Source organism: Meiothermus rufus DSM 22234, assembly GCF_000423425.1.
Classification (GTDB): domain Bacteria; phylum Deinococcota; class Deinococci; order Deinococcales; family Thermaceae; genus Meiothermus; species Meiothermus rufus.
The window spans coordinates 1-56,269 of sequence record NZ_AUHY01000010.1 but is presented as its reverse complement, the minus strand read 5'-3'; the positions used below and the strand labels follow the sequence as shown (position 1 = coordinate 56,269).

At 63.7% G+C, this 56,269-nt stretch carries 52 protein-coding genes, 1 tRNA gene, 1 other RNA gene and 1 pseudogene (1 of these 55 cut by a window edge); 39 read left to right on the top strand and 16 right to left on the bottom strand.

The annotated features are described in order from the left end of the window. The 16 genes from hpaE to G552_RS0102850 form a co-directional block, all read left to right on the top strand. A protein-coding gene (hpaE, locus tag G552_RS0102925) for a 5-carboxymethyl-2-hydroxymuconate semialdehyde dehydrogenase (RefSeq protein WP_027881662.1) crosses the window boundary here: on the top strand, positions 1-1,000 show its 3' portion. Its footprint begins 518 nt before the window's first position; the window shows 1,000 of its 1,518 coding nt (coding positions 519-1,518); the start codon falls outside the window, past its left edge; the stop codon is at positions 998-1,000. Between the two features lie 8 nt (positions 1,001-1,008). Beyond that, positions 1,009-2,463 (top strand): 4-hydroxyphenylacetate 3-monooxygenase, oxygenase component, encoded by a 1,455-nt coding sequence (hpaB, locus tag G552_RS0102920; protein ID WP_027881661.1) that lies wholly within the window; start codon positions 1,009-1,011, stop codon positions 2,461-2,463. A gap of 4 nt (positions 2,464-2,467) precedes the next feature. After that, positions 2,468-2,935: a 4-hydroxyphenylacetate 3-monooxygenase reductase subunit gene (hpaC, locus tag G552_RS0102915; RefSeq protein ID WP_027881660.1), complete on the top strand. Its 468-nt coding sequence runs from the start codon at positions 2,468-2,470 to the stop codon at positions 2,933-2,935. 15 nt (positions 2,936-2,950) lie between these two features. After that, a complete protein-coding gene (gene hpaD, locus G552_RS0102910) occupies positions 2,951-3,922 on the top strand; it encodes a 3,4-dihydroxyphenylacetate 2,3-dioxygenase (protein WP_027881659.1) in 972 nt (323 codons plus the stop codon). A 151-nt stretch (positions 3,923-4,073) separates the two neighbouring features. Then, positions 4,074-5,642: a 3-hydroxyacyl-CoA dehydrogenase NAD-binding domain-containing protein gene (locus G552_RS0102905; RefSeq protein ID WP_027881658.1), complete on the top strand. Its 1,569-nt coding sequence runs from the start codon at positions 4,074-4,076 to the stop codon at positions 5,640-5,642. Then, entirely contained in the window at positions 5,639-6,832 is a 1,194-nt protein-coding gene (locus G552_RS0102900; RefSeq protein ID WP_027881657.1) for an ABC transporter substrate-binding protein, read from the top strand. Before G552_RS0102905 ends, G552_RS0102900 begins: the two co-directional genes overlap by 4 nt. Before the next feature lie 65 nt (positions 6,833-6,897). Beyond that, on the top strand, positions 6,898-7,929 hold the full coding sequence (locus G552_RS0102895) for a branched-chain amino acid ABC transporter permease (RefSeq protein WP_027881656.1): 1,032 nt from the start codon (positions 6,898-6,900) through the stop codon (positions 7,927-7,929). Between the two features lie 2 nt (positions 7,930-7,931). Then, complete coding sequence (locus G552_RS0102890) at positions 7,932-9,698, top strand: branched-chain amino acid ABC transporter ATP-binding protein/permease (protein ID WP_036270175.1); 1,767 nt, start codon at positions 7,932-7,934, stop codon at positions 9,696-9,698. Continuing rightward, the gene (locus G552_RS0102885; RefSeq protein WP_027881654.1) at positions 9,695-10,426 is read left to right on the top strand and encodes an ABC transporter ATP-binding protein; all 732 of its coding nucleotides are present in this window, start codon (positions 9,695-9,697) and stop codon (positions 10,424-10,426) included. The genes G552_RS0102890 and G552_RS0102885 overlap by 4 nt, the downstream gene beginning before the upstream one ends. Continuing rightward, the gene (gene paaI, locus G552_RS0102880; RefSeq protein WP_027881653.1) at positions 10,423-10,809 is read left to right on the top strand and encodes a hydroxyphenylacetyl-CoA thioesterase PaaI; all 387 of its coding nucleotides are present in this window, start codon (positions 10,423-10,425) and stop codon (positions 10,807-10,809) included. Before G552_RS0102885 ends, paaI begins: the two co-directional genes overlap by 4 nt. Before the next feature lie 8 nt (positions 10,810-10,817). Further along, on the top strand, positions 10,818-12,020 hold the full coding sequence (locus G552_RS0102875; RefSeq protein WP_027881652.1) for an acetyl-CoA C-acyltransferase: 1,203 nt from the start codon (positions 10,818-10,820) through the stop codon (positions 12,018-12,020). Positions 12,021-12,045: 25 nt separating this feature from the next. Next, positions 12,046-12,795: an SDR family oxidoreductase gene (locus tag G552_RS0102870; protein ID WP_027881651.1), complete on the top strand. Its 750-nt coding sequence runs from the start codon at positions 12,046-12,048 to the stop codon at positions 12,793-12,795. Continuing rightward, a complete protein-coding gene (locus G552_RS0102865; protein WP_051195657.1) occupies positions 12,792-13,274 on the top strand; it encodes a GNAT family N-acetyltransferase in 483 nt (160 codons plus the stop codon). The genes G552_RS0102870 and G552_RS0102865 overlap by 4 nt, the downstream gene beginning before the upstream one ends. An 18-nt stretch (positions 13,275-13,292) precedes the next feature. Then, positions 13,293-14,633 (top strand): phenylacetate--CoA ligase family protein, encoded by a 1,341-nt coding sequence (locus tag G552_RS0102860; protein WP_027881649.1) that lies wholly within the window; start codon positions 13,293-13,295, stop codon positions 14,631-14,633. Continuing rightward, positions 14,630-15,067, top strand: coding sequence for a thioesterase family protein (locus G552_RS0102855; protein ID WP_027881648.1), 438 nt, complete (start codon positions 14,630-14,632; stop codon positions 15,065-15,067). The genes G552_RS0102860 and G552_RS0102855 overlap by 4 nt, the downstream gene beginning before the upstream one ends. Then, the gene (locus G552_RS0102850) at positions 15,064-15,669 is read left to right on the top strand and encodes an LON peptidase substrate-binding domain-containing protein (RefSeq protein ID WP_027881647.1); all 606 of its coding nucleotides are present in this window, start codon (positions 15,064-15,066) and stop codon (positions 15,667-15,669) included. Before G552_RS0102855 ends, G552_RS0102850 begins: the two co-directional genes overlap by 4 nt. On the opposite strand, the gene G552_RS0102845 is transcribed toward G552_RS0102850, so the two are convergent. The 7 genes from G552_RS0102845 to G552_RS0102815 form a co-directional block, all read right to left on the bottom strand. Further along, positions 15,666-16,244: a YceI family protein gene (locus G552_RS0102845; RefSeq protein WP_027881646.1), complete on the bottom strand. Its 579-nt coding sequence runs from the start codon at positions 16,242-16,244 to the stop codon at positions 15,666-15,668. The two genes, G552_RS0102850 and G552_RS0102845, sit on opposite strands and share 4 nt — an antisense overlap. Positions 16,245-16,246: 2 nt before the next feature. Continuing rightward, entirely contained in the window at positions 16,247-17,197 is a 951-nt protein-coding gene (locus tag G552_RS0102840) for a vWA domain-containing protein (RefSeq protein WP_027881645.1), read from the bottom strand. A gap of 10 nt (positions 17,198-17,207) precedes the next feature. Further along, entirely contained in the window at positions 17,208-18,254 is a 1,047-nt protein-coding gene (locus tag G552_RS0102835) for a vWA domain-containing protein (protein WP_027881644.1), read from the bottom strand. After that, positions 18,251-19,222, bottom strand: a complete 972-nt coding sequence (locus G552_RS0102830; protein WP_027881643.1) for a DUF58 domain-containing protein — start codon at positions 19,220-19,222, stop codon at positions 18,251-18,253. The genes G552_RS0102835 and G552_RS0102830 overlap by 4 nt, the downstream gene beginning before the upstream one ends. Before the next feature lie 12 nt (positions 19,223-19,234). After that, positions 19,235-20,284: an AAA family ATPase gene (locus G552_RS0102825; protein WP_027881642.1), complete on the bottom strand. Its 1,050-nt coding sequence runs from the start codon at positions 20,282-20,284 to the stop codon at positions 19,235-19,237. Between the two features lie 13 nt (positions 20,285-20,297). Continuing rightward, positions 20,298-20,759, bottom strand: a complete 462-nt coding sequence (locus G552_RS0102820; RefSeq protein WP_245575093.1) for a hypothetical protein — start codon at positions 20,757-20,759, stop codon at positions 20,298-20,300. Between the two features lie 68 nt (positions 20,760-20,827). Next, positions 20,828-21,802, bottom strand: a complete 975-nt coding sequence (locus tag G552_RS0102815) for a YpdA family putative bacillithiol disulfide reductase (RefSeq protein ID WP_027881640.1) — start codon at positions 21,800-21,802, stop codon at positions 20,828-20,830. A gap of 81 nt (positions 21,803-21,883) precedes the next feature. Here G552_RS0102815 and fumC point away from each other — a divergent pair, with 81 nt between their 5' ends. Together fumC and G552_RS0102805 are read left to right on the top strand one after the other, a co-directional pair. Continuing rightward, positions 21,884-23,281: a class II fumarate hydratase gene (fumC, locus tag G552_RS0102810; protein ID WP_027881639.1), complete on the top strand. Its 1,398-nt coding sequence runs from the start codon at positions 21,884-21,886 to the stop codon at positions 23,279-23,281. Between the two features lie 60 nt (positions 23,282-23,341). Next, on the top strand, positions 23,342-23,947 hold the full coding sequence (locus G552_RS0102805; protein WP_027881638.1) for a superoxide dismutase: 606 nt from the start codon (positions 23,342-23,344) through the stop codon (positions 23,945-23,947). Between the two features lie 51 nt (positions 23,948-23,998). Here G552_RS0102805 and G552_RS0102800 read toward each other — a convergent pair. The 3 genes from G552_RS0102800 to G552_RS0102790 form a co-directional block, all read right to left on the bottom strand. Further along, positions 23,999-24,075 (bottom strand) — tRNA-Ile (locus G552_RS0102800). 82 nt (positions 24,076-24,157) lie between these two features. Next, positions 24,158-28,282, bottom strand: coding sequence for an intein-containing adenosylcobalamin-dependent ribonucleoside-diphosphate reductase (locus tag G552_RS0102795; RefSeq protein WP_027881637.1), 4,125 nt, complete (start codon positions 28,280-28,282; stop codon positions 24,158-24,160). A 258-nt stretch (positions 28,283-28,540) separates the two neighbouring features. Next, complete coding sequence (locus G552_RS0102790; RefSeq protein WP_027881636.1) at positions 28,541-29,995, bottom strand: glycoside hydrolase family 13 protein; 1,455 nt, start codon at positions 29,993-29,995, stop codon at positions 28,541-28,543. A gap of 158 nt (positions 29,996-30,153) precedes the next feature. On the opposite strand from G552_RS0102790, the gene gmk reads away from it, so the two are divergent. The 20 genes from gmk to G552_RS0102695 all read left to right on the top strand — a co-directional run bounded on the left by gmk (position 30,154) and on the right by G552_RS0102695 (position 48,743). Further along, positions 30,154-30,831, top strand: a complete 678-nt coding sequence (gene gmk, locus G552_RS0102785) for a guanylate kinase (protein ID WP_027881635.1) — start codon at positions 30,154-30,156, stop codon at positions 30,829-30,831. Positions 30,832-30,856: 25 nt separating this feature from the next. Beyond that, positions 30,857-31,220: RNase P RNA component class A (gene rnpB / locus G552_RS15795), an RNA gene on the top strand. Between the two features lie 347 nt (positions 31,221-31,567). Beyond that, a complete protein-coding gene (mraZ, locus tag G552_RS0102780; RefSeq protein ID WP_027881634.1) occupies positions 31,568-32,002 on the top strand; it encodes a division/cell wall cluster transcriptional repressor MraZ in 435 nt (144 codons plus the stop codon). Between the two features lie 57 nt (positions 32,003-32,059). After that, positions 32,060-32,908, top strand: coding sequence for a 16S rRNA (cytosine(1402)-N(4))-methyltransferase RsmH (rsmH, locus tag G552_RS0102775; protein WP_027881633.1), 849 nt, complete (start codon positions 32,060-32,062; stop codon positions 32,906-32,908). Next, positions 32,905-33,159, top strand: a complete 255-nt coding sequence (locus G552_RS0102770) for a hypothetical protein (protein ID WP_027881632.1) — start codon at positions 32,905-32,907, stop codon at positions 33,157-33,159. Before rsmH ends, G552_RS0102770 begins: the two co-directional genes overlap by 4 nt. Beyond that, the gene (locus tag G552_RS0102765) at positions 33,156-34,583 is read left to right on the top strand and encodes a peptidoglycan D,D-transpeptidase FtsI family protein (RefSeq protein WP_051195656.1); all 1,428 of its coding nucleotides are present in this window, start codon (positions 33,156-33,158) and stop codon (positions 34,581-34,583) included. Before G552_RS0102770 ends, G552_RS0102765 begins: the two co-directional genes overlap by 4 nt. A gap of 78 nt (positions 34,584-34,661) precedes the next feature. Next, entirely contained in the window at positions 34,662-35,942 is a 1,281-nt protein-coding gene (locus tag G552_RS0102760) for a UDP-N-acetylmuramoyl-tripeptide--D-alanyl-D-alanine ligase (RefSeq protein ID WP_425411429.1), read from the top strand. After that, entirely contained in the window at positions 35,939-36,691 is a 753-nt protein-coding gene (locus G552_RS14635) for a hypothetical protein (RefSeq protein WP_051195655.1), read from the top strand. Before G552_RS0102760 ends, G552_RS14635 begins: the two co-directional genes overlap by 4 nt. Continuing rightward, positions 36,688-37,557: a phospho-N-acetylmuramoyl-pentapeptide-transferase gene (locus G552_RS0102750; RefSeq protein ID WP_027881629.1), complete on the top strand. Its 870-nt coding sequence runs from the start codon at positions 36,688-36,690 to the stop codon at positions 37,555-37,557. Before G552_RS14635 ends, G552_RS0102750 begins: the two co-directional genes overlap by 4 nt. Beyond that, positions 37,554-38,828, top strand: coding sequence for a Mur ligase family protein (locus G552_RS0102745; RefSeq protein ID WP_027881628.1), 1,275 nt, complete (start codon positions 37,554-37,556; stop codon positions 38,826-38,828). The genes G552_RS0102750 and G552_RS0102745 overlap by 4 nt, the downstream gene beginning before the upstream one ends. Continuing rightward, positions 38,821-39,939: an FtsW/RodA/SpoVE family cell cycle protein gene (locus G552_RS0102740; RefSeq protein WP_027881627.1), complete on the top strand. Its 1,119-nt coding sequence runs from the start codon at positions 38,821-38,823 to the stop codon at positions 39,937-39,939. The genes G552_RS0102745 and G552_RS0102740 overlap by 8 nt, the downstream gene beginning before the upstream one ends. Further along, positions 39,936-40,970, top strand: a complete 1,035-nt coding sequence (locus tag G552_RS0102735; RefSeq protein ID WP_027881626.1) for a UDP-N-acetylglucosamine--N-acetylmuramyl-(pentapeptide) pyrophosphoryl-undecaprenol N-acetylglucosamine transferase — start codon at positions 39,936-39,938, stop codon at positions 40,968-40,970. The genes G552_RS0102740 and G552_RS0102735 overlap by 4 nt, the downstream gene beginning before the upstream one ends. Continuing rightward, positions 40,967-42,349: a UDP-N-acetylmuramate--L-alanine ligase gene (murC, locus tag G552_RS0102730; protein WP_027881625.1), complete on the top strand. Its 1,383-nt coding sequence runs from the start codon at positions 40,967-40,969 to the stop codon at positions 42,347-42,349. Before G552_RS0102735 ends, murC begins: the two co-directional genes overlap by 4 nt. Continuing rightward, positions 42,346-43,176: a UDP-N-acetylmuramate dehydrogenase gene (locus tag G552_RS0102725; RefSeq protein WP_027881624.1), complete on the top strand. Its 831-nt coding sequence runs from the start codon at positions 42,346-42,348 to the stop codon at positions 43,174-43,176. Before murC ends, G552_RS0102725 begins: the two co-directional genes overlap by 4 nt. A gap of 7 nt (positions 43,177-43,183) precedes the next feature. Then, a complete protein-coding gene (locus tag G552_RS0102720) occupies positions 43,184-43,807 on the top strand; it encodes a cell division protein FtsQ/DivIB (RefSeq protein WP_027881623.1) in 624 nt (207 codons plus the stop codon). After that, positions 43,804-45,072: a cell division protein FtsA gene (gene ftsA, locus G552_RS0102715; protein ID WP_027881622.1), complete on the top strand. Its 1,269-nt coding sequence runs from the start codon at positions 43,804-43,806 to the stop codon at positions 45,070-45,072. Before G552_RS0102720 ends, ftsA begins: the two co-directional genes overlap by 4 nt. Before the next feature lie 15 nt (positions 45,073-45,087). Next, positions 45,088-46,152, top strand: a complete 1,065-nt coding sequence (ftsZ, locus tag G552_RS0102710; RefSeq protein ID WP_027881621.1) for a cell division protein FtsZ — start codon at positions 45,088-45,090, stop codon at positions 46,150-46,152. A 112-nt stretch (positions 46,153-46,264) separates the two neighbouring features. Further along, the gene (ruvC, locus tag G552_RS0102705; protein ID WP_027881620.1) at positions 46,265-46,738 is read left to right on the top strand and encodes a crossover junction endodeoxyribonuclease RuvC; all 474 of its coding nucleotides are present in this window, start codon (positions 46,265-46,267) and stop codon (positions 46,736-46,738) included. 122 nt (positions 46,739-46,860) lie between these two features. Continuing rightward, positions 46,861-48,174 (top strand): TetR family transcriptional regulator, encoded by a 1,314-nt coding sequence (locus G552_RS0102700; RefSeq protein WP_245575092.1) that lies wholly within the window; start codon positions 46,861-46,863, stop codon positions 48,172-48,174. Positions 48,175-48,182: 8 nt separating this feature from the next. Next, complete coding sequence (locus G552_RS0102695; RefSeq protein WP_027881618.1) at positions 48,183-48,743, top strand: hypothetical protein; 561 nt, start codon at positions 48,183-48,185, stop codon at positions 48,741-48,743. On the opposite strand, the gene G552_RS0102690 is transcribed toward G552_RS0102695, so the two are convergent. From G552_RS0102690 to polA, 4 genes are all read right to left on the bottom strand, one after another. Continuing rightward, entirely contained in the window at positions 48,730-49,887 is a 1,158-nt protein-coding gene (locus tag G552_RS0102690) for an LCP family protein (protein WP_027881617.1), read from the bottom strand. The genes G552_RS0102695 and G552_RS0102690 overlap by 14 nt on opposite strands. 49 nt (positions 49,888-49,936) lie before the next feature. Further along, a complete protein-coding gene (locus G552_RS0102685; RefSeq protein ID WP_245575091.1) occupies positions 49,937-50,824 on the bottom strand; it encodes a phosphohydrolase in 888 nt (295 codons plus the stop codon). A 57-nt stretch (positions 50,825-50,881) separates the two neighbouring features. Next, positions 50,882-51,712: an enoyl-CoA hydratase/isomerase family protein gene (locus G552_RS0102680; protein ID WP_051195654.1), complete on the bottom strand. Its 831-nt coding sequence runs from the start codon at positions 51,710-51,712 to the stop codon at positions 50,882-50,884. Between the two features lie 114 nt (positions 51,713-51,826). Further along, positions 51,827-54,358, bottom strand: coding sequence for a DNA polymerase I (polA, locus tag G552_RS0102675; protein WP_027881614.1), 2,532 nt, complete (start codon positions 54,356-54,358; stop codon positions 51,827-51,829). A gap of 118 nt (positions 54,359-54,476) precedes the next feature. On the opposite strand from polA, the gene G552_RS0102670 reads away from it, so the two are divergent. Next, a complete protein-coding gene (locus G552_RS0102670; protein ID WP_027881613.1) occupies positions 54,477-54,734 on the top strand; it encodes a hypothetical protein in 258 nt (85 codons plus the stop codon). Here the strand turns inward: G552_RS0102670 and aspS are convergent, their stop codons facing one another. Next, positions 54,735-56,006, bottom strand: coding sequence for an aspartate--tRNA(Asn) ligase (gene aspS / locus G552_RS0102665; protein ID WP_027881612.1), 1,272 nt, complete (start codon positions 56,004-56,006; stop codon positions 54,735-54,737). 128 nt (positions 56,007-56,134) lie between these two features. Further along, positions 56,135-56,269: pseudogene (locus tag G552_RS16200) on the bottom strand (integrase core domain-containing protein); the annotation flags it as partial.

The following is a 56,269-nucleotide window of genomic DNA, read 5'->3' as shown; positions in this document are numbered from 1 at the left end:
CCCCTTGATGCTCTCTACCTGGCGGATCGCCCCCGCTTTAGCCTTTGGCAATACGGTAGTCTTGAAGCCCGCCGAGTGGTCGCCCATCACCGCCTGGAAGCTGGCCCAGATCGTGCAGGAGGCCGACCTACCGCCAGGGGTCTTCAATGTGGTGCAGGGGTTTGGGGAAGAGGCTGGCGACGCGGTGGTGCGTCACCCCGATATTCCTCTGATCGCCTTCACCGGCGAGACCACTACCGGAAGCCTGATCACCCAGAACAGCGCCCCTTTGCTCAAGCGGCTCTCCCTCGAGCTAGGGGGTAAGTCACCGGTGATCATTTTCGAGGACGCCGACCTCGAGCGGGCCCTCGACGCCACCGTTTTCCAGATTTACAGCTTCAACGGCGAACGCTGCACCGCCAGTTCACGGGCCCTGGTACACCAGACCCTCTTCGATACCTTCGTCGGTCGGCTGGCCGAGCGGGCTGCGCGCATCCGGGTAGGGCATCCCCTCGAGCCCCAGACCGAGGTGGGGCCGCTGATTCACCCCGAGCACTTGCAGCGGGTGCTCGGGTATGTAGAAATCGGCAAACAGGAGTCCCAGCATATTTTTGGCGGGGAGCGGGTGGGCCAGGAGGGCAACTACGTGCGCCCAGGGCTGTTCGTGGCCGAGAACCACCACCGCATCGCCCAGGAGGAAATCTTCGGCCCCATCCTGACCGTCATCCCCTTCCGTGATGAGGCCGATGCTATTGCTAAAGCCAACGACTCTAAGTATGGCCTGGCCTCGTACATCTGGACGCGGGATGTGACCCGGGCCCATCGGGTGGCCCTAGCCCTCGAGGCCGGAATGACCTGGATTAATTCCCACAACGTGCGCCACCTGCCTACCCCCTTCGGTGGGGTCAAGTTCAGCGGCACCCACCGGGAAGGGGGCGAGCACAGTCTGGAGTTCTACACCGAGCTCAAGCACATCGCGCTGCCCTTGCGCGAACATCCCATTCCCAAGTTCGGTCGATAGGAGGCCCTATGGCAAGAACCGGCAAAGCCTACCTGGAAGCCCTAAGAAACAGGCCCCCCAACCTCTGGTACAAAGGCCAGCGGGTCGAGGACCCCACCACGCACCCGGTCTTTCGCGGCATCACCCACACCTTAGCCCGCCTGTACGACCTGCAGCACGACCCCAAGTACCGCGACCAGCTCACCTACCAGGAAAACGGGGCCCGCTACCCCATGAGCCTGCTGCCCGCCCGCAGCAAGGAGGACCTGGCCCGGCGCAGCCAGGCCTACAAACTCTGGGCCGATACCCACCTGGGCATGATGGGCCGCAGCCCCGACTACCTCAATGCGGTGCTGATGGCCTACGAGCAGAGCGCCGACTTCTTCGGCCCCTATGCCGAGAATGTGCGCCGCTACGTGCAGTATGTGCGCGAAGAGGACCTCTGCACCACCCACTGCCTAACCAACCCCCAGGTCAACCGGGCCAAGAGCACCCTCGAGCAGCCCGACCCCTACATCCCCTTGGGGGTGGTACGGGAAACCTCAGAGGGCATCGTGGTGCGAGGGGCCCGCATGCTCTCCACCCTGCCCACCGCCGACGAGCTTCTGGTCTTCCCCTCCACCCTGCTGAAGGAAGGCCCTGGGGCTGACAAGTACGCGGTGGCCTTCGCCATTCCCACCCACACCCCGGGGCTTTACTTCATCAGCCGGGAAGGGCTGGCCCAGGAAGGCTCCCCCTACGACTATCCGCTTTCCAGCCAGCTAGAGGAGATGGACTGCCTTACGGTCTTCGACGACGTGCTAGTACCTTGGGAGCGGGTCTTTATCTACAAGGACCTGGCCCGCTGCAACAGCGCCTACGCCGAGACCGGGGCCCTGATGCACATGGCCCACCAGGTGGTGGTGCTCAAAACCGCCAAGACCGAGGCCTTCTTAGGCTTGGTGGCCCTGCTGGCCGAGACCATCGGGGCCGAGGTCTACCCCCACGTGCAGGAGAAGATTGCCGAGGTGATCGTCTACCTCGAGGCCATGCGGGGCTTCTGGGCCCGGGCCGAGATGGAGGCCCAGCCCAATGCCTATGGCTTGGTCTGCCCCAGCCGCGCAGCTTTGGATGGGGCCCGCAACCTTTACCCCCGGCTCTACCCCCGCATCCACGAAATCGTTCAACAGATTGCCGCCTCGGGCCTAATCACCCTGCCTTCCGAGGCCGACCTCGCCTCGCCGGTGGGCCCCTACCTGGAGAAGTTCTTGCAATCGGCTACCCTGCCGGCCAAGGAACGGGTGCAGCTTTTCCGCCTGGCCTGGGATATGACCCTGAGCGGCTTTGGGGCGCGACAAGTCCTGTACGAGCGCTTCTTCTTTGGTGATCCAGTACGCATGTACCAAACCCTCTACAGCGTTTACGACAAGGAACCCTACAAAGAGCGTATCCGGGCCTTCCTGGGGTGGCAGCCCCAGCCCGAGCCGGCTCTGGTGGCAGACTAGAGGTATGGAGACCACCACCCTACCCGACCAGCTCCGCCAGGTCATGCGCCTGTGGCCCAGTGGGGTCACGGTCATTGCAGCGCGCCACAAAGAGGAGGTACGGGGCATGACCGCCAGTAGCTTCACCAGCGTCAGCCTCGAGCCCCCCCTCATCCTGGTCTGCATCCATCAGTCGGCCCAGCTTTTGCCCGTGCTGGAAAAAGCGGGCCGATTCAGCGTTAACCTGCTGGCCGAGAACCACGCCCACACCTCGGCCCACTTCGCGGGCCAGCCCATCGCAGGCTACCAGCCTCTTTCCTCGGAGGAAACCCCGGCCCTACAGGGAGCCCTGGCCACCCTGTACTGCCGCACCTGGGCTATCTACCCCGGTGGCACCCACCGCATCGTGGTAGGGGAGGTGGAAAAAGTAGACCTAGGCAAGGAAAGCCGGCCTCTTTTGTACTGGAACCGGGAGTACCGCCCGCTGCCCTGAAGGGGGTGAAACGCCATGAGCCCAATACCCAACATCATCCGGATTGCCCACGGGGTCTTCTATGTGACCGACCTCGAGCGGGCCCGTCACTTCTACGTAGACCTGCTGGGCTTGAACGTGCTGCACGAAAGCCCAGGGGCCTTGTACCTGCGCGGCACCGAGGACCGGGAGTGGACCCTTAAGCTCGAGCTAGCCCCTGAAGCCGGCATCAAGCACCTGGCCTACCGGGTGGCCGGCGACCTCGACCTAAAGCTGTTGGCCGAGCTGGCCGAAGCCGAGGGGCTGCCCTACCGCTGGGAAAGCGAGCTCGACCGCCCCCGGCTACTGCGCCTGCAAGACCCCTTTGGTACCCCTTTGGCCTTCTACGCCGAAAGCCAGAAGTACCCCTGGCTGCTCCAGCGCTACGACCTGCATAAAGGGCCAGGCATCCAGCGCATCGACCACATCAACCTCATGACCCCCCAGGTGGCCGCCATGCTGCGCTGGTACATGGATAAGCTGGCCTTCCGCCTCTCGGAATACACCGAGGACGAGGAGGGCCGCATCTGGGCGGCCTGGATTCACCGTAAGGGCAACGTCCACGACCTGGCCCTTACCAACGGCACCGGCCCCCGGCTGCACCACCTGGCCTACTGGATGCCCGACGCCATGAGCATCATTAGAGCCTGCGATATCCTGGCTGGAGCCCGGCAGACCGAGGCTATCGAGCGTGGGCCGGGGCGCCACGGCGTCTCCAACGCTTTCTTCCTTTACCTGCGCGACCCCGACGGGCACCGCATTGAACTGTACACCTCCGACTACAGCACGGTAGACCCCGACTTTGAGCCCATCCGCTGGAGCCTCAACGACCCCCGGCGTCAGACCTTGTGGGGGGCTAGAACCCCCAAGAGCTGGTTCCTGGAAGCCTCGAGGCTCGAGGGCTTTGCTGGAGGCTGGGAGCCTACCCAGGACTCCGAGTTGGAGGGCCTGCCCCAGCACGTAATCTAGCCAGGCCCCGCCTCCATCTTTGGTTGGATTCCCTTCCGATCTTCCTTTGGTAAAAATCAAGAGCGGTGCAGCTTGACAGTAAAAATAACTGTGATTAGACTAACGCCCAACGTACAGTCAAACAAGTGTTCGTTTGGCAAGAGGAGGCGGGGTGAAGGAAACGGTTTCGGTGTTAGGGGCAGGTACGATGGGGCGTGGCATCGCTCAGGTGGCCGCTACAGCCCAGCACCCGGTGGTGCTGTACGACCCCTACCCCGCTGCCTTAGAAAAAGCCCTGCTGGAGATCGGCGCCGACCTAAAAAAAAGCGCGGAGAAAGGGCGCCTGGCTGAGCCTCCTGAGGCGGTTTTGGCCCGCATCCAGCCTAGCCAGACCCTAGAGGAAGCCGCCCAGGCCGCTTGGGTGATCGAGGCGGTACCGGAAAAGCTCGAGCTCAAGCAGGAACTGCTGGCCCGGCTGGGGCGGCTAAACCCAAAGGCTATCCTGGCCACCAACACCTCCACCCTATCGGTTTCGGCCATCGCTGCGGCGGTAGAGGCCCCCGAGCGCGTACTGGGGCTGCACTTCTTCAACCCTGCCCAGCGCATGCGGCTGGTGGAGGTGGTGGGGGGCTTGCGCACCGAAGCGGCGCTGATCACGCAGGCCCTCGCCCTGATGCAAAGCTGGGGCAAAGAGCCGGTGCAGGTCTCGGATACCCCAGGTTTTTTGGTCAACCGTGTAGCCCGCCCCTTCTACGGGGAGGCCCTGCGCCTTCACGGCGAGGGCATCGCCAAGGAACACATCGACTGGATTATGCGCGGCCTGGGCTTTCCCATGGGGCCTTTTGAGCTGATGGACCTCATCGGGTTGGACGTCAACTATGCTGCTTCCACCTCGGTCTACCAGGCCTTCTACGGCGAGCCGCGCTACCGGCCCCACCCCTTACAGCAGCAGCGGGTGGTTGCGGGCCTGTTGGGGCGCAAAACCGGCCAAGGCTGGTACACCTACCCCCCTGGGCCACCCCCCCGCCCGGCCCCTCCGGCAACCCCGCACACCAACCCTCCCCTGCCCCTGATCCTGGGCCCCAATCCGCTGGCTCAGGCCTTGCGGGCCCGATTTCCACACGCCGAAACCCCTGAACGAGCCCGTTTCGTGCTGGACTGCCGGGTTGTGCTCGAGCGCAAGGAGGATACCCCCCCAGGCTTGCCGGTGGTCTCGCTGGTCTGGGGCCACTCGGCCAGCCGCCTCGCGGCTCCCCTACGCGGCCAGCCGGTGGCGGGGTTCAGCCTGGTTCCGCCCATAGGCCCATCCTCCATCGTCGAGCTCTACCCTCCCCTATCTGGCCCGAATCCGGCCTTAGAGCTGGCCCGGGCCTACTTCGAGGCGCACGGCCACACCACCTTGGTGCTGCCCGACCAGCCTGGCGGGGTAGGCTTCCGTATTCTGGCTTTGCTCATCAACGAGGCAGTCTCGGCCCTGGCGGAAGGGGTAGCCAGCCCGGCTGACCTCGACCGGGCCATGCGCTTGGGCACCGGCTACCCGCTGGGCCCTTTGGAGTGGGCCGAGCAGCTCTGGCTCAAACCGGTGCTGCGGGCTTTGGAGGGCCTGCAGGCCGAGCTGGGCGAGGATCGCTACCGTCCCCACCCGCTTTTGAGGCGGATGGTGGCGGCGGGCCTCGAGGCTTTCCGGAATCTTTCCCCTAAAGGGGAAGATGGGCAAATCTCCACGAAGGAGGCAAGATGAAACGAGTCGTAGTAGGACTACTGGCTTTGGGACTGGGGCTGGGCCTGGCCCAGCAAGCCCCCCTCAAAATCGGGGTGGTGGTCTCAGCTACTGGCCCGGCGGCCAGCCTGGGTATCCCTGAGCGCAATACCTTGTTGCTGCTGGAAGAGCAGACCAACCGGCGCGGCGGGGTAGCTGGCCGTCCGGTACAGTTCATCATTCTCGACGACGCCTCGGACACCACCCAGGCTGTGCGGGCCACCCGGCGGCTCATCCAGGAAGACCAGGTGCTGGCCATCATCGGCACCACTACTACCCCGGCCAGCCTGGGTATGATCGACCCCGTGGCTGAAGCAGGGGTACCCAAAATCTCCCTAGCAGCCAACCTGGAAATTGTTTTCCCGGTGGATGAAAAGCGGCGTTGGGTTTTCAAAACCCCTCAGACCGAGCAGCAGATGAGCGTGCCCATCGTGCGCGATATGCAGGCCGCGGGCGTACGCACCGCAGCCTACATCGGCTTCAACGATGCCTACGGCGAGGGCTGGGCCCGGGCCTTCGAAGCCGCCGCACGCGAGGCGGGCATCCAGGTGGTGGCCTCGGAGCGCTTCGCCCGCACCGATACCTCGGTAGCCGGGCAGGTATTGCGCATCCTGGCCCGCAACCCCGATGCCGTCCTGATTGGGGGGTCGGGCACCGCCCCGGTGCTGCCCCAGCGCACCCTGCGTGAGCGCGGCTACCGTGGCCTCATCTACCAGACCCACGGGGTGGCCAACCCCGACTTCCTGCGGGTGGGGGGCGAGCTTCTGATCGGCACCCGCCTGCCCGCCGGGCCGGTGCTGGTCTTCGACCAGCTGCCCCCCGACTTCCCCAACCGGCAGGTCGCCACCAGCTACGTGCAGCAGTACGAGGGCCGCTTTGGTATCGGCAGCTACTCCACCTTTGGCGGCCACGCCTACGACGCCTGGGCCATCCTGCGCCCGGCCCTCGAGCGTGCCCTGCGGCGCGAACAGCCCAGCAACCTGGCCGCCTTCCGCCGGGTGCTGCGCGACGAGATCGAGGCCACCCGCAACGTGGTCGGAACCCACGGTATCTTCAATATGTCCGCCACCGACCACCTCGGCCTGCGCTTCAATGAGGCTGCCGTAATGGTCGAGGTGGTGCGGGGTAGCAGCGGCCGGCTGGAGTGGAAGCTGATCCGCACCTTCCGCTAAGGGGCTTCTAGCCCACCCCACGGTGAGCCTACCCCTCACCGTGGGGCCTCTACAAAAGACTGCCTATGGATTGGACCATCTTCTCCTTTCTAGCCGCCGATGCCCTGCAAAATGGCACCATCTATGCCCTGATGGCCCTTTCGCTGGTGCTGGTATTTGCGGTCACCCGGGTCATCCTGGTACCGCTAGGCGAGTTTTTAGTCTTCGCCCCCCTGACCTACGTCTGGTTCCTGCCTGCCGAGGTAAGTGGCCTAAACCTTAAAGGCCAGATACCGGGCACTGCCTGGCTGGCAGCCGCCATGCTTCTGTGGTGGGCCATTTTAGACCGTGCCAATCTCCAACGAGCCTTTTTTTTGCTGCTGAGCGCCTTGGCTGTGGTGGGCCTGGCTTGGTGGGGGGCCCAGGGGGTACCGCTGGCCCTAGGGTGGATTCTGGCGGTTCTGGTGGTTCTGCCTATTGGACCTGCCTCGTACCGGCTTTTCTTTGAGCCAGCCAAGAACGCCAGCGTCCTGACTTATCTAATCATCGCGGTGGGGTTACACTTCGCTTTTGCCGGGCTGGGCCTGGTCTTCTTCGGCCCAGAGCAGTTTCGCCTGCCGCCCATCTGGCCGGGCCAGACCCCCATCGGCCTGGTGCCGGTCAACAACCAGGCCTTCTTGGTTTACGGCTTCGCCCTTTTGGCTATGGTGGGCCTATACCTGTTCTTCACCCGCAGCATCTATGGCAAAGCCTTGCGGGCTTGTGCGGTCAACCGCTATGGGGCCCGGCTATCCGGCATCAGCCCCAGCCAGGCGGGCTATGTTTCCTTTGGCATCGCCACCCTAATCACCTGCATTAGCGGGATGCTTCTGGCTCCCCTAATCTCCCCTGCCTACTTCCAGGGGTTTTTGCTAGGGCTCAAGGGCTTTGTGGCTGGAATTCTAGGCGGCCTGATCAGCTATCCCCTAGCGGTGGTGGGCGCCTTGCTGGTGGGGGCTATGGAGTCGTGGGCCGCTTTCCAAGCTAGCGCCTTCAAAGATGCCATCGTCTTTGCGCTACTGCTGCCCATCCTCTTCTGGCGCAGCCTGCGCAGTCACGAAATTGCCGAGGAGGAGTGAGCGTGTGCTTTTCGCCCCTAACCTTAATTGCCGTTTTGCTCTTGCTGGTCACGCCGCTTTTTCTTCCGCCCTCTTCGTTTTACCTGTCTTTGGGCAACTACATTGCCTTTGGGGCCCTGGTGGCCCTGGGCCTCTACCTGCTCACCGGGTTATCTGGAATGACCAGCTTTGGCCAAGCCGCTTTCATGGGCCTGGCTGGCTATACCAGCGCCCTATTGTGCATTGGGCTGGGCTGGAATCCCTGGCTGACCTTGCCCCTGGGCGTCGGAGCGGCTATGGCCGGGGCGGTGGTGCTAGGGGGCATCACCACCCGGCTTAAGGGACACTACCTACCGCTCTCCACCATCGCCTGGTGTATCGCCCTATACATCCTGATGGGAAGCTGGATTGAGCTCACCGGAGGGCACACCGGCCTCCGGGGAGTTCCACCGGTCACGCTCTTTGGTTGGAGTCTCAACGACTCTAAAAGCTACTTTTACCTCTCCTGGGTTTTCGTGCTGCTGGGAGCCTGGGCCGCCTGGAACCTGACGCAAAGCCGGAGCGGGCGGGCCATGCGGGCCTCCAAAGGGGATGCCCTAGCCGCGGCCAGCTTTGGGGTTAATCCGGCGGTGCTTAAGCTGCAGGTTTTTGTCCTCTCGGCCCTCTACGCCGGGGTTGCCGGCTGGCTGTATGTGCACTACCAGAAGTTCATCAACCCCACCCCCTTTAGCCTCGAGGCCTCCATCAAGTATCTGATTGCCGCGGTAGCGGGAGGGGTGGGCAGTATCCCCGGGGTGATTCTGGGCTCGGGCCTGGTAACCGGCCTCGAGGAAGCCCTCAAAGGCATCCTGCCGCAGATATTTGGCCGTACCGGCAACTACGAGATCATCGCCTATGGCCTGATTCTGGTGCTGATTCTGATGTTCGCCCCTAAGGGGCTTTGGCCCTTCCTCGAGCGCTACCTACCCCGCCCCCAGCCCCAGACCCCCAAGGGTACCGGGCTACCGTCCCGCCCCATCCAGGGTGGGGCAGGCGAGGTAGTGCTGGAGGTCGAAAACCTCACCAAGCGCTTTGGTGGGCTACTGGCGGTCAACGGCCTGAGCTTCCAACTTCGCCGCGGGGAGATTCTGGCCCTGATCGGCCCGAACGGAGCAGGCAAATCCACCTGCTTCAACATGATCACCTCGGTCTACGCCCCCAGCGCAGGTAGCGTGCGCTTCAAAGGCCAGCCCATCCAGGGCCGCACCCCCTACGAGGTGCACCGCTTGGGCATTGCCAGAACCTTTCAGCACCCCCACCTTTTTCCTGAGATGACCGTACTGGAAAACGCCGCTCTGGGCACCTATGCCCGCACTCGGCGAGGGTTGCTGGCCTCGATGCTGGGCCTATCCCGTCGCGAGGAGGAGGCTGCATTGGCTGAGGCCTACCGGGCTTTGGAGCGGGTAGGGCTAGCCCACCTGGCCCACCACAAGGCCGACGGACTGGCCATCGGGCAGCTTCGCTTGCTGGAGATTGCCCGGGCTTTGGCCTCGGGGCCGGAGGTGCTTTTGCTCGATGAGCCTGCAGCGGGCTTGCGGGCCGGGGAAAAACGCCAGTTCGCCGCTTTGATTCGCCAGTTAGTGAACGAGGGGATGACGGTGCTTCTGGTTGACCACGACATGGACCTAGTCATGGGGCTGGTAGACCGGGTGGTGGTGATGCACTATGGGGAGAAGTTGGCCGAGGGTACGCCCCGCGAGGTGCAGCGCAACACCCGGGTGATTGAGGCCTATCTAGGGGAGGCCGCATGAGTGTCCTCGAGGTCGCCAACCTGACCGTGCGCTACGGGGCCGTAGAAGCGGTGCGCAACCTTTCGCTTACGGTAGGGCCGGGCGAGGCCATCACCCTCATCGGCCCCAACGGTGCCGGCAAGAGCAGCACCCTGAAGGGCATTGTGGGGCTGGTGGGCTGTAGCGGCAGCGTGCACTACCAGGGCCAACCTCTGTCCCAGCGCACGCCCGAGGCGCTGGCGGCTAAGGGCCTGGTGATGGTGCCGGAAAAACGCGAGCTTTTCGTATCCATGACGGTAGAGGACAACCTCTTGCTAGGGGCCTTTACCCGCTACCAGCGCCGAGAAAAAAGCATTGCCCAAGACCTCGAGTGGGTCTACAACCTCTTCCCCCGCCTACGCGAACGGCGCTGGCAGCTTGCCGGCACCATGTCGGGGGGCGAGCAACAGATGCTGGCCATTGGCCGAGCCCTGATGGGCCGCCCCAAGCTGCTTTTGCTCGATGAGCCCAGCCTGGGCTTGGCCCCTTTAATTGTGCAGGAGATTTTTCGCATCCTGGCTGAGCTAAAGGCCCAGGGGGTGCCCATTCTGCTGGTGGAGCAGAACGCCCGGATGGCCCTTAAACTAGCCGACCGCGGGTATGTGCTCGAGGCCGGCGAGCTGGTGATGGAGGGCCGGGGCCAGGAGCTGCTGCACGATCCCCGGGTGATCGAGTCCTACCTGGGCATCCGTGCCCAGAGCCAAACATGAAACCCAACCCTCACGCCACTACCGATCCCTATATGCAGCTACTGGGCCTAGAGACCCGGCTGGTCACGCCGGGCCGGGCCATTGTGGCTGCCCGGGTGGGGCCTCAGCACACCAATATCCATGGGGCCTGCCATGGGGGGTTCCTCTACAGCCTGGCCGATGCGGCCTTCGCCCTGGCCTCCAACGCCCACGGGGTGGTGGCCGTAGCCCTTTCTACCCAGATGCAGTATTTCAAAGCCGTTCAGGTAGGGGAGGAGCTCGAGGCCCACGCCAGCGAGGAGAACCTGGGCCGGCGTACCGCCACCTACCGCATCGAGGTCAAAAGCGGCTCCCGCACGGTAGCCCTCTTCATCGGCACAGTGTTTCGTATGCAGGAAAGCTGAGGTACGCCATGGAAGCACACATCGTAGATGCTGTTCGCACCCCGGTAGGCAAACACGGCGGCAGCCTGGCCAGCGTCCGCCCCGACGACCTGGCGGCCATTCCCATCAAGGCCCTACTCGAGCGCACCGGAATTCCCCCCCACGAAATCGAAGACGTCTACCTAGGCTGCGCCAACCAGGCCGGCGAGGACAATCGCAATGTGGCCCGCATGGCCCTGCTGCTGGCCGGACTGCCCATCACGGTGGGCGGAAGCACCGTCAACCGCCTGTGTGGCAGCGGGCTGGATGCCGTGGCCAGCGCGGCCCGGGCCATCCTGGCCGGGGAGGGCCAGGTGTACATCGGGGGCGGGGTGGAGAGCATGAGCCGGGCCCCCTGGGTGGTGCCCAAGGCTGAAAAAGCCTTCCCCACCGGCAACCTGACCATGTACGACACCACCTTAGGCTGGCGGCTGGTCAACCCCCGGATGGCGGCCCTCTACGGCACCGAGTCCATGGGCGAGACCGCGGAAAACCTGGCGGAGCTGTACAACATCTCCCGCCAGGCCCAGGACGTCTTTGCCCTACACTCTCACCGCAAAGCCATCCAGGCCCAGCAACAAGGGGCCTATGCCCGGCAGATGGTGCCGGTAGAGGTCAAAGACCGCAAAGGGAAGGCCACCTTGGTTCAGGCCGACGAAGGTCCCCGGGCCGATACCAGCCTGGAGGCCCTGGCCCAGCTCAAGCCGGTCTTCCGCCCGGGAGGCAGCGTTACCGCGGGCAACGCCTCCTCGCTCAACGATGGCGCCGCCGCCTTGCTGCTGGCCTCGAGCGCCTATACCCAGGCCCATGGCCTAAGGCCTCTGGCCCGGGTACGGGCCATGGCCGTAGCTGGGGTGGAGCCGCGCATCATGGGGATTGGGCCGGTACCCGCCACCCAAAAGGCTCTGCAACGGGCTGGACTCAGCCTAAACGACATTGGTCTGATTGAACTTAACGAAGCTTTTGCCGCCCAAAGCCTGGCGGTGTTAGCAGAATGGGGTGTAGACCCCCTGGACCCTCGCTTGAACGTCAACGGTGGGGCCATTGCCATCGGCCACCCTTTGGGCTGCTCCGGGGCCCGCATCCTCACCGACCTGGTGCACGAGATGCAGCGCCGGCAGGTACAGTTCGGGCTGGCCACCATGTGCATCGGGGTGGGGCAGGGTATTGCTATGGTGGTGGAAAGCCTGTAGTCATAAGCTATAAGCAGGTGAAAGCATGAACATCCTCGAGCAGTTCAACCTGCATGGCAAAACCGCCCTCGTGACCGGGGGCTCGAGGGGGCTGGGGCTGGAAATCGCCTATGGACTCCATCAGGCCGGGGCCCGGGTGGCGTTGCTGGCCCGGCGGGAAAGTTTTTTCGCCGAGGCCCTAAAGCTCATCCCGAAGGCCATAACCATCGTGGCAGACGTACAGGACGAAGCCAGCCTCGAGGCGGCCTTTGCCCAAGTAGGCCCGGTGGATATCCTGGTCAACGCTGCTGGCATCACCTGGGGCCAGGATGCCCTGGAAGTACCCGTAGAAAAGGTGCGCCAGGTGCTCGATGTCAACATCACTGGGGCCTTTCTGGCTTCGCGCATTGCTGCTCGGGGCATGAAGGCCAAGGGCTACGGCAAAATTCTCAACGTCGCCTCGGTAGCCGGCCTGGCCGGTAGCCCCAGTGAGATCATGGACGCTGCCGCCTACTCGGCCTCTAAAGGGGGCCTGATCGCCCTGACGCGCGACCTGGCGGTGAAGTGGGGGCCCTTTGGCATCCGGGTTAATGCCCTGGCACCAGGCTTCTTCCCCACCCGCATGACCGAAAAACTGCTCCCCCGCATCGAAGCACTGGTACAGGCACGAACCCCCCTAGGGCGCCTAGGCCAAACCGGCGAGCTGGCCGCCGCCGCTTTATACCTATGCAGCCCCGCCTCAGACTACGTGACCGGACAGGTACTGGCGGTGGACGGAGGTATGACCGCCCTATGAGTGAGGTTTTCCCCCTGCCTGGCGACTACGGCCAGATTCGCCGTGCCACCCGAGCCGATGTGGTGGCGATTGTGCGGCTGTTGGCCGACGTCCCCTTAGGGCAGGTGCGAGAAACCTTCACCGATCCTCTGCCCGAGAGTTACTACCGGGCCTTTGAAGCCATTGAGGCGGATCCCAACCGGTTTTTGGCCGTAGTGGAGCAGAATGGACGCATCGTAGGAACCTTTCAGCTAAGTTTTATTCCAGGGCTATCCCATAAAGGGGCTTGGCGTGTCCAGCTCGAGGCCATGCACATCGAGCACACCCTACGCAACCAGGGCCTAGGCCGGGCGGTGATGCAGTGGATCATTGAACAAGCCCGGCAGCGAGGCTGCACCCTGATGCAGCTCTCCACCGATAAGTCCCGCCCGGCAGCCCATCGCTTCTATCCACGCCTGGGCTTCATCTCCAGCCATGAAGGCATGCGGCTCAAGCTATAAAGAGGTGTGTCTATGCCCATGTTCCAGCCTGAACTCGAGACCCTTCCCCGACCCAAGCTGACCGAGTTACAAAACCAGCGCCTGCGCGAACAGGTAGCCTACGTCTACGAGCGGGTGCCCTTCTACAAACAACTCTTCGATGAAAAAGGTCTCAAGCCCAGCGACATCCGCGGGGTGGAGGATCTTCCCAAGCTGCCCTTCACCAAAAAAAAAGACCTGCGCGATCACTATCCCTTCGGCTTGTTTGCCGTACCACGCGAACAAATCGCCCGCATCCACGCCTCTTCTGGCACCACCGGTAAACCCACCGTGGTGGGCTACACCAAAGGTGACCTGGAAATCTTCGCGGAGGTGGTGGCCCGCTCTTTGGCTGCTGCCGGGGGAAAACCCGGAATGATGCTGCACAACGCCTATGGCTACGGCCTGTTCACCGGTGGGCTGGGCCTGCACGGCGGGGCGGAAAAGCTGGGTATGGTGGTGGTGCCGGTTTCCGGTGGCATGACTGAGCGGCAGATCATGCTCATCCAGGACTTTAAACCCGAGATGATTTCCTGCACCCCTTCGTATGCCCAGACCCTGGCCGAGGAGTTTAAGAAGCGGGGCGTCAGCCCGGAAGAGATCAGCTTGAAGTACGCCATCCTGGGCGCCGAACCCTGGACCGAGGCCATCCGCCAAAACGTAGATGCGGGGTTGGGGGTGCAGGCTACCAATATCTACGGCCTTTCGGAGATCATCGGGCCGGGCGTGGCCAACGAGGACGTCAGCGAACGGGAAGGGCTTTCCTACATCTGGGAGGATCATTTCTATCCCGAGGTGGTCGACCCTGAAACCGGCGACCCCTTGCCCGAGGGGGAGGTAGGGGTGCTGGTGCTCACCACGCTGACCAAAAAGGCCATGCCCATCCTGCGCTACTGGACCGGCGACCTGACCTACATCACCCGCGAGCCCGGCCCCTCGGGGCGTACCCACGCCCGCATGGCCCAGATTCGGGGCCGCACCGACGATATGCTGATCGTGCGGGGGGTGAACGTCTACCCTACCCAGATTGAAGCCGTGCTCAAGGAAATCCCTGAGGTGGTACCGCACTATCAGATCGTGCTCACCCGGGAAGGCACTTTAGACGAGGTGGAGCTAAAGCTCGAGGTCTCTGAGCCTTTCTTCCGCGAAGTAGGCCAACAGGTGCTCTCCGACGCGGTGGTGGAAGCCGACCACCGCCTCTCCCAGCTGCGCGAGAAGGTGGCCCGCAAAATCAAAGACAACGTGGGCATCTCGGTGCAGGTCTCGCTTTTGAACCCTGGCAGCGCCCCCCGCAGCGAGGGCGGCAAGCTCAAGCGCGTAGCGGACCTACGTAAGCTATGAGACCCATTCCCATCGGCTATCGGGCTACCTTCGAGACGGTGGTCACCGAGGCCATGACCGTAGACTTCGAGCACCCCGACGACCCCCAGCTTGGCAAACTGCACCCGGTATACGCCACCTACTGGATGGCCAAACACATGGAGCTAGCCGGACGCAAAATCATCCTGCCCTTTTTGGAAGAGGGCGAGGAAGGCATCGGTTCCAAAGTTTGTGTGGATCACAAAGCCTCGGCCCTTCCAGGGATGCGCATCCGCATCGTGGCCGAGCACACCGGCACCGAAGGTCACCGGGTCTACGCCCGCTGCACGGCCTGGAACGAGCTGGGTGACCTGATCGGTGAGGGCCACACCGAGCAGGTCATCCTGCCCCGGGCCAAGCTCCGGCAAATTTTCCAGCGATTGGAGGAGCGCTGGCGAGAAGCGAGGCCGGAATGAAGCGCCTGCCCCTCTTTCCTCTGCCCGAGACCGTGGTCTTTCCTGGGCTGCTCATCCCGCTGTACATCTTCGAGGAGCGCTACAAGCAGATGGTGCGCGACCTGCTGGCCCAAAGCGAGGAAGAACGCCGCTTTGTGATTACCCTGGCTACCCCCAAGGGCATTCGCGAGGTGGGTGGGTACGTCGAGCTGCTGGCCGCCTCGGAAAACCCCGATGGCACCTTCAACATCGTCTGCCGGGGGGGCGAGCGCTGCCGGGTGGAGGGCGTGGGGGTTTGGGGCAACCAACTTTACCAAAGCACCTTGGACATCCCTTATCCCCTCGAGCGCAGTGCCCGCAGCGAGGAAATTGTGGCGGCCTGGGACGCGATGGAGGCCTTCCGGGCCTTTATGGCCGGCAAGGCCGACCCTCAAGCCCTGGAGGAGGCCTTGGCTAACCTCCCCGACGACCCGCTCTACCAGGCCACCTTCCTCTGCGTAAACCTGCAAGCCCCGGCCAGCGTGCGCCAGGCCCTGCTCGAGGCTCCCTCGCTCTTGGCCCGCCTCGAGCTAGCCCAAGCCTTCATGCGCCAAGGCTCCTTCTCCGGAGGGGCCGAGGCCTAGGGGCTTTTTAGCAGGAAGTCGACCTCGAGGCGAATCTCGTTCTCCACGCTCAGCACCACCGCCACCCGGGGCTGGGTCAGGCGGAAATCCTCAAAGCGAAAACGGGTGTTGGCCTGTAGCCGCACTCCTTCAGGGGTAACCTCGTACTCCCCCACCCAGGTCACGCTACGGGTCACCTCGCGGATGGTTAGGTCGCCCACAATCTCCACCCGGGCCTTGTCCCCTGGGCGCAGGGGCAGACGCAGCCCACGCACCTCCTTGGGCACAAAAACCGCCTCGGGGAAGCGGTCGGTTTGCAGGGTGTTGCGGCGGATGAAATTGTCTCGGCGGGCCTCGTCGCTTTGCAGGGAGGCCAGGTTGACCGTAAAACGCCCCGAGGCCACCCGCCCATCCGCCCCCAGCACCACTCCCCCGCTCAGGGTGCGGGTGGTACCCACCGCATCGCTGGGGAAGTTGACGCCCACCAGCTGCTCGCGCACCCGGTAGCGGGCCTCGCTGCCAGGAGCCAGCTCGAGGCGCAGGTTCTGCGCCAAAGCCAGGGAGAAACACAACAACCAAGGCCACACACGTTGCATCTTTACACCACCTTTCGTCTCATGGCCGCAAGGGCCAGGCTAGCCAGTAATACCCCCCCCGACAGCAAAGCCAGCACCCCTCCGGCCTCCTCGGGCCGGGTCTGCCAGGTAAGCTGTCGGCTCAGGCTACGGTAGGCTTCTTTGAGCTTGCTCGCACTATCCACGAAGAAATAAAGCCCCTCCCCCACCCGGGCAATGGCCTTGAGGGTCTCTTCGTCGAACTGCGCGGCCAAGGCATACTGCTCGGGCAGGCCCGGCACCGGGCCTTCGCGGGCCTGGCCTACCCCAATGGTGTGTATCCGAATCTGTTGTTGGGCGGCCTCGTAGGCGGCCTCGAGGGGGTCCACCCCGGCCAGGCTGCGCCCATCCGTTAGGAGAATCAGGGTGGCTAAACGCCTGGGGTCTTCGGCCTGGGCCCGCTCGGCCAAGGGGGGCAGCGCGGCGATACTTTCTAGGATGGCATCCCCAATGGCCGTTCCCAGACCCAGCTCGAGGTAGTCCACGGCCTCCAGCAGGCGCTTGCGGTCGGTGGTAAGGGGCACTACCAGGTGGGCATCGCGGGAAAAAGCCACCAGGCCCACCCGCAGGCCCTGGGGTAGCTCGCGGATGAATAAGCGCAAGGCCGCACGGGCCGCTTCGAAGCGGCTGGGCTTCACATCGGTAGCTAGCATCGAGCGGCTGACATCCACCGCCAGCACCACCGCGGCCCGGGGGTCGGCCTGGGGCACCGGCAGGGTGGGCCGGGCTAGGGTCAGCAAGGCCAGCCCTACCGCCAACAGGTACAGCAAAGCCGGCAGGTGCTGGCGCCAGCTAGACCTAAAGGCCCCCAGTGGCGCTACCTGGGGATAGGCCACCACCGCCTCGGCCCTCCCCCGCAGGCCCCGCAGGTAGAACCAGAGGCCGAGGGGTAGAAGAAGAAGCGCGGCGAGCGCCCAGGGCCACACAAACGCCACGCGAACCCCCCTAAGGCACCCGGCGCTGCCAGTGCAGGCTCAGCCCAGCCGCCACCAGCAGCAACACCACAGCCAAGGCCGAGAAAAGCGAGGTGACCTCAGTGGGGCGGGCCTCCCAGCGGATCACCGTACCCAACTCTTTTGCAATAGTTCGCAGGGCCTCCTCGGTAGGGGGGTAGGTATACTTACCTCCGGTGGCTTGCGCCAGCTGCTCGAGAGTACGCGGTTCGAAGGGAATGTAGTAGTTACGCCCCTCAATCTGGGCCACTGCGCCACCTGGCTGCCCCATAGGAAAGGTATAAAGCCGCACGTTGTGCTCTTTGGCAAAGCGAGCGGCAATCTCCAGGCTGCTGCGGGTAGGCAGAGCGGGATTGGGGCTTACGTTGGAAGCACCGTCAGAAAGGATCACCACGCTGCCCGGGGGCAGGTCTTTGGGGAGTGGGGCGGGGGAGCGGGGTAGCTCGGGCACCCCCTGTGAGGGGTCGGGAGGCTGCAACTCTGAAGGAGGGCGAAGGTCGCGCCGCCCCGGTAGCACCCGCACCGCAGTGACGATGGCGTTTTCGATGGAGGTATTCTGCGCGGGCTTAAGGCGCTCTAGGGCTTCCAGTAGCTTCTTTCGGTCAGTGGTAGGCAGTACCAAAGCCGAGGCTGAGTCGGAAAAGCTAACCAGCCCGATCTGGGTGGAGGGGGGGGCCAGCTCGATGAATTTGCGCGCCGTGGCCTTGGCCGCCTCCAAACGATTGGGGTTTAGGTCGGGGGCCAGCATGGAGCGGGAGGTATCCAGCGCCAGCACAATGGCCGCTTTGTTGGTGGGCAAAGGCGGACTGGCTACCGGGCGGGCCGCGGCCAAAAGCAAAAGCCCCAAGGCCATAAGTTGCAAGACCAGTGGCCAACGCACATGGGCTTTAGGAGGCCGCCGCACCACCGCAGGCAACAGATGGGCATCGGCAAAAACCCTCGCACTGCGTTCGCGCCGGCGCTCAGCCCAGCGTAAAAAGAGCACCACCAGCGGAAGCAGCCACAGCAACCACAAAAATCCCGGCCAGGTAAAGCTCATCTTCGCCCCCTTCGGCGCAGGGTGAACTTGAGCAGCGGCTCGACGATTTCCTGAGCGGTGCAGAGGGTCAGCACATCCACCTGGGCTGCCCGCAGAGTGCGCTCGAGCAGAGCCTCGCGGGCCTGTACCAGCCGGGCGTGGGCCTGGCGCACCCGGGGATCGCTGGTATCCAGCCAGACCTCCTCCCCACTCTCGGGGTCACGCAGGCGGAGTTCGCCGGCTTGGGGCAACTCCTTTTCCGCTGGGTCGAAGATGCGCACCGCCACCACATCGTGGCGGAAGGCCAGCCGGCGCAAAGGGCCTGACCAGGCGGGGGGTTCATCCGGCCTTGGGCTGAGAAAATCAGAGACCACAAAGAGCAAGGCCCGCCGCCTCAGGGTTCGGGCCGCATGCTCCAGGGCTTGCTCGAGCGAGCCCCACCCCGGGCCCATCGGGGGCTGGTTCAACAGGCCATACAGCTCGTGCAAAATACGCAAGACCTGTGGCCGGCCCGCCCTAGGCGGCACCACCCGCAAACCACCTTCGGAAAAACCAAGGGCCCCCACCTTGTCACCGTGGCGAGCCACAATGGCCGCTGCTGTGGCGACAAACTCCAGGGCCTCTTCCTGCTTAAGCACCCGACGGGTACCGAAGCGCATGGAGGCCGAGAGGTCCACCACCAGCCAGACCGTAACTTCCTTTTCCTCGCGGTACTGCCGGATGTGAATTTGGCCGGTGCGGGCGGTCACATTCCAGTCAATACGGCGCACCTCATCGCCCGGCTGGTACTCGCGCACCTCGGCCAAATCCAAGCTGGGTCCATAGAAAAAGCCGGTGTAGTCGCCGAACAAAAATCCATCCAGCCGCTTCAACACCCTAAACTCGAGCCGACGTAAAAGCGCCGCAGGCAGCTCGCGGGGTGGGGTTGGCCCAGGTGAAGCGGGCAGGCTGATCTCGATTTTTGGCTTGCTTGGCCGGCGAAACAACATGGCCATCCCCAACTAAGCCGAAGGGTTCTCGAGGGCCTGCCGGGTGTCGCGGTAGGGGTCGCCGATGTGTACCTTGGGCAAAGGAGTGGCCGCGATGAGCTTTTGCAAGAGCTCTTCTAGCCGCACCTCGTCGGCCAAGGCCTCGTAGGAGAGAATCAGCCGGTGGCGCAAAACCTCGGGCGCCAGGTCGCGCACATCCTCAGGCAACACATACTCCCGGCCCCGCACGATAGCCAAAGCCTTGGCCCCTACAATCAGGTTCACGCTGCCCCGAGGGCTGGCCCCGTAGCTGATGTACTTCTTGAGCGGGCCCAGCCCCACCTCGCCAGGGTCGCGGGTGGCCCGAACCAGCCGAACGGCGTACTCGGTAACCGCCTGGTGCACGTGCACCTGGTCGGCCATGGCCTGCAAGGCCCGCAGCTCGTCGGCGCTGAGTACCTCTTTAACCGGCTCAAACTGGGAAGAAACCCGCTCCACCACGGTCATCTCTTCGTAGAAAGCAGGGTAGTCCAGCCAAACCTTGAACATGAAGCGGTCTACCTGGGCCTCAGGCAGAAAATAGGTCCCTTCCGACTCAATGGGGTTCTGGGTGGCTAGTACCAGGAAGGGATCGGGCAAGCGAAAGGTCTCGTGGCCGATGGTAACCTGACGCTCCTGCATGGCCTCGAGCAACGCCGACTGAATCTTGGCCGGGGCACGGTTGATTTCGTCGGCCAGAATCAGGTTAGCAAAGATAGGCCCCAGCTCCACCTCGAAGCGGGCCTCCTTGGGGTTATAGATACGGGTGCCCACCAGATCGGCGGGTACCAGGTCGGGGGTGAACTGGATGCGCTTGAAGCTAGCCCCGATGGCCTGGGCCGTGGTGCGGATAGCCAGGGTCTTGGCCAGGCCCGGCACCCCTTCCAGCAGGATGTGGCCCCGGGCCAGCAGGGCCACCAGGATGCGCTCGAGCATCAGATCTTGCCCGACGATGACCTTCTTCACTTCTAGCAAGAGGGTACGCAGTTTGGCTGCGGCTTCCATCACCGTCTGGGGCTCGAGGGAGGGTTTGGATGGTTCCATAGAAGACCTCTTCTCAGATATTCCGGTCTGGGCCGGTTTGGGGAGGCGCTGGGGTCGGGAGGGGTGGGGCCGGGTTGAGGGGGTCGAGGGGGATAAGCTCCGGCGAGCCTTCCGGCATACCTGGTCCGGGCAACGGCCCCCCTGGCCCGGGCAAGGGCTGGCCTGGCCGGTCAAAGCGGAAGAGCTGGCCATCCTGGTAAATCAGGATGGGGCACTCCTCCCCTTGGCCCTGGCCGGGCTGGGGCTGGCCTGGCCCTGGTTGGAGCGGAATTAGCTCGCGGGGGTCGGGGGCGGGCGGCAAAGGCTGCTGAGGGTCGAACTGCACCGGGTGAAGGGTTGGGCCAGAACCAGCCTGGAGCATACCCCCGGGGGGCAACGAGAGCCGGCCCAGCCCAAAGCCCACCCCCAGCGCCACCAAAGCGGTCAGGATCACGCCCCAAACTTTGCCCCAAGGCCCGCCGTTACTTTGTCCCATACTCTACTTTATGACACAATGCTGGGTTCAATCTGAGAATACCCCACCTTCACCCCCGGCTCTCTCATTCAAGCCGGGCAGCCCTGCAAACGCCGGGCTATCTCCCCTACCGCTAGGCGGGCGTGCTCGCGCCCGTTCTCGATAAAAACCGTGCGGGTATCCGAACCATAGCCTGCGCTCCCCGCCACGAACAAACCTCGCAGACTGGTCTCGTAGACCGGGGAAAGCAGCGGTGCATCCCCCTGGTAAGCCACCTGGGCCGCTCTGAGCAGTCCATCGGCGGCCCGGTAGCCGATATGAATAAGCACAAAATCGGCAGGCAGGGTGTGCCAGGCCTGTTCTTGCTCCAGCACCACCGCACGGGGGAGAATTTCCCGCACCTGGGCCTTCAGCAAAAGCTGGATTGAACCCTCCTTCACCCGGTTGTCGAAGTCGGGCTTGAGCCAGTACTTGACCCGGGGGCGAATTTCGGCCTCGTGGTGCACCACGGTCACCCTGGCCCCACCCCGGTAGAGCTCGAGGGCTGCCTCCACCGCGCTATTCGAGCCACCCACCACCACCACCCGCTGCTTCCAGTAGGGCAGGGTCTCGTCTAAGCCGTAGCGCACATGGGGTAAATCCTCACCAGGAACTCCCAGTCGGTTGGGGTTGTCGTAGTAGCCGGTGGCTACCAGCACGAAGCGGCTTTCCAGCTCGCCCTCGCCGTCGCGGTCGCGGTAGGCCACGGTGAACTGGCCGGCCTGGGGCTGAATGCGTAGAACCTCGGTATAGGTGCGGATGTCCAGCGCTTCGTTTTCGGCTACCCGCCGGTAGTACTGCAAGGCCTCACGCCGGGTGGGCTTGGGCCCTAAAGAGGGAAAAGGATGGCCGCCAATCTCGATGTTCTTAGCCTCGCTAAAAAAGACCGTCTCCCTTGGCCAGCGGTAGATGGTGTGCACCACCGTACCCTTTTCCAGCACCACCGCCTTGAGCCCAGCCCGCTTGGCCTCTATAGCCGCCGCCAGGCCCACCGGCCCTGCTCCTACAATCACCAAATCCCACACATTTTTAGCATACCCCCTAGCCCATAAACAAAAGTGTTGCCCTGGTCTCGGCCCGGGCGGCTCCCGTAGAATAACCATGCTATGGGCTACCGAATCGAGACCGACACCATGGGCCAGATGCAGGTGGAAGAAAGCCGCTACTGGGGCGCGCAAACCCAGCGCTCGCTCATCAACTTTCCCATCGGGGTAGAACGCTTCCGCATGCCCCGCGCCATTGTGCGTGCTTTGGGCATCCTGAAAAAGGCCGCCGCCCTAGCCAACGCCGACCTAGGCGAGCTGCCGCGGGAAAAGGCCGAGCTGATCGTGCGAGCCGCTGAGGAGGTCATCGCGGGAAAGCTCGACGAGCATTTTCCCCTGGTGGTCTTTCAGACCGGCAGCGGCACCCAGTCCAACATGAACGCCAACGAGGTCATCGCCAACCGGGCCATTGAGCTGGCGGGAGGGGTGTTGGGCTCCAAAAAACCCATCCACCCCAACGACGATGTCAACCGGGGCCAGTCGTCCAACGACACCTTCCCCACCGCCATGCACATCGCCGTGGTAGAAGAACTGCACCGGCAGCTTTACCCTAACGTGCAGAAGCTACGCGACACCCTGGCGGCCAAGGCAGAAGCCTTCAAAGACATCGTTAAGGTAGGGCGCACCCACCTGCAAGACGCCACCCCCATTACCCTGGGCCAGGAGATCGGAAGCTGGGTGGCCCAGATCGACTATGGCCTCGAGCAAATCCGCCACGCCGAACAGGGCCTCTACGAGCTGGCCATTGGGGGTACCGCCGTGGGCACCGGCCTGAACGCCCATCCCGAGTTCGGCGACCGGGCCGCTGCCTACATCGCCAAAGAGACCAGCTTTCCCTTCATCTCGGCCAAAAACAAGTTTGCTGCCCTGGCCGCCCACGATGCCCTGGTAACCACCAGTGCTGCGCTTCGCACCCTGGCCGGCGCCCTCTTCAAAATGGCCAACGACGTGCGCTGGCTGGCCTCCGGCCCGCGCAACGGCATCGGCGAACTGATCATTCCCGAAAACGAGCCGGGCAGCAGCATTATGCCGGGCAAGGTCAACCCCACCCAGGCCGAGGCCCTGACCATGGTCTGCGTGCAGGTCTACGGCAACGACGCGGCAGTAGCCTTTGCCGGGTCTCAAGGCAACTTCCAGCTCAATGTGTATAAACCGGTTATGGCCTACAACGTGCTCACCAGCATTCAACTTCTGGGCGACGCCTGTTTGGCCTTCAACGACCACTGCGCCGTGGGCATCGAACCCAACCTGCCCCGCATCAAGGAAAACCTGGAGAAAAACCTGATGCTGGTCACCGCGCTCAACCGCCACATCGGCTACGACAAGGCTGCTCAAATCGCCAAGAAGGCCCACAAGGAGGGCACCAGCCTCAAGGAAGCCGCCCTGGCCCTGGGCTACCTGACTGAAGAAGAGTTCGACAAATGGGTGGTGCCCCTGGAGATGACCCGGCCCTCGCTTTGAGTCTTCCATCACAGCGTGCGCCGGATAAAGGAGCGTAGAGTACAGCACGGAGGTGAACGCATGAGTTATCCATTCAAGCTACCCGACCTGCCCTATCCCAAGGATGCCCTCGAGCCCCATATTGACGCCCTGACCATGGAAATCCACCACGGCAAGCACCACGCGGCCTACGTGAACAACCTCAACGCCGCGCTGGAAAAACACCCCGAGCTGCATGGCTGGAGCCTCGAGGAACTCCTGGGCAAAATCGACCAGGTACCCGAGGACATCCGCACGGCAGTGCGCAACAATGGCGGGGGCCACCACAACCACACCCTCTTCTGGGACATCCTCACCCCCGGCGGGGCCAAGGAGCCTAGCGGCAAACTAGCCGAGGCCATCAACGCTACCTTTGGCTCCTTCGAGGAACTCAAGGCCAAGCTGACCCAGGCTGGGGCTACCCGCTTTGGCTCGGGCTGGGCCTGGCTGGTCAAGGACAAAGACGGCAAGCTGCACGTCTACAGCACCGCCAATCAGGACTCCCCCCTAATGGAAGGCCACACCCCCCTGCTGGGCATTGATGTGTGGGAACACGCCTACTACCTCAAGTATCAAAACCGCCGCCCCGACTACCTGGCGGCCATCTGGAACGTGATTAACTGGGACAAAGTGGCCAGCCGATTCTAAAGCAGGTGGCTTGCACAAAGGCCGGGGAATACCCGGCCTGGTTTTTTGCCCTGGTCTGCCGCCTGGGACTCGAACCCAGAACCGCCCGGGTATAAGCCGGGTGCGCTCACCGGTTGCGCCAGCGGCAGTTGCAATCCCCTTGCGGGGCTATGGTTTTGCGACGAAAAGTAACGGGGTGGGGCCTCTACCCCACCCCGCCCCTTGTCCAAGCTAGCCGCACTTGCTATAGCCGCAGCTATAGCACTTCAAACACCCCTCCTCGCGCGCCAGGCTCTCTTCGCCACACTCGGGGCAGCGGCCCAGGCCGGTGGAGGGCCGGAGGGGGGCGGTCATGGCCCGCTGCATGGCCTGGGGCACCACCGGGGCCTGCGGTTCGGTTTGGCTAGCCTGCACCTTGCTGGTGGTCTCCAGGGCCACCGCGATCAGGTCGGCTTTGCTGGTAACGAAGCGGCCCTGGTAGCTACCGTATAGCCCACCATTGATGCCGCGCAGGGTCTTGACCAGCGCTTCGGCGGGCACACCATACTGCAAAGCAATGGAGATAACCCGGCCCAGGGCTTCGCTGTCGGCATTGGCTTCATCGCCAGCTTTGCCCGAGGTGAGGATGACCTCGATGGGATAGTCGCCTTGCATATTGACCGTCACCAGGAAGCTGCGCCGGGTACCGTCGCTGTTGGTGAGCTTGACCATATCGGTATACCCCACCAAACGGCCCGTGCGCTCGAAAACCGGGCGGGCGGTGGGGGCGTCCTGACTGGGGGGTACTTCCAACAAGGCCGGCTGCACCACGGTTTCTTCGCTCTTGTTTTCCTTTTTCTCCTTGCTCACCGAGAGCACCTGGAACTCGCGGCTGCCGTCGCGGTAGACCGTGATGCCCTTGCAGCCCGTGCGGAAGGCCTCGGTATAGGCTGCCTCCACGTCCTCCACAGTGGCTTGGTTGGGCAGGTTGATGGTTTTGGAAAGGGAGTTGGCCGCATAGCCTTCAGCGTCGAAGGCGGTCTGCACCACCCCCTGCATCCGCACGTGATCCAAGGGGGGCACATCGTGGGCCCCTTCAAACACGTTGGCGATGGCCGGAGGGATACCCTCCAACCCCTTCAGGCTACCGTGGTTGGCCTGGATGGCCTCGATGATGGCCTCCCAGTCCCAGGCCCCGTTCTTCTCGAAGCGGCCCGAGGGGGGGTACTGCTGCATCATCTCCACGAACAGAGGGTGCAGCAAAGCCTTGTACTGCCCCCCAATGCGCCGCCACATAAAGGGGGAGTAGACCGGCTCAATGCCGCTGCTGACGCCCATCAGCATGCTGGTGGTGCCTGTAGGGGCCACGGTCAGCACCGCCACATTGCGGCGTGGGCGGATACCCAGGGCCTCGAAAGCCTCGGGGCGTTGCTGGTAGAGGGGAAACACCCCCCGCTCCTGGCCTAGTTGCTCGGAAGCCGCGATGGCCTCTTGGCGCAGCACGCCCATTACCTCGGCCACCACCTGCCGGGCCGCCTCGGAGGAGTAGGGCAGGCCCATCTTGATGAGCATATCGGCCAGGCCCATCACCCCCAGGCCCAGCCGGCGCAGGGTCTGGCTGGCTTGGCGGTTGTCCTCGAGGGCAAAGACATTGACATCCAGCACATCGTCGAGGAAGCGCACCGCCGTACGCACATCCCGGCGGAAGGCTTCGAAGTTGAACTGGCCGTTTTCGACATAGGCCGCCAGGTTCAAAGCCCCCAGGTCGCAAGGCTCGCCCACAGTGAGGGGGATTTCGCCGCAGTTGTGGGCCACCACACCGCCCGCGATCAGGCTATGGGTGACAGGCTCGGTCAGGTCGTACACAGGGGCCACCCCGGCGGGCTCCACCCGGCTTACCGTAACCTCGAAGCGCTGGCGGTAGGCCCCCCGGCTGCGGCTACCGATGAATTCCTCGAGCTTAGCCTGTTTCTCGGGCAGGGCAAAACCGATGACCTCGGCAAAGCGGTCGCGGCTCTCGGCACCGATGATCAGCTCGTACTGCTCGGCCACAGGGTACTCGCGCAGCCCACCCCGACCATCGGGCAGGGCCTTGAGACCCGCCTCCCGGCGGTGGTAGATCCGCCCGAAAATGCCGAAGTTGAGCAGCAGCAGTTGCACGTCCTGGAGCAGCCCAAGGCTCGAGGAGGCCAGCTGCACGGTGCAGCTCCGCTTGGCGTCGTTGCGCTCCACGGTGCCATCGGTGCTGAACAGCCCGCGCAAAAAGCCTACCACCGCCTCGCGGGGCGCGGTGAAGAGGCTTTCCGGAACCCGCTTCTCGCTGGCCCTGACCGATTTGACGCCGAGGGCTGTGAAGAACTCCGCCGGCAGCTTGTTGAAGTGCAGATGATGGGTGTTGGAGGTCGTGGCTTGCAGGGTTCCCTGGCCGAACCAGTCGCGCAGGCTGTCCACCACGATCTGGGCCTGGGCAAGTTCGCGGTTGTTGAAGAAGAAGCCCACCCCGTCCTCGCGCAGGTACCCGTCGCCGATCAGCCAGCCCAGCACCAGGCCCAGGTTCTCGCTCCACTGGGTAGGCATATGGGCGTACTGCTCGCGCACATCAAACCTTCCGCGGGTGCCCTTTCCTCCAGCCACCGCGACCCGCTCGCGCACCACCTTCAGCACGGCAGGCGGCAGGGCCTGCTCCTTGGCCCACAACCCCTCACCGCTCTGCACCAGCAATTTGTCTCCAGGCTTCAGCTGGCCGGCCTCCACGTACCCTTGGGGGGTCAGGAGGGGGTGGTTGGGGGTCAGGGTGAGGGTGAGGCCCTCGCGGGTCTCGAGGCGCACCACCTCCCGCTCCCCGGTATAGAAGGCCTTGGCTGCTTTGCGCACCGTCACCCCGCGCCCAAGCCGGGCCGCACCTACCCCACCCAAAGGCGCGCGGTTGTCGGTAACAAGGTAGAAGCTGCCCTTATCCGTAAGCTGCTCGATGGGCAAAAGACCAAACTCAGTAGCAATGCGGGTACCGCCCACAAAGCAGGGGTTGGTCGAGCGAATCTCGTACTGCTTGCCCAGGTTCTTCAGGGCGGAAAGCTGGTTGACCCGGTCGATGAAGATTAGGCCCGGCTCGCCAGTAGCCCAGGCGTGCCAGGCGATCTCGTGCCAGAGCCAGCGGGCTGGTACCTTGCCCTGGTAGAGGGGGATGGGCCGGGCGCCATCCTGCGGGCGCTCGGGCAGGTCGGGTAACACCCCCTGGTAGGTGCCCGGCAAGGGGTAGGGGTAGTACTTCCCCGGCACCTCGGTAGGCTCGAGGGGCCACAGCCCATCGGCCTGCAACGCGCTCCAGAAGGCATCGCTGACCAGAATGGAGATGTTGAAGGTAGAGATGTCACCTTCGCTGGCCTCGCGGTCGAGGTCCTTGGCGGTGAGGAAGTCCAGCAGGTCGGGGTGGTCGATGGCCAGGGTGGCCATGCCTGCGCCCCTGCGGGTGCCTCCCTGCCTCACCACCCGCAGCACCGGCGCATACACATAGCGCAAAGTGGCCACCGGGCCGGACTTTTCTGCCCCCAGGTTGGCCCATTCCAAAAAGTTATCGAAAATCTCCACCAGGAAGCTCACCGGGCCGCTGCTGGTGCCTCCGCTACCCTTGATTGGGGCTCCCTCAGGGCGCAGGCTGCTGAAGTCTACGTGAGGCTCCTGGCCCTTTATCGCCAAGGCAAGCGCTGCTTTGGCCGCTTCGACAATGCCCCGCATATCGTCGGGCACCGGCAATACATCGCTCGGCTTCTCCCGCACGCTCAACACCCCATGACGGCGGGCCAAAGCGGCCAGCTCGGGCTTCAAAAGGCCGTAGACCACCCGGGTCCAGTTACGCACCGTGATCGGTTCTTTTTCGCCATCGGGGTTGATGGGGGGGCGCATTAGCCCCTGGATGAAGTCTTCTACATCGGGGTGTTCCGCCGATATATAGGCAAAGCCACGCACCGTACGGCGAGGGCCAGCCTGTTTGCGGGAGACATAGGGGTCGAGGTTAACCCCGTTGCCCCCGCCAACCTTGGTGACCAGGGCCAGTTTGGTGGCCACCTCCATCACCCCGTCGAAGCTGCTGGGGTCGTGCTCGGTAGCCCCCTGCACGAAGCAATTCAGCACGTTGCCGTGCTGGGTACCCGCCCCGGCCAGCACCCGTCCCCCCGGGCAAAAGCGCTTGGAGGCCATGAGCTGGTAGAACTGCTCCGCCCAATATTGTTTATCCTGCTCGGATTTTTCCGCCGAGGCCACCCAGGCCGCCACCCGCCGGAACATCCCGCATACGTCCCCATCTCCCGGCTGCATGTACTGGCGCTTGGCGATAGCCTGGGCGTGCTCGTCGAAAACCGCAGGGGTAAAGTGCTGCATAAGCTCCTCCAGAATTTGGCTCAAACCGCCCTCGAGCCCAGTGTGGGCTCAATATATTGAGGGCTCCGGGACAGATACTACTACCTATTGTATGAACTTAGCAAGCCTTCCGGCAATAATGGCCTTTGGTTGGGTAATAACATACTACCTTTTACCCACCCTTCTTTCAAGCCCAACATGTGGGGTGTAACAAGTTGGTAGGCTACCACTCATAGCGGCTTTTCTTAACGGCTCATTCTGCAAAAAACAAAAAAGACGCTACTTCCGGGCCTGCCAAACCGCCAGGGAAAAGGGCTCGAGGAGGCCATCCTCCAGGTTTCCCCCAGCACAGCGGCCTTCCTGCCCTGAAAGCAGGTCAACCGCCCGTTCTCCCCGTGGCCAGACCCCATGCAGGGGGATGTGCACCCGCCAAGGTTCACTGGAAGCGTTGATGGTGACCACCACGCTCTCTTGTTCACCCAGTCGGGCAAAGGCCAGGTGGCTGTCCTGCCCATAGAGGTACTGGTAGCGGCCATAGCGCAAGACTGGCAGGGCGCTACGCAGCGCAGCCATCTTCTGCACGGTTTGCTGCAGGGGCTTATGCCAGCGCGACTCGTCCCAGAGCATACCCCGGCGGTTGTCGGGGTCGTGCCCCCCAGCCATGCCGATCTCCTCGCCGTAGTAGACCGTAGGCGCCCCCGGCAAGGTAAAGAGCATGGCCAGCGCCAAGCGCACCCGCTCGAGGTGGCCTCGCATCAGGCTATAGAGGCGAGGGGTGTCGTGTGAGGTCAGGATATTCATCTGGGCGGTTACAATCTCCCAGTCGTAGCGGCGGAAAAGCTCCTCGAGGCGGTTGTGGCAGGCCAGGGCCCCCAGGGTTTCCAGCCGGCCCAAACCGCTCTGGGCTGCTAGGTCTTTGTCCAGCGCATCGCCCCCCACAAACCCCAAGATGGCCCGGCCCAGCGGGTAGTTCATCACCGCATCAAACTGGTCGCCTTGCAGCCAGCGACTGGCATCGCCCCAGATCTCCCCCACGATATAGGCCTCGGGGTTGCGGGCTTTGACCCGACGGCGAAACTCACGCCAAAAAGCGTCGTCGTCAATCTCGTTGGGCACGTCCAGTCGCCAGCCGTCGATGCCGTACTCGAGCCAGTACTCGGCCACCGAGAGCAGGTACTCACGGCACTCGGGGTTGGCCGTGTTGAACTTGGGCAGCTCGGGGTTATTCCACCAGGCCGCGTAGTTGGGGCTTTTGCTATAGGCTCCCAGAGGAAACTTGTAGACATGAAACCAGTCGCGATAAGGCGAGGCCGCCTCATTCTCCATCAGGTGCTGAAAGGCGAGATGCCCCCGCCCACAGTGGTTGAACACCCCGTCCAACACCACCCGGATACCGCGCCGGTGGGCCTCCTCAATCAACCGAACCAAGGCTGGGTTGCCCCCCAGGATAGGGTCTACCTGGAAGTAGTCGCTGGTGTGGTAGCGGTGGTTGGCCGTCGAAGTGAAGATCGGGCAGAAGTAGATAGCGTTGAAGCCCAGCTCCCGCAGATAGTCTAGCTTTTCGATAACCCCCCAAAGGTTACCTCCTTTGAAGCCGCGCAGGGTAGGGGGCGCCTCCCAGGGCTCAAAGCTACTGGGCACCGGCCTAGGGTGGGCGGTCGGCCCCTGACCGATGCGAAAACGGTCGGGAAAAATCTGGTAGAAAACCGCATCTTTGACCCATTTTGGTGTCATGCAAACTCCTGCTGTTCCAGCGCCCCCTTTGGGGTGCGCAGAAGGTCTACGTTACCAGGGGTTAGTCTAAACCCAAAGCGCCAGATGGAAAGCAAAAAACAACCAGGTGGCTCACCTAGCTTGCCAGGCAGCCCCCTCGAGGATAGGATGCCCCCGTTATGCCGCGTGGGAATTTGTTTGTTATGACCGGGGCTTCAGGAGTGGGCAAGGGCACCATCCGGGGTCGGCTGCTGGAGTATCACCGCATGTACTACTCCATCTCCATGACCACCCGCCCGCCTCGCGTTGGCGAGCGGCACGGGGTGGACTACTACTTCGTAAGCCGGGAGGAGTTTGAAGCTAAGATTGCTCAGCAGGGTTTTTTGGAGTGGGCCCGCTACGTCGATGACTACTACGGCACCCCGCGGGAACCGGTGGAGGAGGCCCTGGCTAAGGGCCAGGACGTCCTCTTGGAAATCGAGGTTCAGGGGGCCTTGCAGGTCAAACGGGCCATGCCCGAAGCGGTGCTGGTCTTTATCATCCCCCCCACCCTCTCCGAGCTACGCCGGCGCCTGCTGGTGCGCGGCACCGACAGCCTGAGCAAGATTCGCAAGCGGCTAGAACGGGCTGTGGAAGAAATCCGCATGGCCCAAGAGTTCAAGTATGTGGTGGTGAACGATCAGCTCGACAAAGCCGTTTCCGACTTCGCCGCCATCATCCAGGCCGAGCGCCTTTTGCAGCCACGCATGGGTGAGGCAGTAGCCCGGGCTCTTTCCACAGACCCTGTGTTGGAAGCCGAGCTCGACGAGCTGGAGCGCAGGCGCCTCGAGGCAGGGGAAAACGGCCAGCCTTTCTAGTGCGTTTCTGCTACAATTGCCTTGGTGGGAAGAGGGCGCAGCCGCTGGTGGCCCCCCACCAGAGGAAAGTCCGGGCAGCACAGGGCAGGATGCCAGCTAACGGCTGGGCGGGGTAACCCGACGGAAAGTGCAACAGAAAGCAGACGGCCGGTGTATCCGGTCAAGGTGAAACGGTGCGGTAAGAGCGCACCAGTCCTCCTGGCAACAGGGGGAGCTAGGCAAACCCCATCTGCTGCAAGTCCCACGTTCCGCGTAAACGGGGCGATACACGAGGGAGAACTGGCCCGGTTCGCAAGTACCCGTGGATGGGACGCTTGAGGTGAGCGGCGACGCTCATCCCAGAGAGATGGCTGCGGAAACAGAACCCGGCTTACGCCTCTTCCCACCTCTTCCCGGATTGCCTTAGGTGCAGTCCGGTCTTTTTTGCTAAGCCTAGATTAAGACCTGCTTTAGGCCCGGCTAGGGCTGAGCGAACAGTAAAAGATAAACACCCCATGCTCAAAAAAGCGAGGATGGCTGAGGATACACCGGCATAAACGCACCTTTGCTTGCCCGAATACCTGGGTGGGTGGGAAACCGTCCCATTTGACCCGGCCTGTGTGGGAAAAAGTGGGAGATAGGTGGGAACTAGTGGTAAAAGGTGGGGAATGTGTGGTACATTGCTGTGCAGAACAGCACCTCCGGTGGGAAACACGCAAAGCGAGCTTTGAGAACCAACCGGTAGAGAGAAAGCGCGATGCCCTACGGTGAATACCAGTATAGCCTCGACGACAAGGGAAGGGTGGTGATCCCACCGCCTTTTCGCGCCTTCATCGAGGACGGTGTGGTGATCACCCGAGGCCTCGAGGGCTGCTTATACCTCTACCCACTGCTGGCCTGGAGCAACATCGAGCGCCAACTGCAAAACGTGCCCCTGATTGACCGGGCAGCCCAGGAGCTGGTTCGGTTTCTCTATTCGGGAGCCCACAAAACCCAGATGGACAACGCCTCGAGGATCACCATCCCGCCCCCCTTGCGCAAATTTGCTGGCCTGGAGGAAAGCAACGAGGCGGTGGTGGCCGGGGCGCCTACCCGGCTAGAGCTGTGGAGTGAACACCGCTGGTGGGCCAATATCACCAAGTTTGTGGAGAACCCCACCACCCCCGAAGCCTTGCGCAATCTGATTGGATGAGCCATGTATGCCACCCAAATGCCTGTTTCTCGCCGTAATTCCGGGGGAGGCCCTCCTATGAAGCATACCCCGGTGCTCTACCAGGAAGCCCTGGACTGGCTGGCTATACGCCCGGGCGGGGTGTATGTGGACGCCACCCTAGGTGGAGCGGGGCACACTCTGGGCATCCTAAAGCGGGGCGGGCGGGTGGTGGCCTTCGACCAAGACCCCCAGGCCATCGCCCGGGCCCAGGGCCTGGGGTTGGCTGATCTCCAGCTGGTCCAGGCCAATTTCCGCGAGCTTTTACCCCAGCTGGCCCGGCTGGGGATAGGCCAGGTGGACGGCATCTTAGCCGACCTCGGGGTCTCCAGTTTCCACCTCGACGACCCGGCCCGAGGCTTCAGCTACCAGCTCGAGGGGCCGTTGGACATGCGCATGGGGGCCCATGGCCCCAACGCTGCCGAGGTCGTCAACACCTTCGATGAGGAAACCCTGGCCGATATCCTCTACCGATACGGCGAGGAACCCCAGGCCCGCCGCATCGCCCGCTATATTGTGGCCCACCGCCCCATTCACACCACCACCCAACTGGCTGAGGTCATTCGGCGGGCCACCGGTTTCCGCCGGGCAGGCCACCCTGCCCGCAAGAGCTTCCAGGCCTTGCGCATCTTCGTCAACGACGAGCTAGGAGCCCTCGAGCAGCTACTACAAGGAGCCGAGGAAGCCCTGCGGCCCGGAGGGCGGCTGGTGGTGATCAGCTTTCACTCGCTGGAAGACCGGTTGGTAAAGCATTTTCTGCGAACCTCAAGCAAGCTAGAGACCCTGGCCAAAAAACCCATCGTGCCCAGCGAGAAGGAGTGGCAGGAAAACCCCAGAGCCCGCAGCGCCAAGATGCGGGTGGCTCAGCGAAGGGAGGAAGCCCGGTGAGGACGGCAGTGAAATGGGGGTTGATGTACTGGGGGCTGCTGCTGGGGCTCACCGCCTTGGGCCACTACAACCAGCAGCTAAACACCCAATTAAGGCAGCTTCAAGCGGCTGAGGCCGACCTTCGTCGTAAAGAGACCCAGCTCCTGCTGGAGCGCTACCGGATGACCTCGCCGCTGGCTCTGAGGGAGTGGGCCGAGGCCAACGGCTATATCCCCATGAGCCTGGCCCGCTGGCAAAGGAGCACCCCATGAAGCGCAGCAGCCCCCCCCTGGCCTCGAGCGCCCCATCCCCCACCCTTCAGCGGGACTGGGCGGTGCTGCTGGCTTTTTTGCTCTTTACCCTGGGCCTGGGGTATGGCCTCTACCTTTTGTGGCACAACGCTCCTAGCCTGGCCTTGCGCACCCCGGCAAACCCTGCGCAACCCCTGCTGCGGGGCCGGCTCGAGGCCGCCGACGGCACCCCCTTAGCCCTCAGCACCCCCGAGGAAACCCGCCTATACCCCTTGGGGCCCTCGGCCAGCCAGCTCATTGGGTTTGGCGAACGGGGCAGCGGTAAGGGGCTGGCCGGCCTCGAGTTCGACCTGGAGCCCTTGCTGGCCCAGGGCCAGAGCCTGCGCCTGACCCTCGACCCACAGGTTCAGGCCATCGCCGAGCGGGCCTTGTGGAAAGGCCTGCAAGCCGCCCAGGCCGACTGGGGGGCCGCCGTGGTGATGGAAAGCCAGACGGGCCGACTGCTGGCCGTAGCCAACGGGCCAGCCTTCGACCCCAGCGCCCCAAGGCGCGACCTCCAGCAGGACCTTAGCTGGCGCAACCATGCTTTCGCCTATGCCCTCGAGCCTGGCTCCACCATCAAGCCCCTCACTGCGGCGGTATTGCTGGAGGAAGGCCAGGCCCGGTTGGACACCAAGGTATACGCTCCCATGAGCCGTCGTGTGGCCGGTTGGACCATCCGCGATATAGTCAAACACCCCGAGACCCTCACCCTGAGCGAGGTGCTCAAATACTCCTCCAACGTGGGGATCACCACCCTGGCTGAGCGCCTTCCCCGGGCTACCCTCTACCGCTTCTTCGAGAAGATGCACTTCATGGATAAAACCCTCCTACCCCCTCTCTCCCAGCAACCCCACGTAGGAGTACAGGTGGCCACCCCCAGGGTGCGCCCTCTGCCGCGCTGGGGGCCAGCCGAGTATGCCAACGCCACCTTCGGCCAGGGCTTTCTGATCACCCCACTGCACCTGGCCGTGGCCTACAACATTCTGGCTGGCGATGGCCTCTACCGCCAGCCGGTCCTGTTTGAGGGCCAGACTGGACAAAGCGCCCCGGTCTTCCGCCCTCAGGTAGCCCGCGACATCCGCTGGGCCTTGCAGGAAGGCTTGGCCGAGAACGCCAAACTGCCCGGCTACAACCTAGCCGGCAAGACCGGCACCGCCCAGGTAGTGGTGGATGGGCGCTATAGCCATAGCGTGTATGCCGCCCTTTTTGCCGGGTTCATTCCGGCCCAGGTTCCCCGGGCCACCGTGGTGGTAGTGCTGTTTCACCCTAAGGGTCCGCGCATCCACGGCTCACAGGTGGCCGCTCCTATCTACCGTGAAATAGCCGCGCAGCTCCTAGCCTTTTGGGGGGTTCCGCCCCAGCTAGACAGCGAAGCGAGCAAGGGTAAACTGGTTAACCGGTGAGTATTTTGAGTATGTTGAGGATTATACACACACTACAGGGTGGCCCGGTAACTGTTTAGACAGGCAAGGAGGATTGGGGTGAACACGCCTAAACTGCTCAACCCCGAATGGGTAGCCGCCCTGGTCGGGGGTACCGTGCACCCAGGGGCCAGCCCGGCCCAGGACCTGCACTGGGACTCACGACAAGTAGGGCCTGGGGTGGCTTTCTTCGCCTTGCCCGGCGCTCGGACACACGGACGCGCCTTTGCCCAGCAAGCTTTGGAGGCTGGCGCTGCTTTTGTCGTCACCGACCAGGCCCACCCCAAAGCGGTACAGGTAGGGCGGCCTGAGCGGGCCCTGCTGGCCCTAGGACGGGCCCTGCGCGACCGCTTTGGCGGAGTGGTGCTGGCGGTAGGGGGTAGTTCAGGCAAGACCACCACTAAAGAGTGCCTGGCCCAGGGCCTAAGCTGGCCCGCCCCGGAGGGCAACCTCAACAACGCTCCCGGCCTCACCCGCTTCTTCTTTCACCTGGAGGCTGCCGAGGGCTGCGTGGTGGAGCTGGGCATCGACCGGCTTTTAGAGATGGCTGAGCTGGCCTATCTGGCCCGGCCCGACTTCGCCGTGCTAACCAGCTTGGGGGTAGAGCACTTAGAGGGTCTGGGCAGCCTAGAAAACGTGGTGCGGGAGGAAACCTGGCTTTTGCAGGTTAGCCCGCTGCGCCTGGCCAGCGTGCAGGCGGCCCAGTGGGTGCGGCTGCCCCAGGTCAAAACCTATGGCCTCGAGGCCGGCGACTTCCAAGCCCAGGTGGTGGAGATGGGCCTGGATACCAGCCGCTTCCGCTTTGAGGGGCAGTGGGTCACCCTCCCCTACCCCGGGGTAGGGCCCATCCTAGGGGCCCTGGCCGCTTTGGCCGCCACCCAGATGCTGGGCAGACCCATTGGCGAAACTATTGAACGGCTGGCCCACCTCCGTCTGCCCCCCGGACGGATGCAGCGGCTTAGGCTGGGTGGGGTGGAATTCATCCACGATGCCTACAACGCCAACCCCCTTTCCTTGCGGGCTGGCCTGGACTACCTTAGCACCCAGCCGGGGCGCAAATGGCTGGTGCTGGGGAGCATGGCCGAACTGGGCCAGGAGGCCCTGGCCCACCACCTCGAGGCCGCCCGACTGGCCGCTCGGGTAAGCCCCCACCTGGTCTTCATCGGCCCCTTCGCCTCTATGCAGGCCCAGGAGGTAGGCGGAACGGCCACAAAGACCCTGGAAGAAGCCGCCAGCTTCTTGGCCAAGGCTGTGCAGCCTGGCGACCTGGTCTACCTCAAGGCCTCGCGCAGCGTGGGCCTGGAGCGACTGCTCGAGCTGTGGCCCAAGGAGGAAGCATGAGCCCCCACCTGCGCGTAGCACTCCCCCTGCTGGCCCTCATGGGGGCCTGTGCCCCCCAGGCCCAGCCCATGGGGCCCAGCCTACCGGTGCTCATCGAAGGAGGAGTAGTGGAGGGCCGGCTGGTGCGGGCCGCTGGCCTGCAGCTGGCCTTGCCCAACCCTACCCCGCTGGTGGCCCGCAGCGGCGAGACCTTGCTGGCAGCCTACCCCTTCCAGCTTCTGGTCTACCAGGAGGGCTTCTTGCGGGATAGCCTGCCCCTACCGGGGGTGCCCACCTTCCTACGGGCCAAGCCCCTGCCCCTGGTGGGCCTGGAGGATCGGCTCTTCGCGCCGGGGTTAGGCAGCCTCCCCTACAAGGCCAAGGACGCTTTGCGTACCCAGGAGGGGGTCTACTGGCTCGACGCGGAGGGCCTCTACCTCAACCGCCAACGCCTAGACGAGGGGCGCTATACCTTCCTGAGCGGCAACACACGGCATATCTACGCCTTCAATCGGGAAGCCCTGCGCCTGCCTGACCGGTTGCGCCTGCCCTTGCCGGGGCGGGTTCGGGCTGCAGCAGTGCTGGATGATCTTTACGTGCTTACCGAGGAGGGCTTGTACCGCCTCAGCCTCGAGGGTCTGCGCCTAGGCTTCCGCCCCGGGCGCTACAGCGGCCTGGAGACCGACGGCACCTACCTCTACACCTTGGCAGAAGGCCGGCTGGTGGTTTTAAAGACCAACCTCGAGGACGCCCCGGGAGGTGGGCCATGAGCAACCTGGTGGCCTCGGCCCTTTTGAGCTGGTTTCTGGTGGGCCTATGGATCACCCTGATGCAGGCGTTGGGCCTAGGAAAGAAGGTACGGGCCGAAGGGCCCCAAAGCCACCTGAGCAAAGCGGGCACGCCCAGCATGGGCGGGGTGGCCTTTCTACTGGCCGCAGCCGCGGTTTACGGCCTTTCTGGAGGCGACCAGTGGGCTGGGCTGTGGCTTTTGGTACTGGGGGTGGCCCTGCTGGGCCTGGCCGACGACCTCTCTGGCTCGCTGCGCCGACCCCTGAAAGCCCGGGAGAAGTTGGCGGTACAAGGGCTACTCAGCCTGGTCTTCGCTTTGTGGGCAGTGCGACAGGTGCAGTATACCCCCTACCCTGCTTTGGATGTGCTGCTCTTTACCCTGGTGGTCATGGCCGCCTGCAACGCCTTCAACTTCACCGACGGCGTAGATGGCCTTTTGGCCAGCCTCTCCGCAGTGCTGTTGCTGCCCTTTTTAGGGCTGCCCACGGCCCAGGCCACCCTAGGGGCCCTGCTGGGCTTCTTGTGGTATAACGCCCCCAGGGCCACGGTGTTTATGGGCGATACCGGCAGCATGGCCTTGGGGGCTATGGTCGCCGGGCTATTCATTTTGGAAGGTCGGATGTGGTGGCTACCGCTGGCCGCCTTGATCCCGGTGCTAGAGGTGCTTTCGGTGGTGATCCAGGTGAGCTACTTCCGCCGCACGGGCCGGCGCATCTTCCGCATGAGCCCTTTGCACCACCACTTTGAGCTTTCCGGCTGGTCCGAGGGCAAAGTGGTCTTCCGCTTTGTAGTGCTTACCGCGCTGTGTACCGCCCTGGCGGTGCACCTGTGGGGGGGCAGGGGATGAGGCGGCTGGTGTACGGCTTGGGGCGCAGCGGCCTGGGGGTGCTGCGCTACCTGCAACAGCACGGCCTGGCCGCCCACTTCTTCGACGATGCGCTCAAGGCAAAGGAGCAGGCCCAGGCCGAGGCCCTGGGGTTCACCCTCGAGCCCGACCCTCAGCCCGGGGCCTACGACCAGGTCATCGCCGCCCCTGGTGTTCCCCTAACCCACCCCCGCTTGCGGGCCTTGCAAGACAGCGGGGCCGAGGTGATCGGGGAAGCCGAGCTGGTCTGGCGGCACTCCCCCACCCCGCTTATCGGCATCACCGGCACTGCCGGCAAGACCAGCACCACCCTCTTCACCGGCCACTTTTTGCGGGCTTTGGGCCTGAACGCCTTCGAAGGGGGCAACATTGACCCGCCCCTGACTAAAGTGGTGGACCAGGCCGAGGTGGCGGTGGCGGAGCTAAGCAGCTTCCAGCTCGAGCGCACCCAACAATTCCGCCCTCGGGTGGCGGTGCTGCTTTTGCTGGGTGTAGATCACCTCGACCGACACGGCAGCCTCGAGGCCTACCATGCCGCCAAGCTGAAGCTGATCCACAATCTCACCCCCGAGGATGCCCTGGTTTACAATGCCACCGACCCTCGGATTCTTCAGGCCATTCAAGGCAACCCCGCCCAACCCTACCCCTTCACCCCCGGGCCCAACCCACGGGAGACCAACCTGAACGCGGCTTTGCAGGCCGCCCTGGCCTACGCGGCCATTGTTTCGCGCGAACAACCCCAGCGGCTATGGCCCGTTGAACCCAGCCCCCAAGGTCTGGCCCCCTTCCGGGCCACCGCTCCCTGGCCCCCGGCCCGCTTCGAGGTCTTTGCCCGAAAGGGTGGGCTGGCCTTTATCGACGATTCCATCGCTACCCGCCTCGAGGCGGTACAGGCCGCCTTGGAGGCTGCCCCAGCCCCGGTGGCCTGGGTACTGGGCGGGGTGGACAAGGGGGCCCCGTTGGAGGCGCTGGCCGAGGTGGTGGCCCGCAAGGTGGGCCTAATTTTGGCCATAGGCCGGGATGGTCCGCGCATGGCTGCGCCTTTTCGGCACCTGGTGGAGGTGGTGGAAATCGCTGAGCCCGATGGGCGGGCAGCACTGCAGCAGGCCGTGGCCGAGGCTTGCCGACGGCTAACCCAGGGCAGCGTGCTGCTGGCCCCTCTGGGTACCTCCTTTGACCAGTTCAAAGACTACAAAGAGCGCTCCCGCGTCTTCCGGGAAGTGGTGCTCGAGGCTGGAGGCACCCGTGGATAGCATTCTTCTGCTGGCCCAACTGTTGTTGTTTGGTCTTTCCATGCTGGGTGTGGTCACCGCCGATGGGATGCGGGGGGCCACTACCCCCCACAGCCTGGAAAACCTGCGCAACATCCTTTTGGCCTTGGGCCTCATGCTTTTGCTCTCCCGCCTGCACACCGCCTGGGCCCTCTGGGCTGCGCGGCCTTTCTTCCTGCTTACGCTGGGGCTACTGGTGCTCAACCTGGCGGTGGGCTTCGGTCCAGGCAATGAGCGGCGCTTTATTGACCTACCCTTCACCTCCTTCAATCTGCAAGCCTCGGAGCTGGCCAAACTAGCGGTGGTGCTCTACCTGGCTGCCTTCTTTCACAACAAACCCACCGACTACCCCATCCTAGGCCCGGTGCTGGCCATCAGCCTGGCTGCCGGGCTAATCGTGGTCTCGCCCGACCTAGACACCGGGGTTTTTATCCTGTTACTCTCGGGCTTCTTGCTGGTGGTCATCGGGGTTCCCTGGCGGCGCCTGCTGGCAATTGGGGCCACCGCCTGGCTTCTGGCCCTCTCGGTCTCGGGGCTATATGTGCACCGTTTCGAAAAGGTACGCGACCGCTTCGAGGGCTGGAACACTTACATCAGCGGACGGGTCAACGAGCTCAACCCGGAGGTCATCCGGGGGCCTTTGTATCAGATCACCCAAGCCCACAAGATTATCGTGAATTCAGGGCCTTTCGGCCAGGGGGTGGGTAGCCGCATGCCCAACCTGCCGGAGTCGCACAACGACTTTGTACTGGCCGCCATTATCTGGTCGGGGGGCTGGCTAGCCGGGGCTATGGTGCTTCTGGCCTGGTGGCTGATCCTGGCTCGAGGTCTACAGATTGCCGCCAACCTCGAGGGGGCCTACAGCGTCTTAGCCCTAGGCCTGACCTTGTATCTGGTGTTGCAGGCCGCCCTCAACATCGGGGCGGTTATGGGCATCCTGCCCATCGGGGGCTCGCCGTTGCCTATGGTAAGCCTGGGCGGCAACGCCATGCTGATGGCCGGAGTGGCCACGGGTTTGTTGCACGCGCTTTCCCGCCAGGCCTTCCGCCACCCTACCCAGCAAACCCGCCCCAGCAGCAAAGGAGGCATATGATCCTCGTTACCGGCGGCGGAAGCGGGGGCCACCTGTACCCGGGGCTGGCCGCGGCCCGGGCTTTGCTGGCCTCAGGCCTGCCGGTGACCTATGTGGGGGCCCAGGGGGGCCTCGAGGAGCGGGTGTTGCCCGAAAGCGGGCTGCCCTTCCGCCTGATCCCGGCAGGCAAACTCTCGCGCGAGGCCCTGCGCCCGGCCGAGGGCATCAAGCTGTTGCGCGGGCTTCAAGCAGCCTGGCATCTGGTACGGGAGCTGCGCCCCCGGGTAGTCTTGAGCATGGGGGGGTATGCGGGCTTCCCCGCAGCCTTTGTGGCCGCCTTGGGGGGTACCCCTTTGGTGGTTCACGAACAAAACGCTAAGCTGGGGTTAGCCAACCGCATCCTAGCCCGCTTAGCCCGCCGGCTCGCCCTGGCCACCCCCCTGGGCCTACCCCCCGGACTGGCCGCAAAAACCCAGGTGGTGGGCTACCCCGTGCGGGAGGAAAAACATCCCCCCGCCCAGGCCCGTGCCGCCTTGGGCCTAGACCCCGAGCGCCCCACCCTGCTGGTACTGGGCGGCAGCCAGGGCAGCTTGGAGCTCAACCAGGCGCTTCCTCCCAGGCTCTTCCCTTTGCTGGAGGAATGGCAGGTGCTGCATCAGTGTGGGCTGCGCTGGGAGGAAAGCCTCAAGCCGCTGGAGCGGCCCTATTACCAGGTGCGGGGCTACGTAGATACCCCCCTAGCCTGGAGCGCGGCCGACCTGGCCATTACCCGGGGCGGGGCCGGCACCCTGGCCGAGGCGGCCTATCACCAGGTGCCAGTGCTCGGCGTACCGCTAGCTCCGTCCCTAGACGGGGGAGCCCAGTGGGCCAACGTTCGCTTTTACGCCGAGCGGGGTGCGGCCCGGCTGCTAGCCTCCTGGAATGGCTTCGAGGCCGAGCTAGCCCCCTTGCTAAAGGCCTCCACGCGGGCCCAGATGCGCAGTAGACTAGCGGAGTTGTCGCCTGCTGGCGCAGCCCAGCGGCTGGCGCAAGTGGTATTGGAGGCGATGTGAAGCACTATCACCTGATGGGTATAGGTGGAATTGGGATGAGCGGGCTAGCCCGCATTCTGCGGCAGGACGGGCATAGCGTGAGCGGCTGCGACCGCGAGGTCTCCGAGCTAACCCAAAAGCTCAAGCGCGAGGGTATTCGGGTGTGGCAGGGGCATGGTCCAGAACACCTCGAGGGGGTGGATGTGCTGGTGGCCTCTACCGCCATCCCCGAGAGCGAGCCCGAGCTGGTTCAGGCCCGTACCCTGGGCATCCCGGTCTGGCGCCGGATTCAGGTGGTGGCGGAAATCCTGCGGGGGGGTTATAGCCTGGGAGTTACCGGCTCGCACGGCAAGACCAGCACCACGGCCATGCTGGCCAGTATCTTCTTGGCTGCTGGCACCGACCCCACTGTGCTGCTGGGGGCGGAGCTGCGGCTGATGGGGGACAGTGCTCGGGTAGGCCAAGGCCCCTACCGCATCGCCGAGGTAGACGAGTCCGACCCCCTGTTCCGCTTCTTGGAGCTGGATATAGCGGTGCTGACCAACCTCGAGGCCGACCACGTCTCCCCTGATGGGCAGCCCCGCCCCAACTACCACCCCTCCTTTGCCGCTTTGCAGGAAGCGGTGCAATCCTTTGCAGGGCGGGCCAAGCAGGTCGTCTACAATGGTGAGGCGCGCTGGCAACTCCTACAAGAACTCACCCAAGGGTGCCCCCGCACCAGCTTTGGCCTGCACAGCGGCGACTGCCACGCTGTAAAGGTAGAGCTAAGGCCCTTCGGCAGCCAATTCGAACTGGTCTGGCGGGGCCAGGTCCTAGGGACAGTAGAACTACAAGTACCCGGTGAACACAACATCCGCAACGCCCTGGCAGCAGCGGCGGCAGCTTTGCTAGCCGGCCTTCCCTTCAGCGCCATCCAGCAGGGATTAGCCCAGTACAGCGGGGCTCGCCGCCGTTTCGAGCGGCTGGGCCAGCTGAACGGTGCCCTGATCGTAGATGACTATGCCCACAACGCCACCAAGCTCCAGGCCTTGCTTCAAGCCGCCCGCCACACCGGCCTGCGGGTACGGGCGGTCTTCCAACCCCACCGCTTTGGCCGCAGCGAGCAGGAGTGGCCCTTGTACGCCCAGGCCCTCGAGCTGGCCGACGAGGCCCTAATCCTGGATGTATACAGCGCAGGAGAAGCCCCGCTCCGGCTCACCAGCGCCCAGATCGCCCAGCGCATCGTGGAGCACCTAAAAGCCAAGGGCCGCCCCGCCTGCTACCAGGGCTGGGAGGAGACCCTCATCTACCTGAGCCAAAGCGCCCAGCCTGGCGAGTTGATCCTGACCATTGGCGCGGGGAATGTATACAAACTTGGGCGGTTGCTGGCCTCCCAGGAGGCCAAGGAGGTGGCGGGATGAAGATTGAGCGCCTGCCGCTAGCCCGCCTGACCACCTTAGGGGTAGGCGGGGAGGCCGAGGTCTGGACGGTGGAAACCCTGGCCGACCTGCAAAAGGCCACCCAGGCCCCCTACCGGGTGCTGGGCAACGGCTCCAACCTGCTGGTCTCCGATGCGGGGGTACCTGAGCGGGTCATCCGGCTGGGGGGCGAGTTCGCCCAGTGGGACCCCAGCTTGCAGGGCTGGATTGGGGCCGCCGTCTTAATACCCAACCTGCTCCAGGCCGCAGCCCGGCTAGGCCTGAGCGGCCTCGAGGGCCTCTTTGGGATTCCCGCCCAGGTAGGCGGGGCGGTGCGGATGAACGCGGGTACCCGCTTCGGCGAGATGGCCGAGGCTCTGGCCTGGGTGGAGGTCTTCCACCAAGGCCGGCTGCAGGTCTACGCCCCCCAGGAGCTGGGCTTCGGCTACCGGCGCTCCGCCTTGCCCGAGGGAGGCATCGTTACCCGGGTCAGGCTCAAGCTCACCCCCTCTAGTCCCCAGGCGGTGCGGGCCCGAATGCGTATGGTGGATGCCGCCCGCAAGGGCCAGCCTAAGAAAAAAAGCGCGGGCTGCGCCTTCAAAAACCCCCCGGGCGACTCCGCCGGGCGGCTCATTGACGCCGCCGGGCTCAAGGGTAGCCGTATCGGCCAAGCCATGATCAGCCTCGAGCACGGCAACTTCCTGGTGAACCTAGGGGGGGCTACGGCTGCCGAGATGTACGCCTTGGTGCGCCGGGTACAGGCGGTGTTGCCCCTCGAGGTGGAGTGGGAAATCTGGGGTGAGATCGTCCCGCAGGAGGTGCAGGGGTAAGGTGGGTATGGTTCGGGCTTTGCTTTTGTTCTTGCTCCTGGCTGCCCTGGGCATAGGCTCGCGGGTAGCCCTGCCCATCGAGGAAGTAGAGGTGGTGGGTCTACGCCACCTCTCTGCCGAGGCCGTCCAGCAGATCACCGGCCTTAGGCCAGGCCAACCCTGGCTCTGGGCCTGGCCTTACCGCTTAGAGCCCCTGCGGCAAAACCCCTGGGTCAAGTCGGCTGTCCTCGAGCGCCCTGCCCCGGGCCGGTTACGCATTGTGCTGGAGGAGCGCAGCCCAGTAGCCCACCTGGTGCAAAAACAAAGGCGCTACGGCCTAAGCCCAGAGGGTGTACTGCTGCCCGACGCCCCAGCAAAGGGGCCTTTCTTGGAAGGCCGGGGCGAGGTGCCCATCGCCGATCTACTGGCCTTGGTGGCCATTTTTCCTCAAGCGGAGCGTATCCGCTACGATGTGGGCGGCTACCAGGTGCTAGGGCCCAGCCTTAATGTTTGGGGTAGAAATGTCAGCGAGTTGCAAGATTGGGTGCAAACTCGCAAAATGGGCAGAAGTGACGCCAAAACGCTCCAGCCAGATGTTTTGTCAGGAAGCCGTATCTACGTGTATTCTTGGGGGGTGAGTGCGCGACGATGATTCTAACTGGCCTAGACGTTGGAACCACCAAGGTCACCGCCGTGATCGGTGAACTATCCCCTGATGGCATCCTGGACATCATCGGGGAGGGCACCGTGCCTTCCCAGGGGCTTAGACGGGGGGTGGTCACCAACCTCGAGCGCACCACCGAGGCCATCCGCCAGGCGATCTTTCAAGCAGAACGGGTAGCCGGGGTCAAGGCCGAGCGGGTCTGGGTGGGGGTGGCTGGGGCCCATGTTAAAAGCGTGACCAGCCATGGTCTGGCGGCCATCCGGCGAGGGCAGCAGATCTCCGCTGCTGATGTGGAGCGGGCGATTGAGCAGGCCAAAGCCTATCCTTTCGAAGGCGATTACGAACTCATCCACGCTCTGCCCCTGGAGTACCGCGTAGACGGCCAAGAAGGCATCCGCGACCCTATCGGCATGGCTGGGGTGCGCTTGGAGGTCGATGTGCACCTGGTGGCTGGCAGCAAAGGCCCCCTCACCAACCTGCGCAAGGCTGTGGAAGACGCCGGCCTGGAGATTGAGGGCCTGGTCTTGCAGGCCTACGCCTCGGGACTGGCCGTGCTCTCGCCAGAGGAGCTTTCCATGACGGTGATGCTCATCGACATTGGGGGCGGCACCACCGATGTAGCAGTCTTCCGTCAGGGCCGCCTTGCCCACTCAGCCGTGATTCCCTTAGGGGGCGACCATGTCTCCCAGGATATTGCCAAACTGCTGCAAATCCCGGTAGAGGAAGCCGAGCGGGTGGCCAAAAAGTACGGCGCTGCCCTACCCGAACTGGCCGATCCCGAACTGGTGCTGGAGGTCAGTCAGGAGGGGGCTACCCAGGTAGCCTACCAGGCCCCCGACCTAGCCCGCATCATCCGCCCTCGCCTGCGGGAGATTCTGCACCTGGCCCGCCAAAGCGTGGATGAGGCCCTAGGCCCATTGGAAATCACCGTGGGCAAAGTAATCCTCAGTGGCGGGGCCAGCATGGTGCGCGGGTTAGAGGAGCTGGCCCGCAAGCAGTTCAACCTGCCGGTTCGCTTGGGCAAGCCCATCGGCGTGCAGGGCCTGACCGATGTGGTGGCCTCACCCACCCATGCTACGGCAGTGGGGCTGGTGCGCCATGCAGCGTATCTGGCCATGCAGTCCCCCTTGGCCAAGGGAGCCCGCCCCAGCCGCCACAAGCCCGCACAAGCTACCAAGCCCATCCTCAGCAGCGAAGGAGCCGCCAACGGGCTGTGGGAACGCATTAAGGGGATGTTCAAGAATTTCTTTTAGCACCAGGGAGAGACTATGGGTGACGTGCAGATCAAGGTAATCGGCCTCGGGGGAGCAGGGAACAACGCGATCAACCGCATGATCGAGTCGGGGCTAACCGGGGTGGAGTTCATCGCCGCCAATACCGATGCCCAGGTGCTAGCGACCAGCCTGGCCGATGTGCGCATTCAGCTGGGCGAAAAACTAACCCGGGGCCTGGGGGCGGGAGCCAACCCCGAGATTGGCGAGAAAGCTGCCCAAGAAGCTGAGGAGCTATTGGCGGAGTACCTCGAGGGTGCCGATATGATCTTCATCACCGCTGGAATGGGTGGGGGCACCGGCACCGGCAGCGCCCCGGTGGTGGCCCAGATCGCCAAAAACCTGGGCGCCCTCACTGTAGGGGTCGTTACCCGCCCTTTTACCTGGGAAGGCCCCCGGCGATTGCGCGCAGCCGAGGAAGGCATTAAACGCCTGCGCGAACAGGTAGATGCCATGGTGGTTATCTCCAACGACCGGCTGATGTCGGCCCTGGACAAAAAGGTCTCGGCTAAAGACGCTTTCATGATTGCCGATAGGGTGCTTTACCACGGGGTAAAAGGCATCACCGACGTCATCAACCTGCCGGGTCAGATCAACCTGGACTTTGCCGACGTGCGCACCCTGCTTACCGGAGCGGGCCAGGTGCTGATGGGCATTGGGGCCGGACGGGGGGAAAACAAGGTAGCCGAGGCGGCCCAGTCGGCCATCCAAAGCCCCCTGCTCGACCGCTCGGTGGATGGAGCCCGCAAGCTTCTCATCAACGTGGTAGGCGATGAAAATATCTCCCTGATGGAGGCCAGCAGCGTGGTGGAGATCATCCGCGAGGCCACCGGTATGGAGGACGTGGACGTGCTGTACGGCCTCACCTACGATAACCGGGCCCAAGACGAGATGCGGGTTATCCTGATTGCAGCGGGCTTCAACGAGAGCGCGGTGGTGGCCAAACCAGGAGGCCGCCTGCCGGTGGATTTCCCCACCAGCAACGTTGATCTGAGCAACTTTGAAATTCCCGCCTTCATCCGCTACGGCGACGGCGACTACCCACCCAAGCGGGGCAACTAGGGCTTTCCAGCCGAGCATTGCAAAACCCGCAATGCCAGCCGCTAGCGAGAGGCTGTGTTGCACAAACTTTGGCGCTTTGAGATGGAGAAAAGCCCACCAAAAGGAATTGCTGATGGTGGTCTTGGGTATTGACCCCGGTATTACCAACCTGGGCCTGGGGGTAGTAGAGCAAATAGGCCGCCAGGCCCGGCTGCTCCACGCTGAGGTAGTCCGAACCACCCATGGCGAGCCTGCCCCAGCCCGGGTAGGCAGACTCTACCGAGCGGTCTATCAGGCGGCCCATACCTACCAGCCTCAGGCCATTGCCGTGGAGGAGCAGTTCTTCTACCGGCAAAACGAACTCGCCTACAAGGTAGGCTGGGCCATGGGCGCAGTCTTTGTGGTAGCTGACCAGCTCGCCATCCCGGTTTATGGCTATGGCCCACCTAAGGTCAAGCAGGCCCTGGTGGGCTACGGCCAAGCCGACAAAGGCCAGGTCGCCTACATGGTGCGGGCCATTCTGGGCCTGAAGGCCACCCCCAAACCCACCCACCTGGCTGATGCTTTGGCCATCGCGCTCACCCACTGTTTTTACCACCGAGCCTAGGCCCGAGGCTGTGCATATAAACCGAGCAAGCAAACCTCCACCCCTAAAATAAGAGCCGTATGAACCGACTGCTCTTGGCAACACTCCTTGCGCTGACCGTTGGACTAGGTTTCTCTCAAGGTGTGCGCAGCCTCGGTATGGCCGGTCTGGTTCTGCCAGGCCCTGGTGCAGTCTACCTAAACCCGGCGTACGCTGCCTTCCCCGCTGGCCTGTATGGCTCCGATGCGGGCTTCCAACTGCCCATTGGGCTACTGGGCCTGCTACTGCGGCCGGAAAGCAATCCCATCCCTCTACTGCGCGATCCGGCCAGCCTGAGCAACGAAAACAATCCCTTCGACCTTTTGACCTTCTACGACCAGATATCCCACCCCTACGCTTTTCTCATTAATCCGGCCTCCTCCAGGGCCTTCATCAACCCCAACACCGGCTACCCAGAAATCCAGATCAAGGTAAGCGCCAGCGGCCTCCAGGTCACCGACTACCAGGGCAACCCCATTGCCCTCGACTTAAGCCTGGGTACCGCCCGCGGCATAGGAACCAGCAAGGCCCTCACCCCCAGCCCGCTTTTCCGCCTGCCTATTGCCTTAGACAACAACCTCTACCTCGATTTTGGCCTCTTCGCCGGAGGTTTTGGCCTGACCCTCTCGCCCAACGACAACCTACGCCAGGCTCTCCGAAGCGGCCAGCTCCAACCCAACACCGAGTATGCCCTTAGCCTAAACAGCAGCGCCCAGGCCGGCCTCAGCCTGGGCTTCGGCTACGCCACCCGTCTGCCCGACCTGCTCATTCCCGACCTAGGCCCGGCCAAACTGTACGCGGGAGCCCGGGGAGAGGCCTTCTATGGCCTGGCCTACCTCGAGGGTAACCCCAGCGTAGGCCTCCAGACCGATGCCCAGGGCCAGTTCGACCCCAACCAGCCGCCCATCTTTCGGGGAAGCCTCTTCTACGCCTATCCTGGCAACGGCAATGGCTTCGGGGTGCGGGCCGATCTGGGCGTAGCGCTGGAAGTCCAGGGCACCACGGTGGGCCTGGGTATCCGCAACGCCTTGGGGTTTGCCCGCTGGAGCGGAACCGAGCTTAGCTGGAACGGTGGCTCCAACCCCACCTCCGCCCCCAGCGAGCGCAGCAGCTTTGGTTTTGTCCCAGCCTTCTTCCTGAACGCGGCCACCACCCTTACCCTCGAGGCGGGCACCTTGTTCTTGGGCGGGGATCTGGGTTACGAAAGCGGCCTGTTTGCCCGTGTTGGGGGCGAGTATAGCCTGGGGCCGGCCCGCCTGCGGGCTGGGCTGGGCTTTGATGAGGGCCTGCGCTTTGGCCTGGGGGCTGGGTTTGTGGGCCCAGGCTTCAGCCTGGATGCCGCACTGACCACCCACCGGGCGCCCATCGTGGGCCATACGGTTTTCGGCATTGCCCTGAGCCTGGGCCTGAGCTTCTGAGGTGAACCATGCCTAGAATTGTCTTCACTGCCCTAATCCTGCTGCTGGCGGGCTGCACCGCCGGCACCCGCTACACCATCGACATCGACGTTCTTAGCTTTGTCCCACAAGATCAGCGCACCCTAAACATTCCCGCTGGCTCAGGGTCGCTGCTCTTCCCTGGTGCCAACCAGGAAGGGCAACTGGTGCCCCTGCCCACCCGGCTGGACATCCTCGAGCGCGGCCAGATTCGGGTGAGCGCCCGCCTGCAAAACACCGGCAGCACCCCCCTGCTGGTCAACTACGAACTACGGCTAGCCCCGGAAAGCGACACCAACCTGGGGGATAATAGCGGCGGGGATATTGGGGTAGGCAGCGGCAGCGCCACTGTGCCCGTGGGACAAACCCAACCCATTGAAATCAACCTCACCCTAAGCGATAGTGAGAACAAAAGCGCTCTGGACATCATCCGCGCGGGGAGCTTCCGGGTGGCGGTGCGGGTTGGGTCCAGCGGCTCGGGCGGCAGCCTGACCCTAGAACAGGGGGAAATCCGGGTAACCGGGCGGCCTTTCGCCCTTATTGGAAACTAACCGGGTCGGTGCCCAGGCGCACGGTCAGATCGGCGTACAAGGCGGCCTCGCCCGAGACCCTGTAGGGCAGGCCCAGAGCCTCGGCCAACGCCTGGGCCAACCCGGCCTCCCCGTTGGCGAGCACCACGCTCTGAGGAGGCGTGGTTTCCACCTCCCGCAACAGCACCCGCAGGCCCAGCTCGCGCAACCTGCTGCGCAGCTCGAGGGCGGCTTGTTCCTGCGCCGCGGGGTAAAGCACCGCCACCTGCCGGCCCCGCAAATCCTCTAGGCTGGCCTGGAGAGGGGCCTCGGCCTGGTCGAAGTAGCGCTGGATCAAGCGGCTGAGTTCGGCCTGATCCACCTCCCACCCTCGGCCAAACCGCCCCGGGGTGAGCAGCGAGACCATCTGGGGCTGCTGTGCGGCAAAAAACATCAGGCTGGCCATCTGCTCGCGGGAAAGGTCGGTGCGGATATGGGGTTCCACCCGGGCAATGGCCTGGGGCAGGCGCAGCAAGCCGGCAGGGGTTAGAAGCTGCTCTTTAAGGGCGTTAAAAAAGGCCTGCTGCCGCTGGATACGGCCAATATCACCCAAAGCATCGTGCCTAAAACGCAAAAACCCCTCGGCCTGGGCCCCGTTCAGGTGCTGGCAGCCCGGTTGGAGGTCGATCTCCAGCCGGGCCGCGGTGTCCTTGTACTGCATGGGCTTTTCCACGCAGACCTCGAGGCCCCCCAAAGCGTCGATACCCTCGCGGATGGCCTCCACGCTCAGGGCCACATACCCGTCTATCTCGAGGCCGGTTAGGTCGCGCACTACCTCTTTGGCCAGCTCAGGGCCGCCAAACTTGTTGGCGTGGTTGAGGATGTACCAGCCATAGCCCGGAATGCGTACGTACACATCGCGGGGAATGGAAAGCACAGCGATTCGCTTGGCTTGGGGGTCGAAGCGCACCAGCAAATTCACGTCCGATAGGCCGCGAAAATCCTCTGGGGCGCGTTGGTGGTAGTACTTGTACTCTGGGGCCACCCCCAACACCAAAACCGTAAGCGGGCCCTCGAGGGGACGGGGCATAGCGCCAAAGCGCAAAAGGGGCTGTAGCAAGGGATAGGCCCACCAGGCTACCCCCGCCAACAAAACCACGAACAACAGCAAGAAAAACCGCCGCATATCCTTGCTAGTGTAGCCTAGCCCAGGTGAGAAAACCGATTGTCCCTGGCTAGTCCAAGGTGAAACGCGGCTCCGATTCGTGCAAGCGCACCCGGCGGATGATGCGCTGGTCGTGCTCGCCATCGTGGGTACTGGCGATCACCGTGACGTAGTCGCGGATGGGGCTACGCAGCACCTTTTTGGTCAGCACCTCCTCCACCTGGAAGATACCGGCGGAGTTGTTCATAATGACCCGAATCTCTACCGGTACCTGCTCCCCCTTCAGAATCTGCACCTCGTCCACCGCTAAGGCGCTGATGGAGTGGATGTCCACCGAGCCCAAGGCAAAGGCCTTGCGCCCCCGCCCCTTGGTGATGTCGGTGCCGTCGGCCACGGCGGTGATGCCCGCCTCGATGGTCAGGGGTTCGGGCTCGAGGTCGTGGCAGTAGATGGCGTGCAGCATAAAAGCCCGTAGCTCAGTGCGCTGCTCGGGGTCGCGGTAGATTTTTTCCAGGATGCGATCCAGGATGGGAATGGCTAGCATCACGCTGAAGGACTCGTGGCGGGTACGGTGCACCTGGTTGCCGATGTCGTGCAGCATGGTGGAAAGCAGCACCGCCAGAAAGGTGTCATCGAGGTCACCCACCCCGCTCTCTAGGATGTCGGGCCGAACCCCATGGTCGACCAGAAGCTGCAGGATGGTCACACTGGCTGCGCCGGTCAGGAGGGCATGCACCCGCCCGTGGTCGTTGTAGCCCAGTTTGCGCACGGTGATGTAGTTGGCCATGTCCCAGTGGCCCCGGGCCTCGGGGTCGGCGGAAAGCAGCTCATAGGCCGATAGGGCCTTGGGATAGTGCTGCAGCCCCTCGCGTATGGCCAGGTCGGCCTCGACGTACAGCTTGGCCTTAGGCTGGGTAACCTGAACGGTGCGCTCGCTCATGGCGGTGCCGCCTTCCATAGCCCGATGGTAGAGCTCAGCGGGCTAAAAGGGCGTGATAAAAGACACAACAGCGCTTCACTCACCCTTGAACTGGGCCGGGCGCTTCTCCAAAAAAGCCCGGGTGCCCTCACGCATATCCTGGGTGGCGCAGGCCAAGCCGAACAGGTCGGCCTCGATCTCCAGTGCTTCTTGCAAATCCAGGTTCTCGCCCCGCCCCATCGCCTCCTTGGCCAGCGCCAGGGCCACCGGGCCATTCTTGAGGATGACTGCGGCCAGCTCCTTGGCCGTCTCTAGGGCATCCTCACCCACTCGGTTGACCAGGCCCAGGCTCAGGGCTTCCTCAGCCGGTACGTGCCGACCGGTGAAGATCAGGTCGAGGGCCCGACCCCGGCCAATCAGGCGGGGTAGGCGCTGGGTACCCCCGAAGCCAGGGATGATGCCTAGGCCCACCTCGGGCAGGCCCAGCTTAGCCTTGCGGCTAGCCACGCGCAGGTCGCAGGCCAGGGCCAGCTCGAGGCCCCCCCCCAGGGCGAAGCCGTTGATGGCGGCAATGGTGGGCACCGGCAAGGCAGCGATCTCGTTGAAGACCGACTGGCCCAGAATGGCGAATTCCCGTGCGGCGAAGACATCTTCCAAGCCTGCTATCTGGGCGATGTCGGCCCCGGCCACAAAGGCCCGGCCCTCCCCGGTGAAGATGGCCACCCGGACTAGGGGGTCCTGGGTGATGACCTCGCTCACGGCGGCTAGCTCCATCAGCACGTCCTGGTTGAGGGCGTTGAGGGCCTGGGGCCGCCGGATGGTCACGATGCCCATATGGTCTTCCACCTGGTAGGTCAGGTGTTCAAATTCCGGCACCTCGAGTTCGAATGGCTTGGCCACGTTAAACCTCCTCTGAGGGCCCAGCATAACAGAAGCTTGGCCAGCCATAGGCCATGGTGCAAAACGCCACCCAGGTATCTTGGCCGTTGAACGGCCTTGCACAAGGTCTGCCAGATCCCTACCGTGACGCCGAAAGGGGTATCACTTGGCCTCCAGCCAGTCCTCCCCTATACCCACCTCGACCTCGAGGGGCACCAGCAGCGGCCAGACACCCCGCATGACCTCCTGCATCACCCGGGCCACCTGAGGGGCTTGCTCCGCTGGGGCTTCCACCAAAAGCTCGTCGTGAACCTGGAGCACTAGGTGAGCCCCCAAAGGCTCGAGTTCGGGCTGCAAGCGAACCATGGCCAGCTTCATCAGATCGGCAGCGGTACCCTGCACCGGCATATTGAAGGCCATACGCTCGGCAGCCTCCCGCACCGCGCGGATGCGCGAGTCCAGATCGGCCACGAAGCGCCGCCGGCCAAACAGGGTCTCTACATACCCCCGCTCTCGCGCCTGGGCCAGCACCCCCTCAATCCAGGCACGCACCTTGGGATAGGAGGCAAAGTAGCGCTCAATAAAGCCTTCGGCCTCGGCGTAGGGGATGGAAAGCTCGTTGGATAGGCGATGGGCTGACATGCCGTAAAGCACGCCAAAGTTGATGGTTTTAGCCGCGCGGCGCTGGGTGGGGCCCACTTGCTCGGGGGAAAGGCCAAACATCCAGGCTGCGGTCTGGGTGTGGATGTCGCGGCCCTGGCGGAAAACCTGGATGAGGTTTTCATCGCCGGAAAGGTGGGCCAGCACCCTGAGCTCGATCTGGGAGTAGTCGGCCACCACCAGTTTCATGCCTGCTGCGGCGCGGAAGGCCTTGCGGATGCGGCGGCCTATCTCGGTGCGGACAGGGATATTTTGCAGGTTGGGCTCGAGGGAGGAAAGCCGCCCGGTGGCGGTACCGGTTTGATTAAAGCGGGTGTGCAACCGACCGGTTTTGGGGTGGATTAGGCGGGGCAGGGGGTCGAGGTAGGTGCTCTTGAGCTTGCTCAGCTCGCGGTAGGCTAGGATGCGCTCCACAATCTCATGCTGACCTAGAAGCTCCTCCAGGGCGCTGGCCGCGGTGGAGCGCTTACCGGTCTTCTGTGTTTTGCGGCCCGAGGCGGAAAGCTTGAGTTCATCGTAGAGTACCACCTCGAGCTGGTCGCGCGAGTTCAGGTTGAACGGATGGCCGGCCAGCCGGTGAACCTGGGCCTCGAGGTAAGAAATCTCCTTACCCAGCTCTTCGGAAAGCTGGATGAGGTAGGCGGTATCCAGGGTGATGCCCCGAGCCTCCATACGGGCCAGCACCGCCGAAAGGGGTTTCTCCATCTCCTGGTAGAGCCATTCGATGCGAGGGTTCTCCGGGATGCGGGCCTGCAGGGTCTTCCACAGGGTGTAGGTGGCCTGGGCCCGCTCGAGGGGGTCGGGGGTCCAGTCGCCCGCCCCGTAGCGCCGCACTGTACTGGCCGGGTCGGTGTTGGAGGGGTCGTAGAGGTAGGCCAGCAGCAGAGGATCGTCGCCAGGGGGCACCCAGACCCCCTCGCGCAGCGCCAGCACGGAGAGGTCCTTGGCCTGGATGCCGCGCAGCTCGGGAAAGTGCAGCAGCTCGCCAGGCATGGGCTGGCCGCGGTACACCCGGTCGCCGGTGCAGGCCGCCAGACCCAACCACTGGGCCCACATGGGTTGGGGCCGGTCAAAGGTGAAGCCCAAAAACGCCTCTGCTGGAGGGGGCCAGGCCGCCTCCTGAGCCGGGGTGGGGGCGGCCAGCAGGTTCATCTCCCGCAGAATCGAACCGAACTCGAGCCGCTCCAAAGCCTCCCGCAAAGCCAGCCGGTCGGGCTCGCGACGGTGGCAGTGGCGAAAGTCTATCTCCAAAGGCACCTCGGTGTGAATCTGGGAAAGCCGGCGGGAAAGCTCGACCTGCTCGCGGCTTTCCAACAAGGAGGTGCGCACCTTGGGGGGAAGGGCCTCGAGATGGGCGTACAGCCCCTCCAATGAACCCCAGGTCTGCAACAGCTTGGCCGCGGTCTTCTCGCCGATGCCTTTAGCCCCAGGCAGGTTGTCGGAGGGATCGCCTACCAGGGCGCGGTAGTCCACCCACTGGGCCACCTCCACCCCATAGCGCTCCCGCACCGCCTCAGGGGTCATCAGGCGGCCATCCGGCAGCATCACCTGCACCAAAGGGGAAAGGAGCTGGAAACTATCCCGGTCACCGGTGAGGATGCGCACCGGGTACCCCTCCTGCTCAGCTTTTTTGGCTAGGGTGCCGATCACGTCGTCGGCCTCGTAGCCCGCTACCTCGAGGCGGATAAGGCCCATCCGTTCAACCAGGCTTTTGATCTGGGCCAACTGGGGGTAGAAGTCCTCGGGGGTAGGGGCCCGCCCGGCCTTATAGTCCTGGTAGGCATCGTGGCGAAAGGTAGGGGCCGCAGCATCGAAAACGACCAGTACGCAGTCGCCGTCCTCCCTGAGCAGCTTGAGCAGCGTGCGCAAAAAGCCATAAATAGCCTGGGTAGGCTCGCCCCGGGAGGTGCTGAGCCTTTCAAAGGCGAAATAGCTGCGGTAGGCCAGGTGATGCCCATCTACCAGCCAGATACGCTCTGGTCGGGTTGGGCTAGAGGGAGGGCTATCTTCAGCGAACAGCGAGGGTTGTTCCACCCGGATATTCTACCCTCGTTCGGTTAGGAACAGAAAGTGCGGATCATGGGGCAAAACAGGCCCCACCCTGGTAGGATTAGGGCGTTTTGGTGCAGGATGCGCCCGAAGGCGAGGAAGGATGAACAACGAAGCAGAAAAACTGGAGTGGTTCGAACTGCAGCTACGCCTCAAGACCATCGAGGTCATGCTAGGCCCCAAGTACCGCGAGGCTATGGCCCTGACCCTGAGCAGCCTGTACGACGAGCAGAAAATCGCCGCCATGGCCAAACGCTTGGGTGTATCGCCCGAGGGCCTGCTGGAACGCCTGGAGAAGATGCGCCTCGAGCTAGGCATCGAACAGGAAATTACTAAAAAGGTACTCAAGCTCAAGCGCTAGCTAAGGGGTGAGGCGATGCCGGTCGCGGGGGAAGGCTCGAGCATAGCGCACATTGGGCAGCCCGAGGAGTTTCTGGGTCAGGCGCTCGGCCCCGATGGCAAAGCCGCCGTGGGGGGGCATGCCAAACTTGAAGACCTCGAGGTACCCGGCAAACTGGGCCGGGTCGTGGCCCTTTTTCCTGAGCTGCTCCACCAACACCTCGTAGCGGTGGATGCGCTGGCCTCCGGAGGTAATCTCTAGGCCGCGGAAGAGTAGGTCAAAGCCTCGGGTTGAGCCATCGCCTTCGGGGTAAGCGTAGAAGGGGCGGGCCGACTCGGGGTACTTGGTCACAAAAAGGAAGTCCACCCCCCATTTCGCTTTGGCCCAGGCCCCCAAAGCCCGCTCAGCCTCTTCGTTGAGGTCGGCCCCCACCGGCAGGCCCAGCTCCTCCCGCAGGATGCGGCGGGCCTCGGCGTGCTCGAGGCGGGGCATCTCGGCTAAGTTGGGCCACTCCACCTGCAAAAGCTGGCACTCTGCCGCCGCGCTATGGCGGGCCTCCTCCAACATGGCCCGCAGAAGCTCTTCCTCGAGGTTCATCACCTCCTCCTCCGAGGTGATAAAGCCCATCTCCACGTCCAGCGAAAGGTACTCGTTCAGGTGGCGGCTGGTAGCGTGCAGCTCGGCCCGGAAGACCGGGGCCACCTCATAGACCCGCTCAAACACCCCCACCATGATCTGCTTGTACAGCTGGGGGGACTGGGCCAGGTAGGCCCGGTGCTCAAAATAATCGATGCCAAAGAGGTTGCTGCCCCCTTCCGCCCCAGCCGAGACGATCTTAGGAGTAAAAATCTCGGTGAAGCCCTGGCGGTCGAGATAGCTGCGGAAACCCCGCACCAAGGCCGCTTGTATCTTGAGGGGGGCTCGGGCTTTTTCCCCCCGCAGGCTCACGTAGCGGTACTCCAGCAGGGTCTCGGGGTTGACCTTCCACTCCTCCTTGGGAATCTCGATGGGGGTGGGCTCGAGGGCCTGGGCGTAGAACTCCATCGCCTCGGCCAGCACCTCATACCCACCGGGGGCCTTGGGGTTGGCTACTACCCGGCCAACCACCTTGAGCGAAGACTCTGCTAGGGGCAGGGCAAACCGCCTATCCGTCACTACTTGGACAATCCCGCTCCTGTCGCGCAGCAGCAGAAATTGAATCCCCCCCAGGTCGCGCTTCCAGTGTAGGAAGCCTTCCAGGGTTACGGTCTGGCCGACATGCTGAGCAACTTGGCTGGCAAAGGTTCTGGACATGCGCGCTCCTTGTGCGGGCTAAGCAAAAACCCCCGATACGGGGGTACCGGGGGTCGAGGTTCTCGCCCCCACTATGAATTGTCGTCGGCCCGCCACATTCCGCCCAGCATCTTACGGGCCTGGCCACGTTAGGTCAAGCCAGTGTAATCGGTCAACACATGTGAGACTGGGGAACCGACTCCTCCTGCATCTTAGCTAAATACTCCAAGGGAGCAAGACCCCCCAGGGCCATGTGAGGCCTTCGGCGGTTGTAGTGGTCCAGG

What these genes read in the sequence shown, in the direction of transcription:
- G552_RS0102790 (WP_027881636.1), bottom strand. Translation starts at nt 29,995, where the DNA reads ATGACACCAAAATGGGTCAAAGATGCGGTTTTCTACCAGATTTTTCCC.
- gmk (WP_027881635.1), top strand. Translation starts at nt 30,154, where the DNA reads ATGCCGCGTGGGAATTTGTTTGTTATGACCGGGGCTTCAGGAGTGGGC.
- G552_RS0102895 (WP_027881656.1), top strand. Translation starts at nt 6,898, where the DNA reads ATGGATTGGACCATCTTCTCCTTTCTAGCCGCCGATGCCCTGCAAAAT.
- G552_RS14635 (WP_051195655.1), top strand. Translation starts at nt 35,939, where the DNA reads ATGAGCCCCCACCTGCGCGTAGCACTCCCCCTGCTGGCCCTCATGGGG.
- G552_RS0102690 (WP_027881617.1), bottom strand. Translation starts at nt 49,887, where the DNA reads ATGCGGCGGTTTTTCTTGCTGTTGTTCGTGGTTTTGTTGGCGGGGGTA.
- G552_RS0102830 (WP_027881643.1), bottom strand. Translation starts at nt 19,222, where the DNA reads ATGTTGTTTCGCCGGCCAAGCAAGCCAAAAATCGAGATCAGCCTGCCC.
- G552_RS0102885 (WP_027881654.1), top strand. Translation starts at nt 9,695, where the DNA reads ATGAGTGTCCTCGAGGTCGCCAACCTGACCGTGCGCTACGGGGCCGTA.
- mraZ (WP_027881634.1), top strand. Translation starts at nt 31,568, where the DNA reads ATGCCCTACGGTGAATACCAGTATAGCCTCGACGACAAGGGAAGGGTG.
- G552_RS0102805 (WP_027881638.1), top strand. Translation starts at nt 23,342, where the DNA reads ATGAGTTATCCATTCAAGCTACCCGACCTGCCCTATCCCAAGGATGCC.
- G552_RS0102870 (WP_027881651.1), top strand. Translation starts at nt 12,046, where the DNA reads ATGAACATCCTCGAGCAGTTCAACCTGCATGGCAAAACCGCCCTCGTG.
- G552_RS0102855 (WP_027881648.1), top strand. Translation starts at nt 14,630, where the DNA reads ATGAGACCCATTCCCATCGGCTATCGGGCTACCTTCGAGACGGTGGTC.
- G552_RS0102720 (WP_027881623.1), top strand. Translation starts at nt 43,184, where the DNA reads ATGGTTCGGGCTTTGCTTTTGTTCTTGCTCCTGGCTGCCCTGGGCATA.
- aspS (WP_027881612.1), bottom strand. Translation starts at nt 56,006, where the DNA reads ATGTCCAGAACCTTTGCCAGCCAAGTTGCTCAGCATGTCGGCCAGACC.
- G552_RS0102735 (WP_027881626.1), top strand. Translation starts at nt 39,936, where the DNA reads ATGATCCTCGTTACCGGCGGCGGAAGCGGGGGCCACCTGTACCCGGGG.
- ftsZ (WP_027881621.1), top strand. Translation starts at nt 45,088, where the DNA reads ATGGGTGACGTGCAGATCAAGGTAATCGGCCTCGGGGGAGCAGGGAAC.
- G552_RS0102725 (WP_027881624.1), top strand. Translation starts at nt 42,346, where the DNA reads ATGAAGATTGAGCGCCTGCCGCTAGCCCGCCTGACCACCTTAGGGGTA.
- G552_RS0102750 (WP_027881629.1), top strand. Translation starts at nt 36,688, where the DNA reads ATGAGCAACCTGGTGGCCTCGGCCCTTTTGAGCTGGTTTCTGGTGGGC.
- G552_RS0102685 (WP_245575091.1), bottom strand. Translation starts at nt 50,824, where the DNA reads ATGGAAGGCGGCACCGCCATGAGCGAGCGCACCGTTCAGGTTACCCAG.
- paaI (WP_027881653.1), top strand. Translation starts at nt 10,423, where the DNA reads ATGAAACCCAACCCTCACGCCACTACCGATCCCTATATGCAGCTACTG.
- rsmH (WP_027881633.1), top strand. Translation starts at nt 32,060, where the DNA reads ATGAAGCATACCCCGGTGCTCTACCAGGAAGCCCTGGACTGGCTGGCT.
- G552_RS0102850 (WP_027881647.1), top strand. Translation starts at nt 15,064, where the DNA reads ATGAAGCGCCTGCCCCTCTTTCCTCTGCCCGAGACCGTGGTCTTTCCT.
- G552_RS0102900 (WP_027881657.1), top strand. Translation starts at nt 5,639, where the DNA reads ATGAAACGAGTCGTAGTAGGACTACTGGCTTTGGGACTGGGGCTGGGC.
- G552_RS0102865 (WP_051195657.1), top strand. Translation starts at nt 12,792, where the DNA reads ATGAGTGAGGTTTTCCCCCTGCCTGGCGACTACGGCCAGATTCGCCGT.
- hpaC (WP_027881660.1), top strand. Translation starts at nt 2,468, where the DNA reads ATGGAGACCACCACCCTACCCGACCAGCTCCGCCAGGTCATGCGCCTG.
- hpaD (WP_027881659.1), top strand. Translation starts at nt 2,951, where the DNA reads ATGAGCCCAATACCCAACATCATCCGGATTGCCCACGGGGTCTTCTAT.
- G552_RS0102860 (WP_027881649.1), top strand. Translation starts at nt 13,293, where the DNA reads ATGTTCCAGCCTGAACTCGAGACCCTTCCCCGACCCAAGCTGACCGAG.
- G552_RS0102825 (WP_027881642.1), bottom strand. Translation starts at nt 20,284, where the DNA reads ATGGAACCATCCAAACCCTCCCTCGAGCCCCAGACGGTGATGGAAGCC.
- hpaB (WP_027881661.1), top strand. Translation starts at nt 1,009, where the DNA reads ATGGCAAGAACCGGCAAAGCCTACCTGGAAGCCCTAAGAAACAGGCCC.
- G552_RS0102765 (WP_051195656.1), top strand. Translation starts at nt 33,156, where the DNA reads ATGAAGCGCAGCAGCCCCCCCCTGGCCTCGAGCGCCCCATCCCCCACC.
- G552_RS0102795 (WP_027881637.1), bottom strand. Translation starts at nt 28,282, where the DNA reads ATGCAGCACTTTACCCCTGCGGTTTTCGACGAGCACGCCCAGGCTATC.
- G552_RS0102835 (WP_027881644.1), bottom strand. Translation starts at nt 18,254, where the DNA reads ATGAGCTTTACCTGGCCGGGATTTTTGTGGTTGCTGTGGCTGCTTCCG.
- G552_RS0102680 (WP_051195654.1), bottom strand. Translation starts at nt 51,712, where the DNA reads ATGCTGGGCCCTCAGAGGAGGTTTAACGTGGCCAAGCCATTCGAACTC.
- fumC (WP_027881639.1), top strand. Translation starts at nt 21,884, where the DNA reads ATGGGCTACCGAATCGAGACCGACACCATGGGCCAGATGCAGGTGGAA.
- G552_RS0102670 (WP_027881613.1), top strand. Translation starts at nt 54,477, where the DNA reads ATGAACAACGAAGCAGAAAAACTGGAGTGGTTCGAACTGCAGCTACGC.
- G552_RS0102875 (WP_027881652.1), top strand. Translation starts at nt 10,818, where the DNA reads ATGGAAGCACACATCGTAGATGCTGTTCGCACCCCGGTAGGCAAACAC.
- ruvC (WP_027881620.1), top strand. Translation starts at nt 46,265, where the DNA reads ATGGTGGTCTTGGGTATTGACCCCGGTATTACCAACCTGGGCCTGGGG.
- G552_RS0102820 (WP_245575093.1), bottom strand. Translation starts at nt 20,759, where the DNA reads ATGGGACAAAGTAACGGCGGGCCTTGGGGCAAAGTTTGGGGCGTGATC.
- ftsA (WP_027881622.1), top strand. Translation starts at nt 43,804, where the DNA reads ATGATTCTAACTGGCCTAGACGTTGGAACCACCAAGGTCACCGCCGTG.
- G552_RS0102845 (WP_027881646.1), bottom strand. Translation starts at nt 16,244, where the DNA reads ATGCAACGTGTGTGGCCTTGGTTGTTGTGTTTCTCCCTGGCTTTGGCG.
- G552_RS0102745 (WP_027881628.1), top strand. Translation starts at nt 37,554, where the DNA reads ATGAGGCGGCTGGTGTACGGCTTGGGGCGCAGCGGCCTGGGGGTGCTG.
- G552_RS0102695 (WP_027881618.1), top strand. Translation starts at nt 48,183, where the DNA reads ATGCCTAGAATTGTCTTCACTGCCCTAATCCTGCTGCTGGCGGGCTGC.